This is a genomic window from Acidimangrovimonas pyrenivorans (genome assembly GCF_042643245.1).
Lineage (GTDB): Bacteria > Pseudomonadota > Alphaproteobacteria > Rhodobacterales > Rhodobacteraceae > Acidimangrovimonas > Acidimangrovimonas pyrenivorans.
Window position 1 is genome coordinate 618293 of sequence record NZ_JBHRSK010000004.1, and the last position, 56372, is coordinate 674664.

General features: G+C 68.4%; 51 protein-coding genes (2 of these 51 running past the window's edge). 20 read left to right on the forward strand and 31 right to left on the reverse strand.

Annotation, left to right across the window (positions count from 1 at the left end; translation table 11 throughout):
• From ACFOES_RS05855 to pyrH, 12 genes are all read right to left on the reverse strand, one after another.
• On the reverse strand, positions 1-296 hold the beginning of the coding sequence (locus ACFOES_RS05855) for an LpxI family protein (protein ID WP_377832261.1). It extends 532 nt beyond the left edge of the window; 296 of the gene's 828 nt are visible here — the first part of the coding sequence; it begins with the start codon at positions 294-296; the stop codon falls past the left edge of the window.
• A gap of 29 nt (positions 297-325) precedes the next feature.
• Positions 326-1123, reverse strand: a complete 798-nt coding sequence (gene lpxA, locus ACFOES_RS05860) for an acyl-ACP--UDP-N-acetylglucosamine O-acyltransferase (RefSeq protein WP_377832262.1) — start codon at positions 1121-1123, stop codon at positions 326-328.
• A gap of 4 nt (positions 1124-1127) precedes the next feature.
• On the reverse strand, positions 1128-1619 hold the full coding sequence (fabZ, locus tag ACFOES_RS05865) for a 3-hydroxyacyl-ACP dehydratase FabZ (protein WP_377832263.1): 492 nt from the start codon (positions 1617-1619) through the stop codon (positions 1128-1130).
• 97 nt (positions 1620-1716) lie between these two features.
• A complete protein-coding gene (locus ACFOES_RS05870) occupies positions 1717-2409 on the reverse strand; it encodes an OmpH family outer membrane protein (protein ID WP_377832264.1) in 693 nt (230 codons plus the stop codon).
• Complete coding sequence (bamA, locus tag ACFOES_RS05875) at positions 2409-4751, reverse strand: outer membrane protein assembly factor BamA (protein WP_377832265.1); 2343 nt, start codon at positions 4749-4751, stop codon at positions 2409-2411. Before bamA ends, ACFOES_RS05870 begins: the two co-directional genes overlap by 1 nt.
• Before the next feature lie 171 nt (positions 4752-4922).
• Positions 4923-5066 carry a hypothetical protein gene (locus ACFOES_RS05880; protein ID WP_377832266.1) on the reverse strand — a complete coding sequence of 48 codons (144 nt, stop codon included), beginning with the start codon at positions 5064-5066 and terminating at the stop codon, positions 4923-4925.
• A gap of 130 nt (positions 5067-5196) precedes the next feature.
• On the reverse strand, positions 5197-6534 hold the full coding sequence (rseP, locus tag ACFOES_RS05885) for an RIP metalloprotease RseP (RefSeq protein WP_377832267.1): 1338 nt from the start codon (positions 6532-6534) through the stop codon (positions 5197-5199).
• A gap of 20 nt (positions 6535-6554) precedes the next feature.
• A complete protein-coding gene (gene dxr / locus ACFOES_RS05890; protein WP_377832268.1) occupies positions 6555-7739 on the reverse strand; it encodes a 1-deoxy-D-xylulose-5-phosphate reductoisomerase in 1185 nt (394 codons plus the stop codon).
• Position 7740: 1 nt separating this feature from the next.
• The gene (locus tag ACFOES_RS05895; protein WP_377832269.1) at positions 7741-8523 is read right to left on the reverse strand and encodes a phosphatidate cytidylyltransferase; all 783 of its coding nucleotides are present in this window, start codon (positions 8521-8523) and stop codon (positions 7741-7743) included.
• Positions 8520-9260 carry a polyprenyl diphosphate synthase gene (gene uppS / locus ACFOES_RS05900; RefSeq protein ID WP_377832270.1) on the reverse strand — a complete coding sequence of 247 codons (741 nt, stop codon included), beginning with the start codon at positions 9258-9260 and terminating at the stop codon, positions 8520-8522. The genes ACFOES_RS05895 and uppS overlap by 4 nt, the downstream gene beginning before the upstream one ends.
• A 31-nt stretch (positions 9261-9291) precedes the next feature.
• Positions 9292-9858, reverse strand: coding sequence for a ribosome recycling factor (gene frr, locus ACFOES_RS05905; protein WP_377832271.1), 567 nt, complete (start codon positions 9856-9858; stop codon positions 9292-9294).
• Between the two features lie 91 nt (positions 9859-9949).
• Positions 9950-10687, reverse strand: a complete 738-nt coding sequence (pyrH, locus tag ACFOES_RS05910; protein ID WP_377832272.1) for a UMP kinase — start codon at positions 10685-10687, stop codon at positions 9950-9952.
• A 46-nt stretch (positions 10688-10733) separates the two neighbouring features.
• Between pyrH and miaA the strand changes: the two genes are divergently transcribed.
• The 7 genes from miaA (at position 10734) to ACFOES_RS05945 (ending at position 20122) form a co-directional block, all read left to right on the forward strand.
• Positions 10734-11708: a tRNA (adenosine(37)-N6)-dimethylallyltransferase MiaA gene (miaA, locus tag ACFOES_RS05915; RefSeq protein ID WP_377832273.1), complete on the forward strand. Its 975-nt coding sequence runs from the start codon at positions 10734-10736 to the stop codon at positions 11706-11708.
• Positions 11709-11848: 140 nt separating this feature from the next.
• On the forward strand, positions 11849-12649 hold the full coding sequence (locus ACFOES_RS05920; protein ID WP_377832274.1) for an AraC family transcriptional regulator: 801 nt from the start codon (positions 11849-11851) through the stop codon (positions 12647-12649).
• Positions 12650-13006: 357 nt separating this feature from the next.
• Entirely contained in the window at positions 13007-14662 is a 1656-nt protein-coding gene (locus ACFOES_RS05925) for an ABC transporter substrate-binding protein (RefSeq protein ID WP_377832275.1), read from the forward strand.
• A gap of 98 nt (positions 14663-14760) precedes the next feature.
• Positions 14761-15849, forward strand: coding sequence for an ABC transporter permease (locus tag ACFOES_RS05930; protein WP_377832276.1), 1089 nt, complete (start codon positions 14761-14763; stop codon positions 15847-15849).
• A gap of 9 nt (positions 15850-15858) precedes the next feature.
• Positions 15859-17046 carry an ABC transporter permease gene (locus tag ACFOES_RS05935; RefSeq protein ID WP_377832277.1) on the forward strand — a complete coding sequence of 396 codons (1188 nt, stop codon included), beginning with the start codon at positions 15859-15861 and terminating at the stop codon, positions 17044-17046.
• 105 nt (positions 17047-17151) lie between these two features.
• The gene (locus ACFOES_RS05940) at positions 17152-19257 is read left to right on the forward strand and encodes a dipeptide ABC transporter ATP-binding protein (protein WP_377832278.1); all 2106 of its coding nucleotides are present in this window, start codon (positions 17152-17154) and stop codon (positions 19255-19257) included.
• A 61-nt stretch (positions 19258-19318) separates the two neighbouring features.
• Positions 19319-20122 carry a CPBP family glutamic-type intramembrane protease gene (locus tag ACFOES_RS05945; protein WP_377832279.1) on the forward strand — a complete coding sequence of 268 codons (804 nt, stop codon included), beginning with the start codon at positions 19319-19321 and terminating at the stop codon, positions 20120-20122.
• Here the strand turns inward: ACFOES_RS05945 and ACFOES_RS05950 are convergent.
• Positions 20097-20732: a lytic transglycosylase domain-containing protein gene (locus tag ACFOES_RS05950; protein WP_377832280.1), complete on the reverse strand. Its 636-nt coding sequence runs from the start codon at positions 20730-20732 to the stop codon at positions 20097-20099. The two genes, ACFOES_RS05945 and ACFOES_RS05950, sit on opposite strands and share 26 nt — an antisense overlap.
• Positions 20733-20886: 154 nt before the next feature.
• Between ACFOES_RS05950 and ssb the strand changes: the two genes are divergently transcribed.
• The gene (gene ssb, locus ACFOES_RS05955; protein WP_377832281.1) at positions 20887-21411 is read left to right on the forward strand and encodes a single-stranded DNA-binding protein; all 525 of its coding nucleotides are present in this window, start codon (positions 20887-20889) and stop codon (positions 21409-21411) included.
• A 339-nt stretch (positions 21412-21750) separates the two neighbouring features.
• On the opposite strand, the gene aroB is transcribed toward ssb, so the two are convergent.
• Both aroB and ACFOES_RS05965 read right to left on the reverse strand, forming a co-directional pair.
• Positions 21751-22863 carry a 3-dehydroquinate synthase gene (gene aroB / locus ACFOES_RS05960; protein ID WP_377832282.1) on the reverse strand — a complete coding sequence of 371 codons (1113 nt, stop codon included), beginning with the start codon at positions 22861-22863 and terminating at the stop codon, positions 21751-21753.
• A 1-nt stretch (position 22864) separates the two neighbouring features.
• On the reverse strand, positions 22865-23410 hold the full coding sequence (locus tag ACFOES_RS05965) for a shikimate kinase (protein WP_377832283.1): 546 nt from the start codon (positions 23408-23410) through the stop codon (positions 22865-22867).
• Positions 23411-23669: 259 nt separating this feature from the next.
• Between ACFOES_RS05965 and ACFOES_RS05970 the strand changes: the two genes are divergently transcribed.
• Positions 23670-25469: a hypothetical protein gene (locus ACFOES_RS05970; protein ID WP_377832284.1), complete on the forward strand. Its 1800-nt coding sequence runs from the start codon at positions 23670-23672 to the stop codon at positions 25467-25469.
• Positions 25470-25471: 2 nt separating this feature from the next.
• Positions 25472-26416 carry a site-specific tyrosine recombinase XerD gene (locus ACFOES_RS05975; RefSeq protein ID WP_377832285.1) on the forward strand — a complete coding sequence of 315 codons (945 nt, stop codon included), beginning with the start codon at positions 25472-25474 and terminating at the stop codon, positions 26414-26416.
• Here ACFOES_RS05975 and ACFOES_RS05980 read toward each other — a convergent pair.
• On the reverse strand, positions 26413-26781 hold the full coding sequence (locus tag ACFOES_RS05980) for a hypothetical protein (RefSeq protein ID WP_377832286.1): 369 nt from the start codon (positions 26779-26781) through the stop codon (positions 26413-26415). The genes ACFOES_RS05975 and ACFOES_RS05980 overlap by 4 nt on opposite strands.
• 471 nt (positions 26782-27252) lie before the next feature.
• Between ACFOES_RS05980 and ACFOES_RS05985 the strand changes: the two genes are divergently transcribed.
• Together ACFOES_RS05985 and ACFOES_RS05990 are read left to right on the forward strand one after the other, a co-directional pair.
• On the forward strand, positions 27253-27837 hold the full coding sequence (locus tag ACFOES_RS05985; RefSeq protein WP_377832287.1) for a DUF2202 domain-containing protein: 585 nt from the start codon (positions 27253-27255) through the stop codon (positions 27835-27837).
• A gap of 231 nt (positions 27838-28068) precedes the next feature.
• Entirely contained in the window at positions 28069-29385 is a 1317-nt protein-coding gene (locus tag ACFOES_RS05990) for an HlyC/CorC family transporter (RefSeq protein WP_377832288.1), read from the forward strand.
• A 32-nt stretch (positions 29386-29417) separates the two neighbouring features.
• On the opposite strand, the gene ACFOES_RS05995 is transcribed toward ACFOES_RS05990, so the two are convergent.
• Both ACFOES_RS05995 and ACFOES_RS06000 read right to left on the reverse strand, forming a co-directional pair.
• Complete coding sequence (locus ACFOES_RS05995) at positions 29418-29729, reverse strand: hypothetical protein (RefSeq protein WP_377832289.1); 312 nt, start codon at positions 29727-29729, stop codon at positions 29418-29420.
• A gap of 273 nt (positions 29730-30002) precedes the next feature.
• Positions 30003-31559, reverse strand: a complete 1557-nt coding sequence (locus ACFOES_RS06000) for a helicase HerA-like domain-containing protein (RefSeq protein ID WP_377832290.1) — start codon at positions 31557-31559, stop codon at positions 30003-30005.
• 487 nt (positions 31560-32046) lie between these two features.
• On the opposite strand from ACFOES_RS06000, the gene ACFOES_RS06005 reads away from it, so the two are divergent.
• On the forward strand, positions 32047-32727 hold the full coding sequence (locus ACFOES_RS06005; RefSeq protein WP_377832291.1) for an invasion associated locus B family protein: 681 nt from the start codon (positions 32047-32049) through the stop codon (positions 32725-32727).
• Positions 32728-32880: 153 nt separating this feature from the next.
• Here ACFOES_RS06005 and ACFOES_RS06010 read toward each other — a convergent pair whose 3' ends face one another.
• From ACFOES_RS06010 to ACFOES_RS06025, 4 genes are read right to left on the reverse strand one after another with little or no spacing between them, the layout of a single operon-like run.
• The gene (locus ACFOES_RS06010) at positions 32881-34089 is read right to left on the reverse strand and encodes a beta-ketoacyl-[acyl-carrier-protein] synthase family protein (protein ID WP_377832292.1); all 1209 of its coding nucleotides are present in this window, start codon (positions 34087-34089) and stop codon (positions 32881-32883) included.
• Positions 34090-34097: 8 nt separating this feature from the next.
• Entirely contained in the window at positions 34098-34364 is a 267-nt protein-coding gene (locus ACFOES_RS06015) for an acyl carrier protein (RefSeq protein WP_377832293.1), read from the reverse strand.
• Between the two features lie 33 nt (positions 34365-34397).
• Entirely contained in the window at positions 34398-35489 is a 1092-nt protein-coding gene (gene lpxD / locus ACFOES_RS06020; RefSeq protein WP_377832294.1) for a UDP-3-O-(3-hydroxymyristoyl)glucosamine N-acyltransferase, read from the reverse strand.
• A 45-nt stretch (positions 35490-35534) separates the two neighbouring features.
• Positions 35535-37133: a L,D-transpeptidase family protein gene (locus ACFOES_RS06025; protein ID WP_377832295.1), complete on the reverse strand. Its 1599-nt coding sequence runs from the start codon at positions 37131-37133 to the stop codon at positions 35535-35537.
• A gap of 351 nt (positions 37134-37484) precedes the next feature.
• Between ACFOES_RS06025 and ACFOES_RS06030 the strand changes: the two genes are divergently transcribed.
• The gene (locus ACFOES_RS06030) at positions 37485-38051 is read left to right on the forward strand and encodes a YcbK family protein (RefSeq protein WP_377832296.1); all 567 of its coding nucleotides are present in this window, start codon (positions 37485-37487) and stop codon (positions 38049-38051) included.
• A gap of 232 nt (positions 38052-38283) precedes the next feature.
• Positions 38284-38937, forward strand: a complete 654-nt coding sequence (locus tag ACFOES_RS06035) for a hypothetical protein (RefSeq protein WP_377832297.1) — start codon at positions 38284-38286, stop codon at positions 38935-38937.
• A 75-nt stretch (positions 38938-39012) separates the two neighbouring features.
• On the opposite strand, the gene ACFOES_RS06040 is transcribed toward ACFOES_RS06035, so the two are convergent.
• Positions 39013-40620: an FMN-binding glutamate synthase family protein gene (locus ACFOES_RS06040; protein ID WP_377832298.1), complete on the reverse strand. Its 1608-nt coding sequence runs from the start codon at positions 40618-40620 to the stop codon at positions 39013-39015.
• 288 nt (positions 40621-40908) lie between these two features.
• Between ACFOES_RS06040 and ACFOES_RS06045 the strand changes: the two genes are divergently transcribed.
• Entirely contained in the window at positions 40909-42651 is a 1743-nt protein-coding gene (locus ACFOES_RS06045) for a PhoX family protein (RefSeq protein WP_377832299.1), read from the forward strand.
• Between the two features lie 374 nt (positions 42652-43025).
• A complete protein-coding gene (locus ACFOES_RS06050) occupies positions 43026-44861 on the forward strand; it encodes a histidine kinase N-terminal 7TM domain-containing protein (protein WP_377832300.1) in 1836 nt (611 codons plus the stop codon).
• Here ACFOES_RS06050 and ACFOES_RS06055 read toward each other — a convergent pair.
• From ACFOES_RS06055 to ACFOES_RS06080, 6 genes are all read right to left on the reverse strand, one after another.
• Positions 44858-45589, reverse strand: a complete 732-nt coding sequence (locus ACFOES_RS06055; protein WP_377832301.1) for an SDR family NAD(P)-dependent oxidoreductase — start codon at positions 45587-45589, stop codon at positions 44858-44860. The two genes, ACFOES_RS06050 and ACFOES_RS06055, sit on opposite strands and share 4 nt — an antisense overlap.
• Positions 45586-46350 (reverse strand): SDR family NAD(P)-dependent oxidoreductase, encoded by a 765-nt coding sequence (locus ACFOES_RS06060; protein ID WP_377832302.1) that lies wholly within the window; start codon positions 46348-46350, stop codon positions 45586-45588. Before ACFOES_RS06060 ends, ACFOES_RS06055 begins: the two co-directional genes overlap by 4 nt.
• Positions 46350-47129 carry a creatininase gene (locus ACFOES_RS06065; RefSeq protein ID WP_377832303.1) on the reverse strand — a complete coding sequence of 260 codons (780 nt, stop codon included), beginning with the start codon at positions 47127-47129 and terminating at the stop codon, positions 46350-46352. Before ACFOES_RS06065 ends, ACFOES_RS06060 begins: the two co-directional genes overlap by 1 nt.
• On the reverse strand, positions 47126-47914 hold the full coding sequence (locus ACFOES_RS06070) for an ABC transporter ATP-binding protein (protein WP_377832304.1): 789 nt from the start codon (positions 47912-47914) through the stop codon (positions 47126-47128). The genes ACFOES_RS06065 and ACFOES_RS06070 overlap by 4 nt, the downstream gene beginning before the upstream one ends.
• Positions 47914-48726, reverse strand: a complete 813-nt coding sequence (locus ACFOES_RS06075; RefSeq protein ID WP_377832305.1) for an ABC transporter permease — start codon at positions 48724-48726, stop codon at positions 47914-47916. The genes ACFOES_RS06070 and ACFOES_RS06075 overlap by 1 nt, the downstream gene beginning before the upstream one ends.
• A 63-nt stretch (positions 48727-48789) precedes the next feature.
• Entirely contained in the window at positions 48790-49878 is a 1089-nt protein-coding gene (locus tag ACFOES_RS06080; protein WP_377832306.1) for an ABC transporter substrate-binding protein, read from the reverse strand.
• A gap of 144 nt (positions 49879-50022) precedes the next feature.
• On the opposite strand from ACFOES_RS06080, the gene ACFOES_RS06085 reads away from it, so the two are divergent.
• Positions 50023-50649: a TetR/AcrR family transcriptional regulator gene (locus ACFOES_RS06085; protein ID WP_377832307.1), complete on the forward strand. Its 627-nt coding sequence runs from the start codon at positions 50023-50025 to the stop codon at positions 50647-50649.
• A 36-nt stretch (positions 50650-50685) separates the two neighbouring features.
• On the opposite strand, the gene ACFOES_RS06090 is transcribed toward ACFOES_RS06085, so the two are convergent.
• On the reverse strand, positions 50686-52032 hold the full coding sequence (locus tag ACFOES_RS06090; protein WP_377832308.1) for an amidase: 1347 nt from the start codon (positions 52030-52032) through the stop codon (positions 50686-50688).
• Positions 52033-52187: 155 nt separating this feature from the next.
• Between ACFOES_RS06090 and ACFOES_RS06095 the strand changes: the two genes are divergently transcribed.
• The gene (locus ACFOES_RS06095) at positions 52188-53813 is read left to right on the forward strand and encodes an alpha-amylase family glycosyl hydrolase (RefSeq protein WP_377832309.1); all 1626 of its coding nucleotides are present in this window, start codon (positions 52188-52190) and stop codon (positions 53811-53813) included.
• Between the two features lie 72 nt (positions 53814-53885).
• On the opposite strand, the gene rnd is transcribed toward ACFOES_RS06095, so the two are convergent.
• Positions 53886-55043, reverse strand: a complete 1158-nt coding sequence (rnd, locus tag ACFOES_RS06100; protein ID WP_377832310.1) for a ribonuclease D — start codon at positions 55041-55043, stop codon at positions 53886-53888.
• Positions 55044-55443: 400 nt separating this feature from the next.
• On the opposite strand from rnd, the gene ACFOES_RS06105 reads away from it, so the two are divergent.
• Positions 55444-56372, forward strand: partial view of an extracellular solute-binding protein gene (locus ACFOES_RS06105; RefSeq protein WP_377832311.1) — the 5' portion only. The gene runs 892 nt beyond the window's last position; the window shows 929 of its 1821 coding nt (coding positions 1-929); its start codon is at positions 55444-55446; its stop codon lies beyond the right edge, outside the window.

Here is a 56372-nt window from a genome sequence, read left to right on the forward strand (position 1 = left end):
ATCGCGCCGACCAGCCGCGGCACCATCTGCGCCGTCGCCGGATCGAACAGCGCCGGGTCGAGCCGCGGCCGCTGCATGCCGCCGGCGAAGATCACCGAGCTGACGCCGAGTTCGTGCAGCCGGTCGAGGAACAGGGCGAGGCGTTCGACGCGGAACGGTTCGTCGACGGCCAGGCCCGCGAGCTCGGTGCCGTCGATGGCGGCGACGGTGACCTCGTAGCCGGCGGCGCGGGCGGCGGCGGCGAGATGCGCGGGCAGGACGCCGCTGCCGGCGATGAGGGCGATACGGTCGGGCATCGGGGCGGCGGACATCGGGACGGCGGGCCTCAGGACGGGGTCAGGAAGGAACGGTCGGAGGCGCCGAGGATGAAATCGGTGACCTCGCGGACGTAGTCGCTTTCGGTCTCCTCGGCCAGCCGGCGGGCGCGGTCGATGAACGGGCCCTCGCCCTGGGCCAGCATCTGGTAGGCGGCGCGCAGGGCGGTGATGTCGCCGCGCCCGACGCCGCGCCGCTTGAGGCCGACGAGGTTGAGCCCGTCGAGCTCGCCCCGCGGCGCCTGGACCAGGCCGAAGGGGATGACGTCGTTGGTCACCATGGTGACGGCGCCGATGATCGCGCCGCGGCCGATGCGGACGAACTGGTGGATGCCGGAAAGGCCGCCGACGATGACGTCGTCGCCGATGACGCAATGGCCGGCGATCGCGACCTGGTTGGCCAGCACGATGCGGTCGCCCAGCGTCGCGTCATGGCCGACATGCGCCCCGGTCATCAACAGGCAGTCGTCGCCCACCGTGGTGACGCCGCCGCCGCCCTCGGTGCCGGTATTCAGCGTCGCGCCCTCGCGGATGCGGTTGCGCTTGCCGATCACCAGCCGGGTATGCTCGCCCTTGAACTTCAGGTCCTGCGGCACCTCGCCGACCACGGCGAAGGGCCAGATGACGGTCTCGTCGCCGATCTCGGTCCAGCCGGTGACGACGACGTGGCTTTTCAGCTCGACCCCCGCGCCCAGCACGACCTCGGGCCCGACCGTGCAGAACGGGCCGATGCGGCAGCCGGGGCCGATGCTGGCGCCGTCCTCGATCACCGCCGAGGGGTGGACCTGTGCGGTGGCGTCGATGGCCATGGCGTCAGGACCGCAGGTCGATCATCGCGGTGAACTCGGCCTGCGCGGCCAGTTCGCCTTCGACCCGGGCCTCGCCGAGGAACTTCCAGATCTTGCCGCCGCCGCGCTTGACCGTCACGGCCATCTCGAGCACGTCGCCCGGCACCACCTTGCGGCGGAACTTGCAGCCGTCGATATTCATGAAATAGACCAGCGGCTGCTTGTCGACGAGGTCGAGCGTGATGCCGACCAGAACGCCGGCGGTCTGGGCCATCGCCTCGACGATGGTGACGCCGGGCATGATCGGCATGTCCGGGAAATGGCCCTGGAAATGCGGCTCGTTGCAGGTGACGTTCTTGATCCCCAGGGCCGATTGGGCGGGAACGATGTCGCGCACCTTGTCGACCAGAAGGAACGGGTAGCGGTGCGGGATGATGCGCTTGATCAGCTGCAGGTCGGCTTCGGTATAGGGGGCCGGTTCGGGCTTCTTGGCCGAGGGTGCAGGGGCGTCGCTCATCTGGATCTCCTTCTCGCCGCGGTGGGGCCGCAGTCCTGCGCTTGACTAGCAACACCTCACGAGGCTGGCAAGCGGCAGCGGCCCTGCCGCGCCGCCGCTAGTTGTCCCCGGCCCCGCCGGGGCTGCCGCTATCCGGGGCGCCGCCCTGCGGGGCCGGATCGGCCGTGGCGGCCCCGTCCGTCACCGCCGTCGGGTCGGGCGCCCCGGCGCTGCCGTCGCCCAGCACCGCGTCGATCCGCTTGATCGCCCGGTCGGTGATGTCGACGCTGTTGAGCGACAGGAAGACCGCCTGGGAATTGAGGATCGCCACCGCGCCGCTCTCGCGCACCATCCGGCCCAGCACCGGCAGCGCCTGCTTGAAGAAGCGCTTGCGCTCGCTGTCGCGCATCTGGGCGATGCGCTGGTTCTTGGCGTCCTGCTCGTGGCGGATCTTCTGCACCCGGGCGTCGAAATCGTCGGCCAGCTTGCGGAAAGCGTCGGGCGCCATGGTGGGGCGCTTCTCGGTCAGGCTCTTTTCCTCGGCGCTCAGCCGGGCCTCGATCTTTCGGTTCTCGGCCAGCAGCGCCTGCTGCGCCGTGTCGATATCCCGCGCGACGCGCTTGCCGAAGGCGGATTCGGTGAACAGCCGGTCCTGGTCGAGCGTCAGGATCGCGCTTTGCGGCGCGCCGTCGGCCGGCTGGCCCAGCGGAAAGGCGGGAATGGTGCCCTGCGCATATGCCGGCAGCGCCCCCGGCGTCAGAAGCGCCACCGCCCCCGCCGCCAGAACCGCTGCTGGCCGATCCCAGCTCATCAGAACTGGGTCGAGATCATCAGGTCGAAGTTCCGCACCTGGTCATAGCTCTGCTTCTGCAGCGCCCGCGAGAAGTTGAAGCGCAGCGGGCCGATCGGCGTGTCCCAGAAGATCGAGAAGCCGATGGCAGAGCGCAGGTGCATGCTGGTATCGATCGTCTGGCCATAGGTGTTGTCGAGCCCCCAGACCGAACCGGCATTGAAGAACACGCCGCCCCGGATGCCGTATTCCGTCGGCAGCCCGAGCGGGAATTCGGCCTCGACCCGGGCGACGGCGAACATGTTGCCGCCAAGCGCGTCCTGGTTGGTCGCGTTCAGATCGCGCGGACCGATGCCGTTGGCCTTGAAGCCGAGGATCTTGCCGGTGCCGAAATAGCGGTCCACCGCCCGGCTGTCGCCCTTGAGCATCGTCAGCACGCCGCCCTCGAGCGAGGCGCGCAGCGTCACCTCCTCGCGCGCCACCTTCTTCTCGGCCTTGGCCGCGGCCGAGGTCCGGATATAGCGGTTGTCGCCGCCGACCCCCGCGAAGTCCTGGCCGAAGCTCAGCAGCACCCCGGCATTGGGATTGAGCCCGGTGCGCCGCGTGTCGTAGCTGTAGCGGTAGCCGATGATCGAGGTGAGCTTGGTGCCGACCTCGTTGGTCAGGATCGAGGGCGTCGCCACGCCGTTGTCGACATTGCTCATCTTGTCCTGCGCGATGCGGTAATGCAGGCCCAGGCGGCCGTTCTCGCTGATCGGGAACTCGATCCCCGGCGTGACCGAGATGGTCTTGGTGTCGTAGTAGTTGTTGTTGTAGCTCGACGTCGCGTATTGCGCCCCGAACGAGAACTGCAGGTCACGCCCCAGCAGCGCCGGCTCGACGAAGGTGATCGACGAGGTCGCGTTGTCGACCCCCGAATTGATCGAGGCCTTGAGCGACTGGCCGCGGCCGAGGAAGTTCGATTCCGAGAAGCTGAGCGCCACGCCCGCGCCGGCATCGACGCCGTAGCTGACGCCGAAGGAGAGCGAGCCGGTCGGCTGTTCGGTGACGTTGGTATCGATGATCACCTGGTCCTTGGCCGTGCCCGGCTTGGTGGTCACCTGCACGTCCGAGAAGAAGCCGAGCGCCTTGATCCGGTCCGAGGCGGCGCGGATGGCGCGCGGGTTGAAGGGGTCGCCTTCGACGGTGTGGAACTGCCGCCGGATGACGCGGTCGAGCGTGGTGTTGTTGCCCTGGATGTCGATGCGCTGGACGAACAGCCGCGGCCCCTTGACCAGGGTGAAGGCGATGTCGAGCGTCTGGTTGCGGTCGTTGCGCGCCACCCGCGGCTCGACCCGGATGAAGTTCAGCCCCTTGGCCAGGGCCAGGTTCTCGAGCCGCTCGACATTGTATTGGACGATGGTCGGCGAATAGGTCTGGCCCGGCTTGATCCGCAGCGCGGCCTGGAAATCCTTGGCGTCGAGGCCGTGAACCTCGCTCGCCGCGGTGATCTTGCCGAACCTGTAGGACAGCCCCTCCTGCACCTTGAAGGTCAGGAAGAAGCTGTTGCGGTTGCGCGCCATGCTCGAGGTGACATCGAGCACCTGGAAGTCGATATAGCCGCGCGAGAGGTAGAAATCCTTGAGCTTCTGCTTGTCCTGGGTGAGGCGCTCGGCCAGGTAGCTGTCCTTCGAGATCAGCTGGTGCAGCAGGCCGGCCTGCTTGGTCTCGATCACCTGGCGCAGGCGGCGGTCGGAATAGGCCCGGTTGCCGATGAAGGAAACGCGGTGGATCTCGGTGATCCGGCCTTCCTGGATCTCGAAGACGAGATCGACGCGGTTGTCCGACCGGTGAATGATCTTGGGCGTGATCCGCGCCGCGTAGCGGGAATTGGCGCGGTAGAAGTCGGTCAGCGTCGCCGCGTCGGCCTCGGCCTGGGCCGGCGAATAGACCTTGCGCGACTGCGACTTGATGACCTTCGCCAGCTGGTCGTCCTTGTAACGCTTGTTGCCCTCGAAATTGATCACGTTGATGATCGGGTATTCCTTGACCTTGATCACCAGTGTGTTGCCTTGCGGCACCAGGTCGACCTGCTGGAACAGGCCAGATTGCGCGATGCGCTGGTAGGCGTCGTTGAGATCGGCGCCGCTGATCGTCGCGCCGCGCTTGATTCCGGCATAGGACAGGATCGTGCCCGGCTCGATCCGCTGGTTGCCCTCGACCCGGACCGCGGTGAAGCGATAGTCCTGGGCCTGGGCCTGCGCCGGCGTCACGCCCCAGGCGCAAACCATTGCCAGGACAAGGAAAAACGAAATGACAAGGGTGTTGAGAAGAGCGCCGCGACGGGCGTTGCGCGTCGTCTTGCGACCGGAGGTAACCTGCATCTCTTCCATCCTGCCCCTGCGCTGTTGACTTGGTTCTGACTAGCCTTAACCGAGGGGCTTGTCAAAAGGCGGAAACGCGCGGCGCCCTGTTAATGGACACCGCGCGCTCCGAGGTTTCGCGAGTGGGACAACGGGCCGGCCCGGCGCAGCGCGGGGCCGGCTTCTGCAGGGTCAGAACCCGGCCGAGACCAGGGCCTGGCCGAGGAAGGCGCCGGCCAGCAGGCCGACGACGATCGTGCCGATGAAGAACAGCCGATCGGCGTTGAGATTCACCAGCAGCGAGAGGCCGCGATAGCCGTCATGGATATGTTGCATGGGAGCCGCCCCCGAATTGCATTTCGTCGATGCAGATCTAGCGCGCGAATACGGCGAGATTACGGCATCCGGGTGGCGGCGGATCGCAACGCCCTCACGGCGGCGTGAGCGGCCCTCTGGGACAGGCCGGTCAGGGGCAGAACAGGTCGTTGCTCAGGGCGAAGACCATCAGCGCGATCAGCGCCGCCAGGCCGACGCTCATCAGGATGCGCAGCGCCCGTTCGCTCGGCGGCTTGCCGGTCACCCCTTCCCAGAGATGGAAGACCAGGTGGCCGCCGTCGAGCACCGGCACCGGGAACAGGTTCAGCAGCCCGACCGCGGTCGACAGCATGGCGATGAACCAGATGAAGCTGCCCGCGCCCTGGCTGGCCGCCGCGCCCGAGGTCTCGGCGATACCGATTGGGCCGCGCAGGTTGCACGACGAGATCGCGCCGGTGACCATGTGCCAGAGGCCGGAAATGCTGGTCTTGCCGATATACCAGATCTGGCTGGCGCCGATGCCGAGGGCCTCGACCGGGCCCGGCGTGCGCGTCTGCGGCGCGTAGAACAGCCCGCCCGAGATACCGATCAGCCAGCGCGTCTCGAAGCCGCCATCGGCCGTCGGCAGGTCCATCCGCCGCGGTTTCAGCGTCACCGACAGCGTCTTGCCGTCGCGCCAGACCGACAGATCGAGCGCCTTGCCGTCGGAATTGCCGACGATGTCGCGCAGTTGCGAGAAGGCGCTGATCGGCTTGCCGTCGACGGCCAGGATCACGTCGCCGGGTTCGAGCCCCGCCTCCATCGCCGCGGTCTGCGGCTGCACCGCGTCGACCAGCGGCGGGAAGGGATAGGGGCCGGTAACGGTCAGGTCGCTGCCGGCACGTTCGACGGTGTAATCGACGGTGGCGGCCGGGCTCAGCCCGTCGACGACGTCGAACAGCGCGGCATTGTCGGGCGTCGGCTTGCCGGCGATGGCGACGATGCGGTCGCCGGGTTCGAAATGCGCCACCGACTCGGGCAGCGGCTTGAGCGCGCCGATGGTCGGGGTGTCGGTGGCGACGCCCTGGACCATGAAGAAGCCGGCGAAGACCAGGATCGAGAGGATGAAGTTGAACATCGGCCCGGCCAGCACCGTCGCCGCCCGCGCCCAGAGCGGCGCGCCGTGCAGGGTCTGGCGCCGCTCCTCGGGCGACATCGTCTCGATCGAGTCGTCGCCGCGCCCCGAGGAGGCGTCGGAATCGCCGTGGAAGCGGACATAGCCGCCCAGCGGGAAGGCCGCGATCTGCCAGCGGGTGCCGCGCCTGTCGGTGCGCGAGGCCAGCACCGGGCCGAAGCCGAGGGAAAACACGTCCGCGCGGATACCGGACCAGCGACCGACGATGTAATGGCCGAATTCGTGCACCGCGACGATGATCGACAGGGCGATCACGAAGGCCACCGCGGTGTAGAGAAAGCCGCCGAACGACGGAATCAGCCCGGATATGTCCACGAAACCACCCCCATTGGTCTTTACGCCTGCGCCTGCATCTCTTGCACCGCCTCCTCGGCCCGTACCCGGGCGAGATGGTCGGTCTGCAGCACCATATCAAGGTCGACCGGGGCGATAGTGAGGCCGGAGTCGCACGAAAGCCGGGCAAGAACCTGTTCGACCACCTCGGCCATGGCCGGGAACGGGATCGCGCCCGCGATGAAGTGATCGAGCGCGACCTCCTTGGCGGCGTTGAAGGCGGCGCCGGCCAGCCCGCCGGTCTCCATCACCTGCCGCGCCAGCCACAGCGCCGGGAAGCGCACCGGGTCCGGCGCCTCGAAATCGAGCTGGCCGATGCGGGCGAGGTCGAGCCGCTCGACCGGCAGCTTGCGGCGCTCCGGCCAGTTCAGCGCATAGCCGATGGCGTGGCGCATGTCGGCCGGGCCGAGATGCGCCATCAGCGCGCCGTCGTTGAAGCCGACCAGGGCGTGGACGATCGACTGGGGATGGACCAGGACCTCGATCTTTTCCGGGTCGATGCCGAAGAATTCCTTGGTTTCAATCAGTTCCAGAGCCTTGTTGAACAGGCTCGCGGAATCGATCGAGATCCGCTGGCCCATCGACCAATTGGGATGGGCGACGGCCTGGGCCGGCGTGGCCTTGGCCAGCTGACTGGCGTTCCAGGTCCGGAACGGTCCGCCCGAGGCGGTGATGATGACGCGCTCGACGGCGGCGATGTCCTCGCCCACCAGCGCCTGGAACACGGCCGAATGCTCGCTGTCGACCGGCAGGATGCAGGCCCCATGGCGCCGCGCCTCGGCCATCAGCAGCGGGCCGGCGGTGACGAGGCTCTCCTTGTTGGCCAGTGCCAGCGTGCTGCCGTGGCTCAGCGCGCGGAAGCCGGGCAGCAGGCCGGCGGCGCCGACGATGGCCGACATCACCCAGTCGGCGCGGCGGTCGGCGGCCTCGGCGATCGCTTCCGGTCCGGCCGCGACCTCGGTCCCGGTGCCGGCCAGCGCCTCCTTCAGCGCGGCGTAGCATTCGGGATGGGCGGTGACGGCCAGCTCGGCCTGAAGCTCGCGCGCCTGGTCTGCCAGCCGGGCGATGTTGCGCCCGCCGGTGAGCGCCACGGTGCGAAAGGCCCGCGCCCCGCCCTCGCGTCGGATCAGGTCGACGGTGTTGACCCCGATCGAGCCGGTGGCGCCGAAGATCGAAACGCTGCGCATATCAGAGCCTCACCAGTGGAACATCGACGAATTGCGCCACCAGCAGCATCATCAATGCCGCGCCGAGAAGCCCGTCGAAGCGGTCGAGCAGCCCGCCATGGCCGGGGATCAGGGCCGAGCTGTCCTTGACCCCGGCCCGGCGCTTGATCGCGCTTTCGGCGATGTCGCCGAACTGCGCCGCAAGCGCGACGAAGGCGCTGATCCAGGGCAGGTCGGGCCCGGCATCGGTGAAGGACAGGAACAGCAGGCCGACCAGCGCCGCGCCGACCCAGCCGGCGACGGTGCCCGACCAAGTCTTCTTGGGGCTGACGGCGGGCCAGAATTTCGGACCGCCGATCAGCCGGCCCGCGAAATAACCGCCGACATCCGAGGCGATGACGACGAAGATCAGCCAGAACAGCCAGGTGCCGCCATATTCCAGCCGGAAGCCGATCAGCCCGTCGGCCGCCACCAGCATCGCCAGCGCATAGGCCGTGAAGATGCCGCGGTCGCGCGCCACCAGCATCGAACCGGCCAGCGGCGCCAGCACCAGCAGCACCACCGCGCCCTCGACCGGCAGCACCCGCGCGGCGAGGATCGAAGCCGCGGCCCCCAGCCCCAGCGGCACCGCCGCCCGGTCCGCGCCCATCATCGCCGCCAGTTCCCAGATCATCACCCCGCCGGCGATCACCGCCAGCGCGCCGAACCACCAGCCGCCCAGCCGCACCGCGGCGATGCCCACCAGAACCATCAGCACGCCGGAGATCAGCCGCGTGCGCAGATCGGACCACTTGGCGCCGCTCATGCCTTCACCGCGCCGAAGCGCCGCTCGCGCCCGGCGAAGCGGTCGAGGATGCGGGCCAGTTCCTCGGGCGTGAAATCGGGCCACAGGGTCGGGACGAACTCATATTCCGCATAGGCCGCCTGCCAGAGCAGGAAGTTCGACACCCGGGTCTCGCCGCTGGTGCGGATCACCAGGTCCGGGTCGGGCAAGGCAGCGGTGTCGAGCGCCGCGCTCACCGCCGCATCGTCGATCTCGTCCGGCGTCATTTCGCCTGCCGCCACCCTGCGCGCCAGCGCCCGGGTGGCCCGGGTCAGCTCGTCGCGGCCGCCGTAGTTGATCGCCACGGTCAGGTTCAGCCGGCTGTTGCCCTCGGTGCGCGCCTCGATGCCCTCCATCAGCCGCTGCAGCTTGGCGTCGAGGCGCGAACGGTCGCCGATGAAGCGCATCCGCACGCCCTCGTCCGACATCCGGTCGGCCTCTTTCTGGATATAGCGCGAGAAGATGCCCATCAGGCCGAGCACCTCCTCGGTCGAGCGCTTCCAGTTCTCGGTCGAGAAAGCGTAGACGGTCAGCCACCTGACGCCGAGATCGGGACAGGCGCGGACGATCTGCTTGACCCGCTCGGCGCCGCGGCGGTGACCGACCAGCCGCGGCCAGCCGCGCTGGGTCGCCCAGCGGCCGTTGCCGTCCATGATGATCGCCACATGCTCGGCCGTGCGGCGGGGCGGGTTGGAACCCGTTTCGTCCTTGGCGGCCACGTCCCTGCCCCTTCCCGGAATCACGCAGGTCTCAGACCTGCATGATCTCCTCCTGCTTCTCCTCCAGCGCCTTGTCGACCGCGGCGATCGCCTTGTCGGTCAGCTCCTGGATCTCGTCGTGCCAGATCTTGTGATCGTCCTCGCTCATCCCGGCGGCCTTGGCCTTCTTGAGATGGTCCATGCCGTCGCGGCGGACATTGCGAACCGCGACCCGCGCCTGCTCGGCATATTGCGCGGCGACCTTGGTCAGCTCGCGGCGGCGCTCCTCGTTCAGCTCGGGGATCGGCAGGCGGATGATGGTGCCGTCGACCACCGGGTTGATGCCGAGACCGGATTCGCGGATCGCCTTCTCGACCTTGCCCACCATCTGCTTGTCCCAGACGTTGATGGTGACCATCCGCGGCTCGGGCACGTTCACCGTGCCGACCTGGTTGATCGGCGTCATCTGGCCGTAGGCGTCCACGTGAACCGGTTCGAGGATCGTGGCCGAGGCGCGGCCGGTGCGCAGCGAGGCGAATTCGTGGCGCAGCGCCGTCATCGCGCCGTCCATCCGGCGCTGCAGATCGTCGAGGTCAATCTCGGTCGGGTCGTCCGACATGTCGTAATTCCTTAGCTAGTCCCATGGGTCAGCCGCCGCGGCGGGCCGGGTGGCCTTGCTATAGCAACTCGCCGCGCCGTTGAATACAGTTTCAACCGGTGACGCGCGTGTAAGTCCCCTCTCCGCGCAGAATCCCGCGGAAGCCGCCCGGCTCGTCGAGCGAGAAGACGATGATCGGCAGATGGTTGTCGCGGGCGAGCGCGATGGCGCTGGCATCCATCACGCCAAGGTGCTTCTGCAGCACCTCGTCGAAAGTGACGGTGTCGTAACGCTTGGCGTCCGTGTGCTTGACCGGGTCCTTGTCGTAGACGCCGTCGACCTTGGTGCCCTTGAAGATCGCCTCGCAGCGCATCTCGCTGGCGCGCAGCGTGGCGGCGGTGTCGGTGGTGAAATAGGGGTTGCCGGTGCCGGCTGCGAAGATCACCACCCGTTTCTTCTCCAGGTGGCGCACGGCGCGGCGGCGGATGTAGGGCTCGCAGACCTGGTCCATCGGGATCGCGCTGACGACGCGGGTGAAGACGCCCAGACTTTCCAGCGCCGACTGCATCGCCAGCGCGTTCATCACCGTCGCCAGCATGCCCATGTAATCGGCCGTGGTCCGCTCCATCCCCTGGGCGCTGCCCTGCAGCCCGCGGAAGATGTTGCCGCCGCCGATCACCATGCAGATCTCGACGCCCAGATCGTGGACCGACTTGACCTCGCGGGCGATGCGTTCGACGGTCGGCGGATGCAACCCGAACCCCTGATCGCCCATCAACGCCTCGCCCGAGATTTTCAGCAGGACCCGCTTGTAGGTCACTTCGTCCTGCGTTGACGATGCGTCGGTCATCTATCGTGCCCCTTGGAATTCTTGGTGTTCTTGACTTGGGGGCAAAATGTCGGAAAACGCCGCCGGGTTCAACGCCAAACCCGCGCCGCGGCGGTCGGATCCCGGCCGGGCCCGGCGACATGGATTAGGATTGCTGCGCAACGTGCTGGAAAACCTGAAGGACATACCGAAGGATATGCCGATCCTGCTGGCCGGACCGACGGCCTCGGGCAAGTCGGCGCTGGCGCTGGAACTGGCCGAGCGCGCGGGCGGCGTCATCGTCAATGCCGACGCACTCCAGGTCTATGCCAACTGGCGCCTGCTCACCGCCCGGCCGTCGCCGGAAGAGGAAGCGCGGGTGCCGCATCGGCTCTATGGCCATGTCGGGCGCGACCAGCCCTATTCGGTCGGCCACTGGCTGCGCGAGGTCGCGCCGCTGCTGAACGGGCGGGAGCGGCCGATTCTGGTCGGCGGCACGGGGCTTTACTTCACCGCCCTCACCTGCGGACTGGCCGAGATCCCGCCGACCCCGGCCGAGGTCCGGCAGGAAGCCGACGCGCTGCGCGCCGCCGAGGGCATCGAGGTGCTGCTGGCGGCGCTCGACGCCGAGACCCGGGCGAAGATCGACAGCCGCAACCCGGCCCGGGTCCAGCGCGCCTGGGAGGTGCTGCGCGCCACCGGTCGCGGGCTGTCGGCCTGGCAGGCCGACACGGCGCCGCCGCTGCTGCCGCTGGAAAGGGCCGCCGCCTTCGTGATCCGGGCCGAGCGCGACTGGCTGGCCGCCCGGATCGACCGCCGCTTCGACGCCATGATGGCGGCCGGGGCGCTCGATGAGGTCCGGGCCGAACTGCCCTACTGGGACCCGGCGCGGCCGTCCTCGCGCGCCATCGGGGCGCCCGAGCTGGTCGCCCATCTGCGTGGCGAAATCTCGCTGACAGAGGCCGTTGCCGCCGCCAAGCTGGCGACGCGCCAATATGCCAAGAGGCAACGAACCTGGTTCCGGAACCGTCTAGGTGCTTGGTCTGCCATAACTTTGCCGTGATTGCCCATTAGCCCGGCAGAGGGTGAAGGGAACGGCGTGACGATTTCATTTTTTCCTTTGGCCCGGACGGTCCTTTGGCTAGGCTCCGGTGCGTGTGAGCCGTGCCCGCACCGCCATACGACCGAAGGACCGTCACGCCGATGAACGACACGAGCCCTATCGCCAGCCCCCTCCGCCTGATCCAGATCCCGCGCCTCGCCGCCCGCGGCCGCTGGCGCGTCGAGGCCATGCGCTCGATCAACGAACCGTTGCTGTTGTGGTTCACCCGCGGCCAGGGCCGGATCACCGTCGGCGGCATCACCCGCGGCTACGGCGCCCATAACGCGATCTTTGTCCCGCCCGGTGTCATGCACGGCTTCGAGGTCTCGTCGCATGTCTTCGGCACCGCGATCTATTTCGGCCGCGACTGCGAATTGCCGCTGCCCGAGGAACCGCTGCACCTGCGGGTGCGCGACGCCGCCGCGCAGGTCGAGCTGACCGGCATCCTCGACAATATCCAGCGCGAGCTCGACAGCGACCGCCCGGCCCATGACCGCGCCGCGCATCACCATCTCGGGCTGCTCGGGGTCTGGCTCGACCGCCAGATCGCCCAGAGCGGCGCCGACAGCCGCCCGCGCGACGCCGCCGCCCGGCTGGTGGCGCGCTACACCGCGCTGGTCGAGCGCGATTTCCGCTCGGGCATGGGCGTGGCCGACTATGCCGCCGCGCTCGGGGTGACGCCGACCCACCTGACCCGGGTCTGCCGCCAGAGCTGCGACCGCTCGGCCCATGAACTGCTGCAGGACCGGGTCCTGTTCGAGGCCCGCAAGCTGTTGGCCGAGACCACGATTCCGGTCGGCGAGGTGTCGCGCCGGCTGGGCTTCACCTCGGCCGCCTATTTCACCCGCGCCTTCCAGAACCGCGTCGGCGCGACGCCCTCGGCCTTCCGCCGCGCCAACTGACATCGGCCCCCTTTGCCCGCCTTGGCGGCCGCCCCGGCCCCCCCGCCGCGCAAAGCGAGTCGCCCGGCCCCGTGAAACCCCCGCTGCGGCTAGCAGAAACTTGTGAAACCTCGGCGTTTCATGGGGTTGACCTCTGTCGCCATGTCGTTTCTCATTAATGAGGATGTCGCAAACGACACTTCATATGCCGATGGCGAGCGTTGACGTGGAGCGAGAAACCGTGCGCAATGCGCACGCTAGATGCGTATCCGCGCGCAATGGGGGATCACTAAGCCAGGATAACCTGCGACGACGCCAGAACGGCGTTCGCGGCGCGGCAACGACCGCCAACAACCATTACTCAACAGGGAGACTGAGATGACAGTTGACACTCATCCGGACGCAACCGTTCATCCGGCAGCACAAATGTATGCCGAGGAATATCGCGCCGGCGCGATCAGCCGTCGCGAATTCCTCACCCGCGCCTCGGCGCTCGGTGTCGCCGCCACCGCCGCCTACGGCCTGATCGGCGCCACCATGCCGGGCACCGCCGAAGCCGCGACCCCGCAGGAAGGCGGCACGCTGCGCGTGCAGATGCAGCTCAAGGCGCTCAAGGACCCGCGCACCTTCGACTGGTCGCAGATGGCGAACTTCACCCGCGGCTGGCTGGAATACCTGATCGAATACGAGCGTGACGGCAGCTTCCGCGGCATGCTGCTGGAAAGCTGGGACGCCAACGAGGACGCCACCGAATATACCCTGCACGTGCGCAAGGGCGTGACCTGGACCAACGGCGACGCCTTCACCGCGAAGGACGTGGCCTTCAACATCGAACGCTGGTGCGACGGCACGGTCGAGGGCAACTCGATGGCCAGCCGCATGGCATCGCTGATGGACGCCAAGACCAAGAAGGCCGCCGACGGCGCCATCACCGTGGTCGACGACCACACCGTCAAGCTCAAGCTCAACGCGCCCGACATCACCATCGTTCCGGGCATGGCCGACTACCCGGCCGCGATCGTGCACCAGAGCTATGACGGCGGCGACCCCTACAACAACTGGATCGGCACCGGCCCGTTCAAGCCGACCAATAACGAGGTCGGCGTCAAGCAGACGCTGGAGAAGAACACCGATCACGCCTGGTGGGGCACCGACGTCTATGGCGGTCCCTATCTCGACAAGATCGAGTTCATCGACCTCGGCACCGACCCCTCGGCCTATGTCGCCGCGGCCTCGTCGGACGAGATCGACATGACCTACCAGACCACCGGCGACTTCGTGCAGGTCTTCGACCAGCTCGGCTGGACCAAATCGGACGTCGTCACCGCGGCCACGATCTGCGTGCGCTGGAACCAGGGTGCCAAGCCTTACGACAACCTCAAGGTCCGCAAGGCGATGCAGATGGCCGTCGACAACAAGGTCATCCTCGAGCTCGGCTACAACAACCTCGGCACGCCGGCGGAAGACCACCATGTCTGCCCGATCCACCCGGCCTATGCCAAGCTGCCGCCGATGAAGGTCGATCCCAAGGCCGCCAAGGCGATGATGGACGAGGCCGGCCACGGCGACGACGAGTTCGAGCTGATCTCGATCGACGACGACTGGCAGAGCGCCACCTGCGACGCCGTCGCCGCCCAGATCCGCGACGCCGGCATGAAGGTCAAGCGCACCATCCTGCCCGGGTCGACGTTCTGGAACGACTGGACCAAGTACCCGTGGTCGGCCACCGAGTGGAACATGCGTCCGCTCGGCGTCCAGGTGCTGGCCCTGGCCTACAAGTCGGGCGTGCCGTGGAACGAGACCCACTTCTCGAACGCCGAGTTCGACAAGACCCTCGCCCAGGCGATGTCGATCGACAATGTCGAGAAGCGCCGGCCGGTGATGGCCAAGCTCGAGCAGATCATGCAGGACGAAGGCGTGATCATCCAGCCCTACTGGCGCTCGCTGTTCCGGCACTTCAAGCCGACCGTGCACGGCACCGAGATGCATCCGACCTTCGAGATGCACTCCTACAAGTGGTGGATCTCCTCCTGATCCCGACCGGGGGGTGACGGCGTCACCCCCCGCGCTCGCCTCGCTGGCGCCGTGGTCGCCCGCCGCGTGCCTCCGACCGGACTCGGGAAGGATAGCCCATGCTCATGTTTCTCCTGCGTCGTCTTGGAACGATGCTCCTCACGGCGTTCTGCCTGACCTTCGTGGTCTTCTTCTTAACGAACCTTCAGCCGAACCTCGAAAAGCTGGCCAAGACCGAGGCCTCGGCCCGGATGACCGACGAACAGGTCATCAGCTGGCTCGACATCCACGGCTACGGCGAGCCGCTGCTGGTGCGCTACGGCGAATGGCTCGGCGTGGTGAAGGGCTGGACCCGCACCAACCCGGAGACCGGCAAGATCACCGGCCGCTGCATCCGTGACGGCATGGACCCGGCGACGGCACCGCGCTACTGCGGCATCTTCCAGGGCGACTGGGGCTTCTCGACCGTGTTCAAGAACCCGGTTTCCTCGATCATCGGCACCCGTCTCGCCGCCACCGGCTGGCTGATGCTCTGGGTGCTGATCGTGATGATCCCGACCTCGCTGATCGTCGGCGTCCTGGCCGGCATGCGCGAGGGCACCCGCCTCGACCGGACGCTGTCGGTCGGCGCCATCGCCTCGACCGCGACGCCGGAATACGTCTCGGGCGTGATCCTGATCGTGGTCTTCTCCTCGACCATCGTCGGGCTGTCGCCGATCCTGCACCACTGGGGCTGGATCTCGACGCCCTACCTGTTCAAGGGCAGCGCCACCAGCGCGCTCGACCACATCACCTTCGAGAACTTCGCCCTGCCGGTCCTGACCGTGTCGCTCTACGGCACCGGCTATATCGCGCGCATGACCCGGGCCTCGATGACCGAGGTGATGACCGCGCAATATATCCGGACGGCCCGGCTCAAGGGCGTGAAGTTCCGCAACGTCGTCATCAAGCACGCGCTGCGCAACGCCCTGATCGCGCCCTTCACCGTCATCATGCTGCAGATCCCGTGGCTGCTGAACGGCGTCGTCATCACCGAGACCCTGTTCAACTACAAGGGCTTCGGCTGGACCCTGGTCCAGGCCGCCTCGAACAACGACATCGAGCTGCTGCTCGGCTGCTCGGTCGTCGCGGTGATCGTCGTCCTGCTGACCCAGCTGATCTCGGATGTCGGCTACGTCTACCTCAACCCCCGCATCCGGATTTCGTGAGGAGCCGCCATGCATCATGATGCTTTGACCTGGGGCGCGATCCTCGCCAAGATCCTGGTCCAGTTCACCCCGGTCTGGATCGCCCTGGTTGCGACCTTCGCCCTGTCGATCACCTTCAAGCGCCGGCTCGGCCTCTACGGCAAGCTGTTCGACAGCCCGATCGGCATGGTCGGCTTCGCGCTGGTCATGTTCTGGGTCTTCACCGCGGTCTTCGCCGACCTCATCGTCACCCATGCCCCGCTCGAGCAGGTCAGCCGGATGAAGAACGTCGCGCCCGGCACCGCCCTGCCCCAGTCGGCCGGGACCGGCTGGTACCTGCTGGGCGGCGATGCGCTGGCGCGCGACGTCTTCAGCCGCATGGTCGCCGGCAGCCGCGTCGTCATCGCCATCGCGCCGCTGGCCACCATCTTCGCCTTCATGGTCGGGATCACGCTGGGCCTGCCGGCGGGCTATTTCGGCAGCAAGTTCGACACCGTGCTCAGCTTCGTCGCCAACCTGATCCTGGCCTTCCCGGTGATCCTGCTGTTCTACCTGCTGGTGACGCCGGAGATCGTCAAATCGGGCCTGCCGCAATACATGGCGGCGATCCTGTTCCTGTTCCCGATCGTCTTCCTGGCGGTGCTGATCAACTCGCGCTTCTACGTCAAGCCGGGCTTCCGGAACATCGTCATCGCGGCGATCGTGGTCATCGGCGGCTGGTGCTACCTGTCGCTGCTCAGCCAGCCCGACACGCCGCTGGTGCTGCTGCCGGCGGGGATCGACCTGTTCAACATCCCCGGCAACACGATGATCGTCTTCGTCTCGGTGGTCTTCGTCAACTCGCCCACCGTGTTCCGCATCGTCCGCGGCCTGACGATGGACATCAAGAGCCGCGACTACGTCGCCGCCGCCCAGACAAGGGGCGAAGGGGCGTGGTACATCATGCTGTGGGAGATCCTGCCCAACGCGCGCGGGCCGCTGATCGTCGATTTCTGCCTCCGGATCGGCTACACCACCATCCTGCTCGGCACCTTGGGCTTCTTCGGCCTCGGCCTCAGCCCGGAAAGCCCCGACTGGGGCTCGACGATCAACGCCGGCCGCCGGCTGCTGTCGATCTATCCCTCGCCCGCGCTCACCCCCGCGCTCGCGCTGATGAGCCTGGTGCTCGGCCTCAACCTGCTGGCCGACGGTCTGCGTGAAGAAAGCCTGAAGGACTGATGCTCATGACCCGACGCACAGTCGCCCGCGCTTTCATCTTCACGAAAATATCCCGGGGGTCCGGGGGCAGCGCCCCCGGCCTCCCCTCCTGCTCCGGAGGCTTTCATGACTGACGCGACCACCTGGGATCCCTCCCAGCCGATCCTCGAGATCGAGAACCTCTCGATCAGCTTCTTCACCCGCCTGCGCGAGATCCCGGCGGTGATGGATTTCTCCTGCACGGTGATGCCGGGCGAGGCGATGGGCCTGGTCGGCGAATCCGGCTGCGGCAAGTCCACCGTCGCGCTCGGCGTGATGCAGGACCTCGGCGTCAACGGCCGCATCGTCGGCGGCTCGATCAAGTTCAAGGGCCGCAACCTGAACGAGATGTCCGCTGCCGAGCTGCGCCAGATCCGCGGCAAGGAAATCGCGATGATCTACCAGGAGCCGATGGCCTCGCTGAACCCGGCGATGAAGATCGGCCAGCAGCTGGCCGAAGTGCCGATGATCCACGAGAACATGGCCAAGTCCGAGGCCTGGGCGCTGGCCCGCCAGATCGTCGAGGACGTGCGCCTGCCCGACCCGGACCGTATCCTCAAGGCCTATCCGCACCAGCTCTCGGGTGGCCAGCAGCAGCGCATCGTCATCGCCATGGCGCTGATGTCGAAGCCGGCGCTCTTGATCCTCGACGAACCGACCACCGCGCTCGACGTCACCGTCGAGGCCGGCATCGTCGAGCTGGTCAAGGAGCTGGGGGTGAAATACGGCACCTCGATGCTGTTCATCAGCCACAACCTCGGCCTGATCCTCGAGACCTGCAACCGGCTCTGCGTGATGTATTCGGGCGAGGCGGTCGAGACCGGCTCGATCAAGGAAGTTTTCGACAAGATGCGCCACCCCTATACCCAGGCGCTGTTCCGCTCGATCCCGCTGCCCGGCGCCGACAAGAACGAACGGCCGCTGATCGCGATCCCGGGCAACTTCCCGCTGCCGCACGAGCGGCCGCAGGGCTGCAACTTCGGCCCGCGCTGCGACTATTTCGAGGACGGGCGCTGCAATCGCGGCGATATCCCGATGGACTCCGTGCCCGGCGACGACCGCCATGACAGCCGCTGCCTGAAATTCAAGGAAATCGACTGGTCGCTGCCGGCCAAGGCGTCGAAGACCTTCGAAAAGACCGAACCGGGCGAGGTGGTGCTGCGCATGGAGGACCTGCGCAAGTATTACGAGGTCTCGGCCAACGCCCTGTTCGGCTCGGGCGGCGAGACCAAGGTGGTCAAGGCCAACGAGACCCTGTCCTTCGAGGCGCGCGAGGGCGAGACGCTGGCGATCGTCGGCGAATCCGGCTGCGGCAAGTCGACCTTCGCCAAGGTGCTGATGGGGCTGGAGACGGCGACCGCGGGCGAGATCCTGCTGTTCGACGAGAACATCCAGGACACACCGATCGAGCAGCGCAACGCCGATACCGTGTCCTCGGTCCAGATGGTGTTCCAGAACCCGTTCGACACGCTCAACCCGTCGATGACCGTCGGCCGCCAGATCATCCGGGCGCTGGAGATCTTCGGCGAGGGCAAGAACGACACCGAGCGGCGCAACCGGATGCTCGAACTGCTCGACCTGGTCAAGCTGCCGCGCGAATTCGCCGACCGGATGCCGCGCCAGCTCTCGGGCGGGCAGAAGCAGCGCGTCGGCATCGCCCGCGCCTTCGCCGGCGGCGCCAAGATCGTCGTCGCCGACGAGCCGGTCTCGGCCCTCGACGTCTCGGTCCAGGCGGCGGTGACGGATCTGCTGATGGACATCCAGCGCCGCGAGCGGACGACGCTGCTGTTCATCAGCCACGACCTGTCGATCGTGCGCTACCTGTCGGACCGGGTCATGGTGATGTATCTCGGCCATGTCGTCGAGATGGGGACGACCGACCAGGTCTTCGCCCCGCCCTATCACCCCTATACCGAGGCGCTGCTCTCGGCCGTGCCGATCGCCGACACCCGGGTCAAGAAGAAGCACATCGTGCTCGAGGGCGACATTCCCTCGGCGGTCAACCCGCCGCCGGGCTGCCCGTTCCAGACCCGCTGCCGCTGGAAGGACAAGGTCGCCGGCGGCCTGTGCGACACCGAGGTGCCGCCGATCCGCGATCTCGGCAGCGGCCACCAGGTGAAATGCCACCTGCCGCAGGAAGAGCTCGACAGCATGGAGCCGGTGATCCAGATCACGGCCGAGGCGGCGGAGTAACCGCGCTTCCCGGGATTGAATGGGACGGCGCGGGCCGGCAGTCTGGCTCTGGAGGTGATCCATGCCCCTGCCCGCCCGCGCCGCCCTGTTCTACCTGCTTAGCCTCGGATTTTCCTGGAACTACTGGGGCTGGATGCTGGCCAGTGGTCGTCACGTCGCGCCGGACACCCCCTATAGCCACCTGCCCGGCCTGCTGGGCCCGCTGTTGGCGGCCGGGATTGCCACCGCGCTCACCGAGGGCCGCCCCGGGCTGCGCCGCCTGCTGGGCGATGCGGTCCGTTTCCCGAAACGCCCCGGTATCATCCTCGCCCTGATCCTCGCCCCGCCGGCCCTTGCCGCGGCCTGGATCGCGGCCGCCGCCCTCCGCGGCCAGCCGCTGCCGCCGCTCGCCGATGTCCTCGCCTATCCCGGCCTGCCCGCCGGCCTTCCGGCCCCGGCGCTGCCGCTGATCGTGCTGCTGCTCAACGGCTACGGCGAGGAGGCGGGCTGGCGCGGCTACCTGTTGCCGCTGCTCCTGCCCCGGCTCGGCCGGTTCCGCGCCACCCTGACCGTCGCCGCGCTGTGGCTTTTCTGGCACCTGCCGTTGTTCTGGCTCAACGCCTCGATGACGGCGCTGATCGGCCCGATGGTCATCGGCTGGGCCATCGGCCTCACCCTCGGCCCCTTCGTCCTCAGCCATCTCTACCTGATCTCGGGCCGCAGCCTGCCGGCCGTGGTGCTGTGGCACCTCGCCTACAACCTCTCGGTCGCAACACCGGCGACCGCGGGCCTCCCGGCCGCCTTCGTCTCGGCCGTGGTCATGCTCTGGGGCCTCGGCATCGCGATCCACTGGGCGCGGATCAGCCGCTCCCGAGGATCGCCTTGACGTAATTCCGGGTCTCGGCATAGGGCGGCACGCCGCCATGCTTCTCGACCGCCTCGGGCCCGGCATTGTAGGCCGCCAGCGCCAGCCGCCAGCTGCCGAAGCGGTCGTACATCATCCGCAGATAGCGCGCGCCGCCGTCGAGATTCTCGCGCGGGTCGGTCGAATCGACCCCCATGTGCCGTGCCGTCTCGGGCATCAGCTGCGCCAGCCCCTTCGCCCCCTTGTCCGAGACCGCGCGGTGGTTCCAGCCCGACTCCCGCTGCACCAGCCGCAGGAACAGATCCTCCGGGATGCCGTGGCGCCGCGCCGCCGCCCGCGCCAGCGCCAGGAACTGGCCGCTGTAGCGCCCCTGGTAACGCGGGACACTGCCGTCCTCGATCTTGGGCTTGAGCCGGTCGGAATGGGAATACTGGCTCGCCAGCCGGCCATCGAGCAGCTTGGTCTGCGAGCGGAACAGCTGAACGCGCGAGTTGGAGGTCGACAGCCGCAGCCCGCCATCGCCCGCCCGCGCCGCGGCGCCAGTGCCGAGCGCGACCGCCAGCGTCCCGGCCAGCAGCGCGCCTTTTCGCGCCATGCCCGTCGCCATGCCTGTCGTCGCAATGCCCGTCATCGCTCGCCCCTCGTCCAGCCCGGCGCAATATAGGGGAAAATGCCATCCCCCGCCAGCCGCGGCCCCTGCGCCGACGATTTCCCGCCGATAAGGCTTTAGGAACCCGTCTGCCGTGATATATGCAGGGTCCACAAGGATTCGACGGGAGAAACGCATGGCAGGCTCGGTCAACAAGGTCATTCTGGTAGGCAATCTGGGCCGCGACCCCGAGGTGCGCAGCTTCTCCAACGGCGGCAAGGTGTGCAACCTGCGCATCGCCACCTCCGAGACCTGGCGCGACCGCAACACCGGCGAGCGGCGCGAGCGGACCGAGTGGCACTCGGTCGCGATCTTCTCGGAGCCGCTGGCCAAGATCGCCGAGCAATATCTGCGCAAGGGCTCGAAGGTCTATATCGAGGGCCAGCTGGAAACCCGCAAATGGCAGGACCAGTCGGGCCAGGACCGCTATTCGACCGAGGTCGTGCTGCGCCCCTATCGCGGCGAGCTGACCCTGCTCGACAGCCGCGGCGAAGGCGGTGGCGGCGGCTTCGGCGGCAATGGCGGCGGTTATGACAGCGGCCCGTCGGGCGGCGGCTACGGCGGCGGCTCGGACCAGGGCGGCGGCTATGGCGGCGGCGGCGGTTTCGGCGGCGGCTCCGGGGGCGGCCGCGGCGACATGGACGACGAAATCCCGTTCTGAGCCCGTCCCGAGCCAATTTCCAAGGGGGCCCGCACGGCCCCCTTTTTCATGCCCGGCCACAAGCGCACGCCGCCTTTCCGCTTTCACCTGAGTGGAAATATCCTCGGGGGTGAATGCGCGCCAAGGCGCGCAGAGGGGGCAGACGGCCCCCTGCCCGGCCACCACGCCCGCGACACCGGGCAGCACGCAGCGCGACCGCCACGGCCCCGCCGCCGCAGGCGGCCCGGCCCAAACCAACCCGGCCCAGACCAACCCGGCCCAGACCAACCCGGCCCAAACCAACCCGCAGCTCGGCCGCACGGCCGCGCCGCAGGGGCTGGAGCATCTTGGAACCGTAGATCAGCGCCGGGCGAGCGCCTCTTCCAGCACCGCCTTCACCGCACCCGGATCGACATCGTCGGCGACGAAGGCCTCGCCGATGCCGCGCGCGAGGATGAAGCGCAGCCTGCCGTCGACCACCTTCTTGTCCTGCGCCATCAGCGCCAGCAGGCCCTCGGCATCGGGCAGCTCGCCGGGAATGTCGGCCAGGTCGACCTTCATCCCCATCGCCCGCAGATGCGCCCGGACCCGGCTCGGCGCCTCCTGCGCACACAGCCCCAGCCGCTGCGACAGCTCGAAGGCCAGCGCGCAGCCGATCGCCACGCCCTCGCCATGCAGCAGCCGGTCGGAATAGCCCGTCGCCGCCTCGAGCGCATGGCAGAAGGTGTGGCCGAGGTTGAGCAGCGCGCGCTCGCCCTGCTCGGTCTCGTCGCGCGCGACGATGCCGGCCTTCATCTCGACCGAGCGACGCACCGCGTATTGGCGTCGGACCGGATCGACCGCCAGCGCCGGGCCGTGCTCCTCGAGCCAGTCGAAGAACTCGGCGTCGCCCAGCAGCCCGTATTTCACCACCTCGCCATAGCCGGCGAGGAAGTCGCGCGGGGCCAGGGTTTCCAGCACCCCGATATCGGCCAGCACCAGCGACGGCTGGTGGAAGGCGCCGATCAGGTTCTTGCCCTGCGGCGCGTTGATCCCGGTCTTGCCGCCGACCGAGCTGTCGACCTGGGCCAGCAGCGTCGTCGGGATCTGGACGAAGCGCACGCCCCGGCGCAGCACCGCGGCGGCGAAGCCGGCGAGGTCGCCGATGACGCCGCCGCCGAAGGCGACGACCATGTCGCGGCGCTCGACCTTCTGCTCCAGCAGCCATTCGACGGCGCGGGTGAATTGCGGCCAGCCCTTCGTCGCCTCGCCCGCCGGCAGCGCCAGCGCCACCATCTCGACCCCCGCGGCCGCCAGGCCGGCACGCAGGCTTTCCAGGTGCAGCCCGGCGACGGTCTCGTCGGTCAGCACGGCGACCCGCGGCCGGGCCAGCAGCGGCGCGATCTCGGCCCCGGCCCGGGCGATCAGCCCGGCGCCGATCCGCACCTCGTAGGAGCGCGCCCCGAGCGCGACCTGCACCGCATCCACCGTCATCTCAGATCCTTTCCAGCACGTCGGGCCGCGCCGCCAATGCCTCGATCACCTTCTCGGCCATCTGCTCGACCGAATAGGACGGGTCGGCATCGACCGCGATATCGGCCTTGGCATATTCCGGCACCCGGGCCTCGTAAAGCGCCGCCAGGGTGGCGCGCGGGTTCTCGGTGCGCAACAGCGGCCGGGTCGAGCGGTGCCGGACCCGGTTCCACAGCAGCTCGAGATCGGCCCGCAGCCAGACCGCGACGCCGCAGGCCGAGATCAGGCCCTGGTTCTTTTCCGACAGGAAGGCGCCGCCGCCGGTCGACAGCACGCAGGGCTTGCCGGCCAGCAGCCGCGCCAGCACCTGGGTTTCCTTGAGCCGGAAGAACGGCTCGCCGTCGCGGGCGAAGATCTCGGCGATGGTCATGTTCGCCGCCTTCTCGATCTCCTCGTCCGAATCGAGGAAGGGAACGTCCAGCATCCGCGCCAGCTGGGTGCCGACGGCGGTCTTGCCGGCGCCCATCATCCCCACCATAACCACCGTTTTCTTCAGCTCCCAGGCCACTGGGCAGTCTCTCGCCTACAACAAAGTTTGTCCCCTCAATGGCGTGAAGTTCGGCGAATTGCCATATATAATCCGCGAAAGCCGCCACGCGGGCGGGGCAAAAGACGGCAAAGGGCAAAAGGGGCAGGTGTGATGGGGCGTTTGGCGAAAGCATTCGTGGTTCTTATTCTTCTCGGCTTGGTGGCCCTGGTGGGCTATGCCTACTATCCCGGCACGCTGACGCCGCCGGCCCGGCATGTCGATCAGCCGGTACAGTTGAATGTCGACTAGCAGGCGGATTGCCGGACGCGGCTGCGCCCTGGCCGCGCTGGCGGCGACGGCGCTCGGGCCGCTCGCAGCCCGCGCCGAGGCGCCGATGTCGGCGATCGACTGGTTGTCGAAATCGGTCACCCGGCCGGCGGTGCAATCGGCCTTGCCTCACCGCCTGCCGCCAACGCGCGATCCCGCCGCGGCGCCACCCGTCCCGCCGGCCGTCCCGCCCGGCTCGCTGCCCCCCGGCACCGCGCTCCCCGGCACCACGCTCCCCGGCACCACGCCCGGCAGCGCCGCGCCGGCAGCCATGGCACCGGGCGGCGGTCTGCCTCCGGGAACCATGACCCGGCCCGAGACGCCTGGAACGCCCGGCTTGCCCGGCACCGCTCCGGGCAGCGCCCCGCAGGGTGCGGCTCCCGACTCGGGCGCCGTGCCCGGCTCGGTCGCGGTCTCGGTGCTGCGCAAGGGGCCGGCGCTGGACGGGGTCGGGCTGTTGCCGGTGCAGAAGACCGGCCTACCGCGCGATCTCTGGGGCAAGACGCCGACCAAGGACCTGGTCCAGCTGATCCGGCAGGAGACTCTCGACACCCTGCCGGCGCTGCGGCAACTGCTCTACACCATCCTGCTGGCCGAGGTCGATCCGCCCGCCGACAGCACCGGCGACGGCCGGCTGCTGCTGGCCCGGATCGACCGGCTGCTCGATCTCGGCGCGCTCGATCAGGCCGAGGCTCTGCTGCAGCTCTCGGGCACCGACCGGCCCGAGCTGTTCCGGCGCTGGTTCGACGTCACCCTGCTTCTGGGCGACGAGAACCGGGCCTGCCAGACCATGCGCGGCTCGCCCGATGTCGCCCCGACCTTCCCGGCCCGGATCTTCTGCCTTGCCCGCTCGGGCGACTGGAACGCCGCCGCGCTGACACTGCGCACCGCCGAGGCGCTCGGCTTCGTCACCGGCGAACAGAGCGCGCTGCTGGAACGCTTCCTCGATCCCGAGATCGAGGACGGCGCCGATCCGCTGCCGCCGCCCTCGCGCCCCTCGCCGCTGGTCTGGCGGATGATGGAGGCGATCGGCGAACCGATGCCGACCAACACTCTGCCGGTCGCCTTCGCCCAGGGCGACCTGCGCTCGAATGCCGGCTGGAAGCAGCAGATCGAGGCCGCCGAGCGGCTGGTGCGCACCGGCGCCGTCTCGCCCAACCGGCTGCTGGGGCTTTACACCGAACGTCGTCCGGCGGCCTCGGGCGGGGTCTGGGACCGGGTCGCGGCGATCCAGAGCTTCGACAACGCGGTGACGCGCGGCGATCCGAAGGCCATCGCCCACAGCCTGCCGACGGCCTGGAAGGCGATGCGCGCGGCGCGGCTCGAAGTGGCCTTCGCCCAGCTCTACGGCGCCCGGCTGGCCAGGCTGCCGCTGACCGGTCCCGCCGCCGCCATCGCCTATCGCGTCGGGCTGCTGTCGAAACGCTACGAAAGCATCGCCGCCCTGCACAAGCCGGCCGATGCCACCGAGGCCTTCCTGCGCGGCATCGCCCGCGGCGAGCTGTCCGGCACCACCCCGCCCGACGCGATGGGCCGGGCCATCGCCGCCGCCTTCGCCACCCCGGCGCCGGTGCCGCAGGACCTGGACCGGCTGCTGCAGGACCAGCGGCTGGGCGAGGCGATCCTGCGCGCCATCGACCGGGTCTCGACCGGCGCCCAGGGCGACCTGCGCGGCGTCACCGACGGGCTGGCGCTGCTGCGCCGGGTCGGGCTCGAGGATGCCGCCCGCCAGACCGCATTGCAGCTGATGCTGCTGCACCGGCAGGAGTGAGGATGGACGGCGCCGGCATCCCGATGGCGCGCTGGATCGCCACCTTCCTCGAGGCCCAAGCCGCCGAGGCCGACGCCGCGCGCAACACCCGCCTCGCCTATGGCCGCGACCTCGCCGACTTCTCGGGCTGGCTCGCCCGTCGCGGCCTGCATTTCGCCGATGCGACGCGCGAGGATATCGAGGCCTACCTGATTGCCTGCGACGCCGAGGGCCTGGCCCGCGCGACCCGGGCACGGCGGCTGTCGGCGATCCGCCAGCTCTACCGCTTCGCCTATGACGAGGGCTGGCGCGCGGACAACCCGGCGCTGCGGATCAGCGGCCCGGGCAAGGACAAGCGGCTGCCCAGGACGCTCTCGGTCGCGGAGGTCGAGGCGCTGCTCGACGCGGCGCGCACGGCCGGGCGGCCCGGCGACCGGGTGCGCAACACCTGCCTGATGGAGCTGCTCTATGCCACCGGCATGCGGGTGAGCGAGCTGGTCGGCCTGCCGGTGGCGGCGGCGCGCGGCGATCCGCGCATGCTGCTGGTGCTGGGCAAGGGCGGCAAGGAGCGGATGGTGCCGCTGTCGCCCCCGGCCCGGACGGCGCTGGCGGCCTGGCTGCGCGAACGCGACGCGGCCGAGGAGGCGGCGCAGGCCAGGGGCAAGCCGGGCTCGAAATTCCTTTTCCCCAGCCATGCCGCCGCCGGCCACATGACCCGCCAACGCTTCTTCGGCCTGATCAAGGAACTGGCGCGCGCCGCCGGCATCGCGCCCGACAAGGTCACGCCGCATACCCTGCGCCACGCCTTTGCCACCCACCTGCTGGCCAACGGCGCCGATCTGCGGGCGATCCAGACCCTGCTCGGCCATGCCGATGTCGGCACCACCGAGATCTACACCCACGTCCTGGAGGAGCGGCTCAAGTCGCTGGTCCTCGACCACCACCCGCTGGCCCGCGACGACGGCTAGCGGCGCCGGCTCCAGACCCACCACAGGCCCCAGCCGAGCGCGCCGCCAAGCGCGGCTCCGCCCGCGCTCCAGAGCAGCAGGTAGGGAATGGTGAACATCCACATCGCCAGGGTCATGATCACCACCTCGGCGAAACCGCCCGGGCCGTGATAGCCCAGCATGCCGAACAGCTGGCCGCCGACCGCCACCAACACCCCGGCGAAGGCGCCCAGCGACACCAGCCGCCATTTCGCGACCCCCGCCGCATCCCCGGGCGGCACCCGTCGCAGCCCGCGGCGGACGATATAGGCCAGGACGAGATAGGGAGTCTCGGCCCACTGCGCCAACGGCAGGATCAGCATCGCCCCCCGCTGCCACGTGACCACCGCGATCCCCGCCGCCTGCAGCCGCTGCCGCGCGACGACGCCAGGGCCAGCGTCAGCAGCAGCCCGCCGATCCAGATCACGCGGGACAGCAGCCTGACCTGTCGCCGCCTGTCGTCTTCTCCGCGCATCGCTTCGCCTCCGGTCCGGCCCGCGCCCGGATCAGGTTGCCCCGCCCAAAGCCGCGAAGTCCTTGATGTGAATCACGCCACCGGCCGCTTCGGCTTCTTGCACTCGGGCCGATTTACTCGCGCGGCCCGGCGATGGGACCGCGGCGCACTCCCATGCGGTAAACCCAAGGTATAGGCCGCCGGTCCTGGGCCAAACCCCGCCGACCGACAGTGCCCCGGAGGCAGGATCCGGCCGGTCCGAGGCAAGGCAGCTTGCGGTTTCGCGAAATCACATATCAACCTTTGCATATGTTCACGCGAAGTTGAACGCACACCCGAAGCATGAGGGAAACCAATGCGAGACATGGCTTTCACGAGCACCGAGACCACGGACGAGTCCGAGCTGAACACCGGCTGGACCGGCCATTGGATGAATTTCGACTGGGTCGCCGAGGAGACCGCCACGGACACGCCCGAGACGACCCAGACCACGGAGACGACGACCGCCCCCTATAGCGACGAGGCGATCGCCGACCTGCTCTACATGATCGAGGAGGAGAAGCTGGCCGGGGATGTCTACGAGGCCTTCTACAAGGCCTATGGCCTGACCATCTTCGACAACATCGCCCAGTCCGAGGACAGCCACTTCAGCGCCCTGATCCAGCAGGCCGAAACCCTCGGCATCGACACCGACCAGTTCGTGTTCGAACCCGCCGGCACTTTCGTCAACGAGGAACTGCAGCAGCTCTACGACACGCTGATCGCCACCGGCAACGAGTCGGTGACCGCCGCGCTCGAAGTCGGTGTCGCGATCGAGGAGAAGGACATCGTCGATATCGCCGCGACGATCGAGGACGTCGCCGGCACCCAGCTGGCCGATGTCTACCAGAACCTGCTCGACGGCTCGGCCAACCACCTCGAGGCCTTCCAGGACGTGCTGATGGCCTGAGCCGCCCCCCCGGGGCGACGGCGGTCCTACCCCACCCGTTGCCGTCGCCCCCGCGCCCTGCCCTCCCCGTGTCCCGCGGGGGTGGCAGGGCGCCCCTTCGGGGAACACCTTGCGCGCCCCTTCGGGACAGACCTTGCGCGCCCCGAAGGGGCGACAGCCGCTTGAAACGGCCTGCCGCGCGGCCCATAAGAAATCCATGCAGATTTCAGGACCCATCCCGGGAACACCCCGATGACCAGCGCCACCGACCTGGCCAGCCGCTTCGACCTCGCCTTCTGGATCACCTGCGGCGCCATCCTGCTGCTGCTCGTGCTCTCGGCCTTCTTCTCGGGCTCGGAAACCGCGCTCACCGCCGCCTCGCGGCCCAAGCTGCGCGCCCAGGCCGACAAGGGCTCGTCCGGTGCCAACTGCGCGCTCAGGATCACCGAGGACAACGAGCGGCTGATCGGCGCGCTGCTGCTCGGCAACAACGTCGTCAACATCCTCTCGGCCTCGCTCGCCACCGCGCTGTTCACCAAGGCCTTCGGCCAGAGCGGCGTCGCCTGGGCGACCCTGCTGATGACGCTGCTGGTGCTGATCTTCGCCGAGGTCCTGCCCAAGACCTACGCCATCACCAATGCCGAGACCGCCGCCGCGCGCGTCGCCCCGGCAATCCGCATCGTCACCATCCTGTTCTCGCCGCTGGTCTCGGCGGTCCGGCTCTTCGTCCGCGTCGTGCTCGCCGCCTTCGGCGTCAAGACCGATCCCGACAGCCGCATCCTCGCCCTGCGCGAGGAAATCGCCGGCGCCATCGCGCTCGGCCATTCCGAGGGCGCGGTCGAGAAGGAAGACCGCGACCGGCTGCTCGGCGCGCTCGACCTCTCCGACCGCACCGTCGAGGAGGTGATGCTGCATCGCAGCCAGATCGAGATGCTGGATGCCGATGCCGATCCCGACACCATCGTGACCCAGTCGCTGGCCTCGCCCCATACCCGCCTGCCCATCTTCCGCGACGAGCGCGAGAACATCATCGGCGTGCTGCATGCCAAGGACCTGCTGCGCGAGGTCGACCGGCTGGCGCGCGAACACGAGGGCGCGGGCCCCGCCATCGCCGATCTCGACGTCATGAAGGTGGCGATGAAGCCCTATTTCGTGCCCGAGACCACCGCGCTCGACGACCAGATGCGGCAATTCCTGCGCCGCCACACCCATTTCGCGCTGGTGGTCGACGAATACGGCGCGCTGCGCGGCCTGATCACGCTCGAGGACATCCTCGAGGAGATCGTCGGCGAGATCACCGACGAGTTCGACATCGACGCCGAGATGCCGCTCAAGCGCAGCGAGAGTGGCGACTTCCTGGTCGAGGGCGCGATGACGATCCGCGACCTCAACCGCGCCACCGACTGGAACCTGCCCGACGACGAGGCCAACACCGTCGCCGGGCTGGTGATCCACGAGGCCCAGATGATCCCCAACGAGGGCCAGGTCTTCAGCTTCCACGGCTTCCGCTTCGAAGTGGTGACGCGGAAGGAGAACCGCATCACCAGGCTGAAGATCCGCCCGCTCTAGGCCGGGGCGCCCAAAGGCACCCCGGGGCCGGATCAGCCCACCAGGATATGGTCGGCCAACCCGTCCAGCGTGGTCAGGCCGTGCAGCGTCACCGTGCTGCCGCCGGCCAGGTCGAAGACGACGCCGTCGCTGACCTGGGCGTGGTAGATCACCGTCTGGTTATGCGCCGTCCCCCAGTCGATCGTGCCGAGGAACTCCTGGACGAAGGGGCGCTCGAAACTGTGATTGGCGATCGTCAGATCCGCGTTGCAGGCGTTGAGATCGGTCCAGACATTGGGGACGAAGTCGCCGTTGGTGTGATCGAGACTGTAGGTGAAGGTGGGCGAGTCGTCCGCGACGACCACCGTGAGTTGTGCCGGCTCTACGCTAATGGGTGTATCGGTCGTATCGTTGTGGCCTGCCACCCCGGTAAGCGTATAGGTCGTCATCGCGCATTCCTCATGATATACACTTTAACTTCACGCGAGAATACTTTGACTTAATTCAATATTTATTCACTCCAGGCAGATCCAGAAGGTAGAAACGCCCACCGCGGCGGTCAACCGCCACGGAGACGTGTCCGGCAGACCGCCGTCGCCCTTAAGCTGTATCTCGGTCAGGTGTGGCGCCGCCGCCACTCAGCGGCTCTTGAACAGGCCCCCGAGGATGCCGCGGACCACCGCGCGGCCGGTGCGCGAGCCGAGTTGGCGGGCGAAGCTCTTGGCGAAGGTCTCGGCGACGCTGTCCGAGCGGCGCGAGGAACTGCGGGCGGGGCTGCGCGGCGCCTGGACCCGGGTCGCGCGGCTGTAGCTGCCGCCGTAGCGGCGGGCGGCGCGATAGCCGTCGTCCGCGTCCGGTTCCGCCGGCGCCTTCTCCTCGGCCTCCTGCGCCGCGGCCTCGGCCCGGCGCTGCAGCTTCTCGAAGGCGCTGTCGCGGTCGAGCGGCGTGTCGTACTTGCCCTGCAGCGGCGAGGCGGCGATCAGCGCGGCACGCTCGGCCGGGGTGATCGTGCCCAGCCGCGACGACGGCGGCCGGATCAGGCTCCGCTCGGCGACGCCGGGCACGCCCTTGGCCTCGAGGAAGGACGTCACCGCCTCGCCGGTGCCGACCTCGCGGATCGCGTCCTCGATCGAGAAGCGCGGGTTGTCGCGGTAGTTCTGCGCCGCCTGGCGCAGCTCCTTGCGGTCCTTGGCGGTGAAGGCGCGCAGCGCGTGCTGGACCCGGTTGCCGAGCTGGCCGAGGATGTCCTCGGGCACGTCGGCCGGGTTCTGGGTGATGAAATAGACGCCGACACCCTTGGAGCGGATCAGCCGCGCCACCTGCTCGACCTTGTCGATCAGCGGCTTGGGCGCGTCGTCGAACAGCAGATGCGCCTCGTCGAAGAAGAAGACCAGCCTGGGCTTGTCGGGATTGCCGACCTCGGGCAGCTCCTCGAACAGCTCGGACAGCAGCCACAGCAGGAAGGTGGCGTAGAGCCGCGGCGAGGCCATCAGCCTGTCGGCGGCGAGGATGTTGATCCGGCCCCTGCCCGCGCCATCGGTGGTCATCAGGTCGGCCAGTTCCAGCGCCGGCTCGCCGAAGAACTGGCTGGCGCCCTGGTTCTCCAGCACCAGCAATTGGCGCTGGATCGCGCCGACCGAGGCGGCCGAGACATTGCCGTAGCGCAGGCCGATCTCGTCGGCATTCTCGCCGATGAAGACCAGCAGAGCGCGCAGGTCCTTGAGGTCGAGCAGCGCCAACCCCTCCTCGTCGGCCAGCCGGAAGGCGATGTTCATCACCCCCTCCTGCGCATCGGTCAGCTCGAGCAGCCGCGACAGCATCAAGGGCCCCATCTCGGCCACGGTGGTCCGGATCGGGTGGCCCTGTTCGCCGAACAGATCCCAGAAGGTGACCGGGAAGGCCTCGTAGCGATAGTCGGAGAAACCGATCGTGGCGGCACGGCTCATGAAGGCGTCGTGCAGCTTGAACGCCGCCGAGCCGGCCATCGCCAGCCCCGCCAGGTCGCCCTTGACGTCGGCCAGCACCACCGGCACGCCATTGGCCGAGAAGCTCTCGGCCAGGATCTGCAGCGTCACCGTCTTGCCGGTGCCGGTCGCGCCGGCGATCAGCCCGTGACGATTGGCATATTTCAGCAGCAGATGCTGCGGCTCGCCATGATCCGGTCCGCCGCCGCCCACGAAGATCGCCCCGTCCATACCGCCTCCTCGTCTGACTGACATAGATGTGAATACGCCGCCGCGGGCGCAGAGCAAACACATTCTTTAGCCGATGGCGTCAGGCTGCCCCCCTGTCCGGGCGGCGCGATCCGCGCGGGCAGGACTTCCTCCCTGTCCGACTGGCCGCGCCGCTCCGGTGGCGCGGCATTTTTCTTTTTCGTTCCAAGGGCTCCTCTCGACGGTTTTACTGTTGACGCATGACGGGTAACTTCGTAGCGTTCGGCCAATACAAAGTCGGCCGGTCCGACGGGGAGCATAAAAATAGACGGAAAAGGGCCCGCCGAGGGCCCTTTTTCATGTCCGCGCCCCTGCCGCGCCCTGCCCGCCCCGTCCAGCACTCCGAAGCTCTGCTGCATGAGCAGCTTTCCGCCGCGACCGGGCTGCGGCATCGTGGATTCCGGCCTGACATCCCCGCCCCGCCATGCTACACCCGCCGGCGGATTTACCGATCACCATGGGAGCCGAAATGTCCAACCTGACCAAAGCTCTGACCCTGGCGCTCGCGCTGCCTTTCGCGCAGGCCGCCATCGCGCAGGACAGCACGGCCCAGCCGGGCGACGCCACCAAGCCCGCCGACACCCAGACCGCTCCGGCCGCTGCCGGCGACACCACGCCGTCCACGGATCAGGGCCTGTCGATGGGCAAGGACGTGCCCGGTTCGCTGTATTTCAAGGACAGCTTCGACGACTGGAAGATGCGCTGCACCCACATGCCGAAGGGCAACGACCCGTGCGAGCTCTACCAGCTGCTCCGCGACGACCAGAACAACCCGGTTTCCGAGGTCAGCATCTTCCCGCTGCCGCCCGGGGGCCAGGCGATCGCCGGCGCGACCATCGTCACGCCGCTGGAAACCCTGCTGACCCGCGACATCACCATCCAGGTCGATGGCCAGGGCGGCAAGCGCTACCCGTTCAGCTGGTGCACCCAGGCCGGCTGCTTCGCCCGCGTCGGCTTCACCGCCGAGGATCTGGCCGCCTTCAGGAAGGGCGCCAAGGCGTCGGTGAGCATCGTGCCGGTCGCCGCCCCGAACCAGGTCATCACCCTGCCGATGTCGCTCAAGGGCTTCACCGCGGGCTTCGCGGCGGTCGAGGAGAACAACAACAAGGTCCGGGCCAACATGCCCGACGCCACGGCACCGAAGAACTGAGCTGCAGACCTGGACCGCAGACCTGACGCCGGCCAGGCCTGACGGATCGAGACGCCGCCCTTCGGGGCGGCGTCTTGCGTTTGTCTCGTCCTGAAGAAGGAGGGCGCTCAGGGCCCTTGTCGCCTGGCATCGCGGCGCAGCCGCCGCGCCGGCTCACACCCGGCGCAGGGCCAGCACCGCGTTCAGCCCGCCGAAGGCGAAGGCGTTGGACAGCACCACCTCGACCCTGGCCTCGCGCGCCTCGTTCGGCACCACGTCGAGCGCGCATTCCGGGTCGGGCTCCTGGTAGCCGATGGTCGGCGCGATCACCCCGTCGCGCAGCGCCATGATGCAGGCCAGCAGCTCGACCGCGCCGGTGCCGCCGATCAGGTGGCCATGCATCGACTTGGTCGACGAGATCATCAGCGCGTCGGCATGGTGGCCGAAGACATCGGCGACGGCGGCGCATTCGGTCTTGTCGTTGGCGGCGGTGCCGGTGCCGTGGGCGTTGATGTAGCCCACTTCCTCGCCAGCGATCCGGGCGTCGCGCAGGGCGCCGGAAATCGCCCGCGCCGCGCCCTGCATCGACGGCATGACGATGTCGGCGGCGTCCGAGGTCATGGCGAAGCCGACCACCTCGGCCAGGATCTCCGCGCCCCGCGCCCGGGCGTGCTCGTATTCCTCGAAGACGAAGATCGCCGCGCCCTCGCCCTGCACCATGCCGTTGCGGTTGGCGCTGAACGGCCGGCAGGCATCGCGCGACATCACCCGCAGCCCCTCCCAGGCCTTGATGCCGCCGAAGCACAGCATCGATTCCGAGCCGCCGGTCAGCATCGCCTTGGTCATGCCGGAGCGGATCATGTGGAAGGCCTGGCCCATGGCGTGGTTGGAACTGGCGCAGGCGGTGGCGACGGTGAAGCTCGGCCCCTTGAGGTTATGCGCCATCGAGACGTGGCTGGCCGCGGCGTTGTTCATCAGCTTGGGCACGACGAAGGGGTGGACGCGGTTCTTGCCCTCCTCGTAGACCGCCCGGTAATTGTCGTCCCAGGTGTTGACGCCGCCGCCGGCGGTGCCCAGCACCACCCCGGCCTCGTAGCCCAGCCGGCCGTCGAAATTCAGCCCCGACTGGGCCACGGCCTGGCGCGCGGCCAGCAGGGTGAACTGGGTGAAGCGGTCGTAGAGGACGATCTGCTGGCGGTTGAAATGGCTCTCGGCATCCCAGTCATGGACCTGGCCGCCGATCCGGATCGACAGCCGCTCGACATCGCGGATATCCAGCTCCGTGATGCCGCAGCGCCCCTCGCGGAACGCCTCGAGCGTGCCGGGCACGTCATGGGCCAGCGCGTTGATGGTTCCGGCCCCGGTGATGACCACGCGGTTCATCGCAAGGCTCAGCCCTTCTGCTCGGCGACCAGCCCCTCGACCGCGGCGATGATCGCAGCCACCGAGGAGATGTCGAAATCGCTCTCCGAAGGATCGTTGGCGTTGAATGGCACCGAGATATCAAAGGCTTCCTCGATGGCGAAGATCGACTCGACCAGCCCGAGGCTGTCGATCCCCAGCTCCTCGAGCGTCGCTTCGGGTTTCACGTCCGGCACCTCGAGCACCGCCTGTTCGGCGATGATCGCGATCACCCTGTCCTTCACGCTGTCCGTCATACGCCGCTTCCCTCGCCGCCTGCGTGGCCGTGTTTACTCAGACTGCGCCAGCTTTGAAACCGCTTTTTGCAGCTCCGCCACCTGCGCGAAAAGCCGCGGCAGCCGCCGCAGGTTCTTGTAGCTTTCGATGTTGCTTTCCATCTTCACCGCCGGGTAGCCCATCATCGCCCGGCCCGAGGCCACGTTCGACAGCACCTTGGTGGCGGCGGCGATGATGACGTCGTCACCGATCTGCAGGTTGTCGGCCAGGCCGGACTGGCCGCCCATCACCAGCCGGTCGCCGGTCCGGGTCGAGCCGGCGATGCCGGACTGCGCCGCCATCAGGCAATCGCGGCCCATCACCACGTTGTGGGCAATGTGGCACAGGTTGTCGAGCTTGCAGCCGCTGCCGATCTCGGTGTCGCGGATGGTGCCGCGGTCGATGCAGGTATTGGCGCCCAGCTCGACATCGTCGCCGATGGCCACCGATCCCAGGGAATGGATGCGGGTCCAGCTCTGCGCCCGGATTTCGCTGCGTTGTCCAAGGCTTGAGCGGACTTCCTCAACCCCCGACTTCTCCGGCGTGACGAAGGACAGCCCGTCCGCCCCGACCACCGCGCCGGGCTGGGCGATGAAGCGGTCGCCGATCACCACCCGGGCGCCGATCCGCACCCCGGCCAGCAGCAGCGCGTCGGCGCCGATCCGGGCCTCCTCGGCGATGGTGGCATGGGCGGCGATGCGGGCGTTGGCGCCGATCTGCGCGCCCCGGCCGATGACCACGAAAGGCCCGATCGCCGCGCCCGCGCCGATCTCGGCGGTCGCGTCGATCACGGCGCTGGGATGAATGCCCGGCGCGATCTCGGGCCCGGGATCGAGCAGCCGGGTCAGCCCCGACAGGGCGTAGCGCGGCCGCGGCACGAAGAGCGCGGCGGCCAGACCGAGCGCGCGCCAGTCGGCGCCCTCCCACAGGATCGCCGCCTGCGCCGCGCCCTGCGCCAGCCCCTCGCCGTATCTCGGATCCATCGCCAGCGCCAGGTCGGTCGGTCCCGCCTGCGCCGGCTCGGCCGCGCCCTCGATCACCAGGTCGAGCGCCCCCTCGGCGCGCGCGCCGAGCGCCTCGGCGATCTCTGCGATGCGATAGCCCATCCCCGGCTCCGTGCTGCCGGCGGCCCGCTGCCGCCTGCGCCCGCTCTAGCCCTGAACGCCGTCCAACGCCACCCCGGCCTTGGCCAGCGCGTCGAAAATCTCGGCATCGCGGCCATAGATGTCGCGGCGATAGGTCATCGTCCCGCGCGCCGTCGGCCAGGCGGTGAAGTAGACCAGGTGCACCGGCACCGGCTTCTTCAGGTTCAGGATGGTCTCGACCCCGGTCGCCAGCGCCGCCTTGAACACGCCCTTGGGATCGGAGGTCTGCGGCCGCAGCAGGGTATAGGCGAAATCGAACGGATCGTTGAGCCGGATGCAGCCGTGGCTATAGGCCCGCGTGTCGCGTTTGAACAGGTATTTCGTCGGCGTATCATGCAGATAGATGTTGTACCTGTTGGGGAACATGAACTTCACCAGCCCCAGCGCGTTGCGCGCCGACGGCGGCTGCTTGAGCTCGAAGGGAAAGTCCTGCGCCGTGAACTGGGTGAAGTCGATGCCGTCGCGGCTGACCGTCTGGCCGCTGGAATTGATCAGCTTGAGATAGCTCACAGCGTTCGGGTTCTTCTGCAGCATCGGCAGGTATTCCTTGGTCACGATCGAGCGCGGCACGTTCCAGGTCGGGTTCACCACCATGAACTCGATCTGGTCCGAGAATTCCGGGCTGCGCGTGTCCTTGCCGTTCTTGCCCACCACCGCGCGGGTTTCGAAGGTGGTCTTGCCGTCATCGACCACCCGGGCGGTGAAATCGGCCTCGTTGACCCAGACATAGCGTTTGCCGAGGTCCATGTTCATCCAGCGCAGCCGTTCCATCGCGACGATGATCGACTTGAGCCGGTCGCGGGCCGAGACGTTGAGGGCGCGGACCGTGTCGCGCCCGGCCACACCGTCGGCGTTGAGCCCGTGATCGGCCTGGAACAGCTGCACCGCGTGCTGCAGCATGCCGTCATAGCGCGCCGAGGCGGTGCGGCCGAGGTAGCCCATCGCGACCAGCCGGTTGCGCAGCGCGATGACGCCGCGGCCGCTGTCGCCGGGCTCGTATTTGCCGTCCGGCACCGTCGGGCCCCAGCCGCCGCGGGCGACCAGGCGCTCCATGTCCAGCTTGGCCTTCAGCAGCCGGTCATAATCGGGATTGTGCGGCGGCAGCTGGGCCAGGAAGGCCGCGGGGCTGCTCTTGGCGAAGGCCTCGATGGTGGCGCGACGGTCGCGCAGCGGCGCCTTGCGCTTGATGTCGGGATCGACCTTGGACGGCGTCAGCACGCCGGTCTGGACGTCATGGGCATATTGCAGGAAGGCCTCGCTCATCAGCACTTCCAGCCGGTCGCGATCGCGCTCGGTGCGCACCTCGCGGAAGGCCCGGGCCAGAACCGCCGGATCGTAGCGCCGCACCGGCAGGCCCTGCGCCCCGGCGCCCGAAAGCGCCCGGAAGAACGCCTCGCGCCGGCGGGCATCGCCGCGCCCGGTCCAGAGCGGCTCGTAATCCCGCGCCTGGTAGAAGGCGGCCAGCGCCCGGTCGCTTCCCGCCGCCGCGGCGATCGCCTGGCGGAAGGGCGACAGCACCGGCAATTCCTGCGCCGCCATCGCCGGCCCCACGCTCCCGACGACCGCCCCGGTCGTCACCGCAGCGGCCATCGCCACCGCCGTCATCAGAGCCCTGCCCGCGCTTGCCGTTCGAACCGCCATTCCGCCCTCAAATATCCTTTTCGCGCCGATAAGACCGCACCCTCCCGGATTGCCCCGGGGAAGTCCACTCACGCCCTCGCCACAACGACAAGTCCTGTCACAGTTCCGCAACGCCCGGCCCTTCCGGCCAGAGACCGCCGGTGGCCGATACCAATTTAAGCGAAAATTCGCCGATATCCCATCGCTATCCGAATTTTCCCCAATGAAACCTTGGGTCGAGCGCCCGGGTATGCGATAAAAATGGCACATCTGGGGATGAGATGAGAATGCCGCAAAAAACACGCGGCGCACTGACAGACGGGACAGGCAAATCCAATGACGGAAAAATCGACGGGCTTCACGCGGCGCGGGCTGCTGCGTGCCTTCGCGGTCACCAGCGTAGTGGCGGCCCCGACCTATGCCAACGCCTTCGGCTTCCTGCGCGGCGGTGGCGACATCCGCCGGGTTAAGATGTATTCGGGCCGCACCGGCGAACATCTCGACCTGATCTACTGGGTCGACGGCAAGTACATCCCCGAGGCGCTGGACGAGATCACCTATTTCATGCGCGACTGGCGCACCCATACCACGAAGACCATCGACCGGCGCACCATCGACATCGTCGCGGCGACCCACGCGCTGCTCGACGTCTCCGAACCCTACATGCTGCTCTCGGGCTACCGCAGCCCGCAGACCAACGCCATGCTGCGCCGCCGTTCGAGGGCGGTCGCCAAGCATTCGCTGCACATGAAGGGCGAGGCCGCCGACCTGCGGCTGAAGGACCGCAGCGTGTCGCAGATCTACCGCGCCGCCCTGTCCTGCCGCGCCGGCGGGGTCGGGAAATACACCCATTCGGACTTCGTCCACATGGATTGCGGCCCGGTGCGCACCTGGGGCGCGTAAGCCCCACCGTCCCGCACGGTTCACCAGTCTGAGGCGCCCGCGGGCGCCTTTTTCTTTGGCCAGGCCCGTTTCTTTGGTCAAATCCGTTACTTTGGCCGGCCCGTTTCTTTGGCCGGCCCGCCGGATCGCGCGATATGCGTAGTTCACGTCATCCAGCGGAACTGACGAACACGGTTTCGTAGCCCGCCCCGGCGCACTCGACTTCCCGCGCCCCGCGGGCGATGCTCCGCCCATGCCCGACCGCCTTGCCCGCCCCCTGCGCCTGATCCTGCGGCTGGCCCTCTTCGCCGCCGCCATCCTCGCCCTGCGCGCATTGCTGGGCTGGGCGCTGGCGGAGGACGCCGCGCTCAAGGCGGGCACGGCGCTCGACACCGGGCTCCTGGTCGCCCTGCTGGTCGCCTATGCGCTGCTGCTGGCCGTCCCCTTCGTGCCCGGGGTCGAGATCGGCCTTACCCTGCTGCTGGCCGGCGGCGCCCCGGTCGTCCTGCCGGTCTACCTGGCCACGGTCGCCGGCCTGAGCCTCGCCTTTGCCGCCGGCGCCCTGCTGTCCCATGCCCGGCTCGGGCGGTTGCTGGCCGTGCTGCGCCTGCCGCGCGCGGCGCAGCTCGTCGCCACCCTTGCGCCGATGGAGCGCGCCGCCCGGATCGACTGGCTCTGCAGCCACCTGCCCGGCCGGCTGGCGCCCCATGCCCTGCGCCATCGCCACGTTCTGCTGGCGCTGCTGTTCAACCTGCCGGGCAATACCCTGGTCGGCGGCGGCGGCGGCATCGCGCTGGTGGCCGGGCTCAGCCGGCTCTACGCTCCGGGGGCCTTCCTGCTCACCGTCGCCCTTGCCGTCGCCCCGGTGCCGCTGTTGGTCTGGCTGAGCGGGCTGGCACCGCCCTGATCCGCCGCCCCGATCCGCCGACCTGACCCCGGCAACTCAATCCGCAAACTCAATCCGGCAACTCAATCCGCCGTCTCAATCCGGCGGGGCGAAGCTGGCCGCGCTGGCCCGGTTCCAGCGCTTGAGGTAATCGGCATCGCCCTCGCCCGAGATCAGGAAGCCCTCGGGCAGGTAGGGGAAGGCGTCGTCGCCCTCGACCATCTCGCCATCCGGGCCGCGCTGCATGAAATGCCGCGGCAGGAAGGCGCGCGGATCGTCGAGCCCGGCCGCCCCGGCCATCTCGGCCAGCGCCTTCATCGTGTTGGCGTGGAAGCGGGCGACGCGCCGGCTCTTGTCCTCGACATCGAGCGCGCGCTGGCGCAGCGGGTCCTGCGTCGCCACCCCGACCGGGCAGCGGTTGGTGTGGCAGGCCTGGGCCTGGATGCAGCCGACCGCGAACATGAAGCCGCGCGCCGAATTGGCCCAGTCGGCGCCCAGCGCGAAGGCCCGGGCGATGTCGAAGGCCGAGATCAGCTTGCCGGCGGCGCCGATCCGGATCTGCTTGCGCAGCCCGGCGCCGCGCAGGGTGTTGTGGACGAAGGTCAGCCCCTCGACCAGCGGCATGCCGACATGGTTGGCGAATTCCAGCGGCGCCGCGCCGGTGCCGCCCTCCTTGCCATCGACGACGATGAAATCGGGCACCACCCCGGTCTCCAGCATCGCCTTGACCATGCACATGAATTCGCGCCGGTGGCCGATGCAGAGCTTGAAGCCGACCGGCTTGCCGCCCGACCGTTCGCGCAGCAGCTGGATGAATTCCATCATCTCGAGCGGCGTCGAGAAGGCGCTGTGGGCGGGCGGCGAGACGCAGTCGACGCCCATCGGCACGCCGCGCGCCTCGGCGATCTCCTCGCTGATCTTCGAGGCCGGCAGCATGCCGCCATGGCCCGGCTTGGCGCCCTGGCTGAGCTTGATCTCGACCATCTTGACCTGGTCGTCCGCCGCCTGCTCGGCAAAGCGGTCGGGGCAGAACGTCCCGTCGGGGGCGCGGCAGCCGAAATAGCCCGAGCCGATCTCGTAGATCAGATCGCCGCCGCCCTGGCGGTGGTAGCGGCTGATCCCGCCCTCGCCGGTGTCATGGGCGAACCCGCCCATCTTCGCCCCGGTATTCAGCGCCAGGATGGCGTTGGCCGAGAGCGCGCCGAAGCTCATCGCCGAGATGTTGTAGAGCGAGGCGGCATAGGGCTTCGAACAGGCCTCGTTGCCGATCACCACCCGGAAATCGCTGTCGGTCAGGTGGCGCGGCTGGACCGAGTGGGTGAGCCAGGTATAGCCGGCGTCATAGACCCGCTGGCGGGTGCCGAAGGGCCGCTTGTCCTCGACCCCCTTGGCGCGCTGGTAGACCGTCGAGCGGGCATCGCGCGAGAACGGCTCCTCGTCCTGGTCGCTCTCGATCAGGTATTGCCGGATCTCGGGACGGATGCCCTCGAACAGGAAACGCATATGCCCCAGCACCGGGTAATTGCGCAGGATCGAATGACGGCGCTGGAGGATGTCGTAGACGCCCAGCGCGGTGAGGAAGCCGAAGATCGCCAGCGGCAGCAGCCCCCAGGGGTGGAAGACGGCGCCGGCAAGGCTGGCCAGCGTCAACACCGCCACCCCGATCAGCACCGCGTAGCGGGTCAACACACCGCTTTGTCCCATCCGTCTCTCCCCGTCTTTCCCGTCCCCGGGCTTGTGCCACCTTGCCGCCATGCTGGCAGAACTCGCGTCGGGGGACCAGCCCCGGGCCGCCGCTGCGGGCAGGCGACACCGATACCCTGCCAGCCCCGCACGCGATGGCGGGAACGGGGCGGCGGTGCGACAAACCGGTCGCTCACGCACAGTTCACAGCCACGTTACCTCACGGACACGTTACCTTCATCTCAAGCGCCTAGATCGCCTCCTCCGGGCCGCCCTCTCGCGGCCCCTTCCGCAATCAGGAGACGCATGATGAACATTCGCACCGCCCTGCTGGCCGCGACCGCGCTGGTCGCCGTGCCGCTGACGAGCTTTGCCGGCGATATCAGCTTCGCCCCCGTGCCCTTCGCCAAGACCGATGCCGCCAAGCGCCAGGTGGCGGCCTCGGCCAGTGCCACGATCGACGGCAAAGAGGCCGCGATCGGCTTCCGCCTGCTCGCCCGCAGCGGCGACAAGATCGGCAGCGGCACCTTCGGCATGCTGGTCGACAAGGACGGCAACGGCGTCGCCGACGCCAGCAGCGGCATGGACGCCTCGCCGGCGCCCGACTTCACCTCGCTGCTGCCGGTGGGCGACAAGCTCTACTCGGTGACCCATTTCGAATCGCGCCCGGGCGCGATGTACCTGTCGGAGCTGAAGCAGGATGCCGACGGCATGCTGACCCCGGTCTCGACCAAGCCGATCGACTTCACCGCCTATAGCGGCCTCTGGGTGCCTTGCGCCGGGTCGGTGACGCCGTGGAACACCCATCTGGGCTCGGAGGAATACCCGTCGGACGCCCGCACCTGGGAAGCGGCGCAATCGCTCGACGACATCAGCGATTACGACAAGCCGATGGTGCGCTTCCTCGGCGTCGATCCGGCGACGATGACGCTCGACGACTTCCGCGCCGCCTACAAGCCCTACCGCTACGGCTACCCGACCGAGGTCTCGGTCAGCGCCGACGGCAACGGCACCGCGACCAAGCATTTCGCCATGGGCCGGGTCGCGGTCGAGCTGGCCAAGGTCATGCCCGACAACAAGACCGCCTACATCACCGATGACGGCACCAATGGCGGCCTCTACATGTTCGTCGCCGATCAGGCCGGCGATCTGTCGGCCGGCACGCTCTACGCCGCCAGGTGGCGCCAGACCGATGGCAGCGGCGCCGGCGCCGCCGATCTCGACTGGGTCAACCTCGGTCCTGCCGACGACGCCACCGTGCAGAAGGCGATCGAGGGCGGCGTGAGTTTCTCGGACCTGTTCGAGACCGCCGAGATCGGCAAGGACGGCAGCTGCCCCGAGGGCTTCCTGGCCTCGAACGCCGCCGCCAAGGCCGAATGCCTGAAAGTGAAGCCGGGCATGGAGGCCGTCGCCAGCCGTGTCGAAACCCGCCGCTTCGCCTCGATGATGGGCGCCACCACCGAGTTCCGCAAGATGGAGGGCATCGCCTACAACCCGGCGACCAACACCGCCTACCTGGCGATCTCGTCGATCGAGAAGGGCATGGAAGATGGCGCCAAGCACGACAAGGGCGGCCGCAACGACATCCGCCTGGCCAAGAACAAGTGCGGCGCGGTCTACGAGCTGACCCTCGACGGCGGCTACCGCGCCACCAGGGCCACCGGCCTCGTCACCGGCCGGCCGAGCGCCTATGCCGAGGGCAGCGAATATGCCGGCAACAGCTGCGAGATCGACGGCATCGCCAACCCGGACAACCTGACCTTCATCACCGGCCACGACACGCTGATCATCGGCGAGGATACCGGTTCGGGCCACCAGAACGACGTCGTCTGGGCCTATAACCTGACCTCGGGCGAGATGACCCGGATCCTGACCTCGCCCTACGGCTCTGAGACCACCTCGGTCTACTGGTATCCGAATGTCGGCGGCCATGCCTACATGACGGCGGTGATCCAGCATCCCTATGGCGAGTCGGACAGCGACAAGATCAAGGAGCCGGCCGACGCCCGCGCCTATGTCGGCTATATCGGTCCGTTCCCGGCGATGGACTGATCCCGGCCCGCCCGGGCCAGCAGGTCTGGACGGCAGCGGGGTCCGGTTTTCCGGGCCCCGTTTTCTTGCGCCCTCTCGCCTGAGCGCAAGGCCCGGTTGCAGCACCGGCCCCGACGGAGCGCCATGCCCGCCGCACGGGCAGCCGACCCTGCCGGCTTCCCGCCATCCGCCAACCACTTGTTCCCGGGTCTTCACCCTGCCGCTGGATTTCAGCCACACTCCTGGCCGGGCCGGAGGCGGGGAACCAATTCCAGTTGTGCCCATGTTATTGCCGCAATACTGACAACAGTATTGCCAAGTTCTGCGCCAGCGTCACCGCGCGCACGATCGCGTTTCCGTCGCCCCCGCTCACGCAGCCAACAGGACCCGATATCTTGCCCTGCCTCACGTCCCTGACCCTCGACTTTCCGGTTCTTGCGGTCTCGGTCCTTCTGATCGGGCTGACCGCGATGCGGATCTGGGTCTGGCGCGGGCGCCGCTTCCCCGGCAAGCAGGCCTTCAGCGCCGCCTATTACGCCATGCTGTGGTGGCTGTTCACCGCCGGCATGGAGCTCGCCTCGACCGATCTGGACTGCAAGCTGTTCTGGGCCCGCGCCGCCTGGCCCGGCATCGTGCTGCTGCCCACCGCCTGGGCGCTGTTCTTCTACGACTACGCGATCGGCGACGAGCAGGGCGCCGACAGTGCCCGCGGCCGCCGCCGGCGGCTGGCGCTGCTGTTGACCGGCCCGGTGCTGATCGGGCTGATGGCGTTCACCGACGGCTGGCACCACCTGTTCTACGGCGCCGCGACCCGCATGGTCATGGTCGACGGCCGGATGTCGGGCGCCTATGTCCACGGGCCGCTGTTCTATGTCGCCGTGGTCTACGACTACCTGTTCATGCTGGCCTCGATCCTGATCGGCCTGTCGGCGATCTGGCGCAGCTCGCCCGCCTTCCGGGGCTTCTTCGTCGTGCTGCTGGGCATGACGGCCGGGCCGGTCGTGGGCAACCTCGCCTATGTCCTCGGCGGCTTCACCCTGTTCGGCTTCGACCCGACGCCGTTCCTGTTCTCCATCGTCCTCGGCGCCTTCGGCTGGCTGGTGCTGAACAACCGGATGATGGATATCAGCGGCATCGCCCGCGATATCCTGTTCTACGATTCCCGCGACCCGATCCTGATCACCGATCCGGACGAACGGCTGGTCGGCTACAATCCCGAGGCCCAGCGGGTCTTTGGCGGCGACCTGCCCGAGATCGGCACGCCGCTGGCCGAGATGGCACAGCTCGGCCCGATCCTGGCCCGCCTGCGCAATCCCGACCGCAGCCACAGCGTCGCGCCGATCCTGCGCGACGACCGCGCCTTCGATCCGCGGCTGCTGCCGATCATCAACCCGCTGGCGCCGACCCGCGCCTCGCTGGGCTGGCTCCTGAAGCTGGTCGACATCAGCGAGCAGCAGCGCGCCGCCACCTCGCTGCGCCTCGCCGCCGACCGCGCCCGCGAGGCCAGCCAGGCCAAGACCCAGTTCGTCTCGACCGTCAGCCACGAGCTGCGCACGCCGCTGACCTCGATCAAGGGGGCGCTGTCGCTGCTGAACTCGCCGATCTTCGCCGAACTCAAGCCCGAGGCCCGCCGCATCCTCCAGATCGCGGCCAGCAATTCCGACCGGCTCCATGCCCTGATCGACGACCTGCTCGACCTCAACCGGATCGAGGCCGGGGCGATGACCTTCCAGCGCGCGCCCGTCGATCTGGTCCAGCTGGTGAAGGAAGCGGCCGAGGCCAACGAGGGCTACGGCACCTCCTTCTCGGTCTCGCTGCGCCTGTCGCTGGTCGAGGGCCCGCTCTATGTCGGCGGCGATCACGGCAGGCTGCTGCAGGTGCTGGCCAATGTGCTGTCGAACGCCTTCAAGTTCTCCAAGGCGGGCGACACGGTCACCGTGACGCTCGAGCGCCGCAACGGCATGGCGCGGGTCTCGGTCCATGACGAGGGCATCGGCATTCCCGAGGGCTCGCATGACAAGGTCTTCGGCGCCTTCACCCAGCTCGATGCCTCGGATACCCGCAAGGTGAACGGCTCGGGCCTGGGCATGAGCATCACCCGCCGCATCGTCGAGATGCACGAGGGCCATATCGACTACACCAGCACGCCCGGCGAGGGCACCACCTTCTTCATCGAGCTGCCGCTGTTGAAGGAAGGCGACCAGCCGGCCGCCGCGCCGCTCGCCTCCTAGTACATCGCGCTGCCGCCATTGACGCCGATCACCTGCCCGGTGACGAAACCCGCCCCCGGCCCGGCGAGGAACAGCGCCATCGCGGCGATCTCTTCCGGTTTGCCGAAGCGCGCCAGCGGGGTGGCGAGGTCCTTGGCCAGCGCCTCGGCGCTCATGCTCTCGGGGCTGGTCATGTCGGTGGCGACCGAGCCCGGGGCGATGGCGTTGACGAGGATGTCCGGCGCCAGCTCGCGGGCGAGGCTGCGGGTCAGGCTGATGACGCCGCCCTTGGAGGCGCAGTAGCTGCCCAGCCGCTCGCGCCCGAGCAGGCCGAGGTCCGAGGCGATGGTGAGGATGCGGCCCTTCTCCATCCGCCGCGCCGCCTCGCGCGTGGTCAGGAAGGTGCCGCGCAGGTTGACGGCGATGACGCGATCGAAATCCTCGACCGAGGTCTCGGCGAACGGCGCCTCGTGCAGGATGCCGGCATTGCTGACGACGATCCCGGGCCGGCCCAGCTCGGCCTCGACCCGGTCGAAGAAGCCTATCACCTGCGCCTCGTCCGCGACATCGGCGCTCATTTCCAGCGCCGGGGCATGGGCCTGCAACTCGGCCAGCGTGGCCCCGGCCTGCGGGTCCTGGTAGTGGCAAATGGCAACGCGGGCCCCGGCCCCGGCCAGCGCCAGCGCGATTGCCTTGCCGATGCCGCGGGCGCCGCCGGTGACGATGGCGGTCTGGCCAGCCAGCGTCATGCCATCACCTCGCCGCGGTCGATATTGATCGCCTGCCCGGTGATGTTCGCCGCCGCGTCGCTGGCGAGATAGAGGTAGAGCCCGGCCATGTCGGCAGGCTGCATCAGCCCGCCCAGCGACTGCCCGGCGATGATCTCGTCCAGCAGCGCCTGCTCGGGCTGGCCGGTGCGCGCCGCCATCGCCCGCAGCGAGGCCATCGCCGCGTCGGTCCTGACCCAGCCGGGGCAGACCGCGTTGACGGTGATGCCGCGCGGGCCGAGCTCCTTCGACCAGGCCCGCATCAGGCCGATATTGGCGTGTTTCGAGGCGACATAGGCCGAGAACTCGGCCACCGCCGTCTTGCCCCAGATCGACGAGGTCAGGATGATCCTCCCGCCGTCACGGATGCGGGAGATCAGGGCGCGGGTGACGTTCTCGGTGCCCTTGACGTTGATGTCGATGACCCGGTCGAAATTCTCGACCGCCTCTGCCCCGCCGGTCAGCGGCGTCGGCCGCTCCAGCCCGGCATTGTTGACCAGCACGTCCAGCGCCGCGATGTCGGCCAGCGCGGCGGACACCGCCGCCCGGTCCGAGATATCGCAGCGGATCGCGCGGACATTGCCCGGCAGGGCCTCCGCCGCCTCGGCGATGCGGTCGCTCTCGGCCAGCACGATCAGGTCGGCGCCGGCCTTGGCGAAGCCCTCGGCGACGCCGTAGCCGATGCCCCGGCTGGCGCCGGTGACGAGGACCGAGGTGCCGGAAAAATCGAAAGATGCCTTCATCAGCCCAGCTCGTAGAACTCGCGTTTCACCGCCGCCGTGATGTCGCGCCGATACTGCCCGGCGATCAGCGCCCCCTTCTCGGGCGACGCCCCCTTGGCCGAGATCAGTGACCCCTCCGGCGCCACCCAGTCGCGGCGCGGCGGCCAGACGTCGTAGCACGGCGCGGCGGCGGCGTCATTGTCGGGCACCAGATCGAAACGCACAAGCTGCGGGTAGTAATGCATCATCAGCGCGGTCTCGAGCACCGCGGCATGTTCCAGCTCGATCCCCGGATAGCCCTCGGGGAAAACCTGGCCCAGCGTCTCCTCGGTCAGGAACTCCCAATGCTGCAGGCACATGACACGCAGGCCGGTAGGACCGACCTCGCGCATCGCCAGGTCGATGCCTTCATTCAGGAACCACAGGTTCTCGTAATTGCCGTCGAGGACGCAGATCCGCCGGGCGCCGTGCCGCACCAGTTCGCGGATGATGTCGCGGACGATATGGCTCAGCGTCTGGCCGTCGAGCCCGGTCGAGCCGGGAAAGAACGGCCCGCCGGCCGAGCGGGTCATCGACTTGTAGCCATAGGTGACAGGCGCGGCGACGACGCCGCCGACTTCCTCGGCGATGTCGCGGGCGATGGCGGTGGGCAGCAGGTGGTCGACGCCCATCGGCAGGTGCGGCCCGTGCTGTTCCAGCGCCCCGGTCGGCAGGAACACCACCGGGTTGTCCTTCAGCGCCGCGGCATATTCCGGCCAGGTCATCTCGGCCATCAGCACCGATTTCAGCTCGTCCTTCATTCCTTCGCCCCCTCTTCGCGCATCAGCCGCATGATCTTGCGTTCCAGATCGGCGTAGCCCGGCAACTGCACGAACTGCTCCTTGTCGTCATAGCGTTTGCCCTGCTTGAACGCGGGCACGATCTCTTCCTTGACCCGGCCGGGATGGGCCGAGAGGAAGATGATCCGGTCGGCGAGGAAGATCGCTTCCTCGATGTCATGGGTGACGATGACCATGCCGGTATTGGCTTCCTCGGCGACGTCGATCATCAACTCCTGCATGTGCCAGCGGGTCTCGGCGTCGAGGGCGCCGAAGGGTTCGTCCATCAGCAGCAGTTCGGGCCCGTTGGCCAGCGTCCGGGCGATGGCGACGCGCTGGCGCATGCCGCCCGACAGCTGCGTCGGATAAGCGTCGATGAATTTCGACAACCCGACCAGGCGGATGAAATGCTCGGCCTTCTCGCGCCGCTCGCGCGCCGGCACGCCGTTGATCTTCATGCCGAACTCGACATTCCTGCGCACGGTCTGCCAGTCGAAGGAGGTATAGGCCTGGAATACCATGCCGCGGTCCTGGCCCGGGCCGTGGACCTCGTGCCCGTTGAGCAGGATCTGCCCGCCGGTCGGGTCTTCCAGCCCGGCGATCATCCGCAGCACGGTCGACTTGCCGCAGCCCGAGGGGCCGAGCAACACGCAGATCTCGTTCGGCCCCATGTCGAACGACACCTTGTCGACGGCGGTCAGGCGCCTGCCGCGGCCGAGGTCGAACTCCTTCGAGACCGCGTTGAGACGGAGGACGGGATCGGTCATCAGCGTTTCTCCCGCAGGTAAGGGAACAGCCAGCGGTGCAGCGCGGCGAAGAGCATGTCGAACAGCAGACCCAAGGCGCCGATGACGATGATCCCGGCCAGGATCTCGTCGGTCTTCAGGAAGCGCCGGGCGCGCATCATCATGGCGCCGATACCGGTGGTGGAGGCGACGATCTCGGCGATCACCAGGTAGGTCCAGGTGACGGCCAGCATCTGCCGCATGGCGACGACGACATCGGGCAGCACCGCCGGCAGCACGACGTTGAACACGGTGACCTTGCGGTTTGCGCCCAGCGTCAGCGCGGTCTCGATCAGTTCCTTGCGGACGTTCTTGGTGTGGTCCATCACCAGCGTGATCAGGAAGAAGATCACGCCGAGGAACAGCAGTGCCAGCTTGGGCGCCTCGCCGGTGCCGAACCACATCAGCAGGATCGGGATGAAGGAGGGCGCCGGCAGGTAGCGCCAGGCCGAGACGAAGGGGGCGAAGATCGCCTCGATCGCCGGGAAGGTGCCCATCATCACCCCCAGCGGCACGGCGACGGCGCTGGCCATGGCGAAGGCGATGACGACGCGGCCGATCGAGATGCCGACATCCGAGACGAAGCCGCGGGCGAAGAGGTCGATGATGGAGGCGAAGACCTGCTGCGGCGCCGGCACCAGCAGTTCGTTCACCAGCCCCAGCGCGGAGGCGAGGACCCAGATGCCGAAGAACAGCACCCAGATGCCGAGCGCCGAGATCAGCGCCTGGCTGCGCGGGATCGGCTTGCGGACTTCGAGAAAGCGGCGCGGCCGGCCGCGGGATGACTTGGACATGAAAGCCTCGATCTGTGGAAGCCGGGCGCCCGCGCGGGGCGCCCGGCCGGGACTTTGGCCGGATCAGTTGTTGGCGGTGAAGGACTGGCGGTAGCCCGCCTTCACCAGGTCGCCCATCAGCGAGCAGTCGATGCCCTTGGCGGGGTCGATCTTGTTCTTCATCAGGCCGAGCTTGATCCACCACTCGTTGGTCAGCGCGACGGTGTCGACCATCGAGCCGTTGGCCATGCCGAACGGCGGCTCGCCGTCGAGCACGCCGCAGACGCGGGCAGATTCGTCGAAGTCGAACATGTAGATGCCGCCCTCGAGGCTCTTGCCGTTGGTGCCGATGACGTAGTTGATGTCCTCTTCCGGCCATTGCAGGAACTTGGCCATCAGCTTGTTGGTCTCCTCGACGTGGCTGTGCCAGTAGCCCAGCCCGTCCCAACGCGCCTTGAGCACGGCGAGCGCGGCCTTGCGGTCCTTCTCGATGAAGTTCTTGTTCATGTAGAGCGCGTCCATGAAGATGCCGGTCTTCAGCATCGCCGGATCGGTGGTGTCGACGACGCTCTTGGCGCCCGGCTGCGCCGCCAGCACCTTCGAGATCCAGGGCTCGTACATATAGGCGGCCGACAGGTCGCCCGAGAGCATCGGGCCGACAGCCTCGTCGGCGTTCAGGTTGACCCATTCGACGTCTTTCGGGCCGATGCCCTGGCTGTCGAGCCACAGCCCCATCAGCAGCTGACCGATATAGGCCTGCGGCGCGGCGACCTTCTTGCCCTTGAGGTCCGAGACCTTGGTGTCGGGCGCCAGGATGATGTGATCGACGCCATAGGACGGGTTGAGGAAGGCGACGTTGACGACGTCGGTGCCGCGCTCGACCACCAGCGGGGTGTAATCGGCGGTGCAGCCATAGACGTCGATCTGGCCCGCGGCGAGCGCGGCATGGCCGCCCAGCGGGTCCTCGAAGATGGTGATGTTGAGATCGTAATCGCCGGTCAGGCCCTTCTCCTTCGCGACTTCAAGCATCGCGTAGCCGGGCCAGGAGACGCAGATCCCGACATTGACCGTTTCCTTGGCCGAAGCGGCCCCGGCCCCGAGGCCGGCCCCGAGACTGGCAGCAAGGCCGAACGCCAGGGCGGCGGCCGAAAAAAGAGACTTGGTAAGGCGCATGTGAAATCCCCCTGAGTGGCTGTGGACTGGCAATTACTGTACGTCATCAAATTTTTTATTCAATAAAAAGTTTTTCCACGCTAAGTTTGTTGGCATCTCCGCGCCGAACCGGTTAGGAGAGACCAAACCAGTCGGAGGACGCCCGTGTCGGGACTCAGGGAAAGACAGAAAGCCGACCGCCGAAAGCGCATCATTGCCGCAGCCCGCGCCCTGTTCGCGAAATACGGCCATGAAAACACGACCATAGAGGCGATCGCCGAGCATGCCGGGGTGTCCGGCGTGACGGTGCACAACTACTATGGCACCAAGTCGGGCGTGCTGCTGGCGCTGGTGGCGGAAAGCGACCGCGAGCTGGTCGAGAAGCTGGGGCCGATGCTGGCAGGACACTCCGGCACGCTGACGGATCTGACCCTGCGCTTCGCCCGGATCGTCCGCGACCACGTTCTCACCGGCCTCGACAAGGGCATCTGGCGCCAGGTCATCGCCGCCTCGATCACCGACACCGAATCGCGCTTCGGCAAGTCCTACCGGGCGCTCGACCACCAGCTTTCGCTGGCGCTGGTGCGCGAGGTCGAGGCGCTGCAGGCGGCGGGCAAGGTGCCGGCCGACATCGTCGCCTACGACCTGGGCAAGGCGCTGTTCCACGTCCAGAACACGCGCTTCATCCAGTATGTCTCGTCGGAAGAGATCACCAGCGAAGAGGTCGACGCCCTGCTGCAACGCGACCTCAAGGCGCTGTTCAGCGTCGGCGCGGCGCTGCAGGCGGGCTAAGCCCCCTGCCCCTAGTCCGGCCCCTTATCCGGCCCCTTACCCCGCGATCCGCCGCTCGATCCAGGCCGCCACGCGCATCAGCCGGGCATCCTCGCCCCGGCGCCCGACCAGTTGCAGCCCCAGCGGCAGCCCATTCGACGCCCGGGTCAGCGGCAGGGTGATCGCCGGCGTGCCGCAGAGCGTCCAGATGCCGTTATAGACCGCGTTGCCGGTGGTCGCGAAGCCTTCCGGCGCCGGGCCCGTGGTCGCCGGCGTCAGGACCGCGTCGCAACGGTCGAAAATATCGTCCAGTTGCGCGTTCAGCCGCCCGCGCCAGTCCAGATCCGCCAGGTAATCCAGCGCCCGCACCGCGTTGCCGCTGTCAAGGAAGGCCGTCATCTCCTCCGACAGCAGGTCCCGGTGGCGGTCGTTGTAGCCGGCATAGTATTTCGCCATCTCGGCGGCGTTGATCCGGGTACGGACCTCGACCGCCGGTTCCAGGTCAGGCAGCGGCGGCAGGGTTTCGCAGCCCTCCAGCCCGGCGGCGAAGGCCTCGAGCTTCCCCACCATCTCCGGGTCGGCGAGATCGTATTGCGGCGGCGGCAGGAAGGCGAGCCGCGGCGCCGGCCCCTCCCCGCGCGCCGCATCATTCAGCGCCGGCACCGGCAGCGGCCGGGTCGCGCTGTCCTGCGGGTCGTGGCCGAACAGCACTTCGGCGATCAGCGCGGCATCGGCGGCCGCGCGGGCGAAGACGCCGAGCGTGTCCAGCGTATGCGATTGCAGCAGCACGCCGGTCCGCGGGATGGCGCCGAAGCTGGGCTTGAACCCGACCGCGCCGCAATAGGCGGCCGGGCGGATCACCGAGCCGCCGGTCTGGGTGCCGACGGCCAACGGCACCATGCCCGCGCCGACCGCCGCTGCCGACCCGGCCGAGGAGCCGCCCGGGCTGTGGGCGGTGTTCCACGGGTTGCGGGTCCGGCTCGGATGCAGGAAGGCCATCTCGGTCGTCACCGTCTTGCCCAGGATGACGGCCCCCGCCGCCCGCAGCCGGGCGACGATCCAGGCATCCCGCTGCGGCACCCGGCCGGCATCGGCCGGCGTGCCGTTCTCGGTCGGCATGCCCGCGGTGTCGATGACGTCCTTCAGCCCCACCGGCAACCCGTGCAGCGGCCCCAGCGCCGCGCCGGCCGCGCGCCGCCGGTCCAGCGCCTCTGCCTGGGCCAGCGCATGATCGGCGTCGAGCCAGGCCCAGGCTTGGATCTCGGGCTCGCGCGCGGCGATCACGGTCAGGCAGGCCGTGACCAGCTCGACCGCCGTCAGCCTCCCCTGCGCCAGCCGGTCGCGCAGCGCCACCGCCCCGGCCGCCAGCAGGTCCTCGGCCTGCGAAATCTCCATGCCCGTCATGCGTCCCTCCGCCCCGTGTTTCGCTCAGCATTAGCCGCAAACCCGTGCAACGGCCAGCCATCCGCCCCGATCCGTCCCCAGGCGGCAAATTCCCATCGTTCTCGCCGAGGCGCCGCGCTAGGCTCGCCCCGACTCGGGGATAAGGAGCGCAAGGCATGAACGACTGGTGGCGCGGCGCGGTGATCTACCAGATCTATCCGCGCAGCTTTCAGGACAGCGACGGCGACGGTATCGGCGACCTGCCCGGCATCACCCGCCGCCTCGACCATGTCGCGGCTCTGGGGGCCGACGCGATCTGGCTGTCGCCGTTCTTCGCCTCGCCGATGGCCGACATGGGCTACGACGTCTCGGACTACACCGCCGTCGATCCGCTGTTCGGCCGGATGGCCGATTTCGACGCGCTGGTGCGGCGCGCCCACGCGCTCGGCCTGAAGGTGATCATCGACCAGGTACTCAGCCATTCCTCGGACCGGCACCCGTGGTTCGCCGAAAGCCGCGCCGACCGCGACAATCCCAAGGCCGACTGGTATGTCTGGGCCGATCCGCTGGCCAACGGCGCGCCGCCCAATGACTGGCTCTCGGTCTTCGGCGGCCCGGCCTGGGCCTGGGAGCCGCGCCGGCGGCAATATTACCTGCACAACTTCCTGGCGGCGCAGCCCGACCTCAACTTCCACTGCCCCGAGGTGCAGGACGCGCTGCTCGACACGATGCGCTTCTGGCTCGACCGCGGGGTCGACGGGTTCCGCCTCGACACGGTCAATTTCTATTTCCACGACAAGAAGTTGCGCAGCAATCCTCCAGCACCGCTGCGCGCTGGCGAAGACTGGCCGCCGGGCAATCCCTACGACATGCAGCTGCACCGCTATTCCAAGAACCAGCCCGAGAACATCGCCTTCCTGCAGCGCATGCGCGCCCTGCTCGACGGCTATGACGGGCGGATGCTGGTGGGCGAGGTCGGCGACGCCCATAACGCGGTCGCGCTGATGGCCGACTACACCCGCGGCACCGACCGGCTGCACATGGCCTATTCCTTCGAGATGCTCGGCCCGCAATTCACCGCCGCCCATTTCCGCGACACGGTCGAGGGCTTCTACAAGGCCGCGCCCGACGGCTGGCCGTGCTGGAGCTTCTCCAACCACGACGTCATCCGCCACGTCACCCGCTGGGCCGAGCACGGCAGCAGCCGCACGGCGCTGGCGCGGCAGGCGGCGGCGCTGCTGGCCGGGTTCCAGGGCACGCTCTGCCTCTACCAGGGCGAGGAGCTGGGCCAGACCGAGACCGAGCTGAGCTATGAAGAGCTCACCGACCCGGTCGGCCTGACCTTCTGGCCCGACAACAAGGGCCGCGACGGCTGCCGCACGCCGATGGTCTGGGAAGCGGAGGCGCCGGCGGCCGGCTTCAGCACCGGCACGCCCTGGCTGCCGGTCAAGCCGGCCCAGCAGGCCCATGCCGTCTCGACCCAGGGCAAGGGCTCGGTGCTGGAGGCCTATCGCGATCTGCTGGCATTCCGCCGCGCCACCCCGGCGCTGGTCTCGGGCGAAACCACCTTCCTCGCCCTGCCCGAGCCGCTGCTCGGCTTCTGGCGCGACGGACCGGAGCCGGTGCTCTGCCTCTACAACCTGTCGCCGGCCCCGCGCGCCCTGACCCTGACCGGCGACGCCCGCCTGATCGGCCCGTCGCAGGCCAGCCTGAGCAAGACCAGCCTCGCCCTGCCCGGCAACGGCTTCGCCTTCCTCGCGCCCCCGCCCGGCGCTGCGCGCCCAGGCCTCACACCGGCCTGATTTCTTCTTTGCTGAAATACTCCGGGGGCCCGGGGGCTGGCCCCCGGCCCTGCCCGCAGGCCCAGCCGGCTGTCAGAGCTTGACGACCCGGACGTAATTCCCCTTGGCGCCCAAGGCGATCTCGCCGTCGCACAGCCGCAGCGCGTCCGCGCCGAAGACCTCGGCGCGCCAGCCATGCAGCGCCGGCAGGTCGCGCTCGCCGGCCGCGATCATGTCGAGATCGGAGGCCGAGGCGATCAGCTTCGCCGCCACGCCCGAGCTTTCCGATTTCGCCTTCAGCAGCACCCGCAGCAGATCGGCCAGCGCCGGGTTGACCTGCAATTGCTGGCGCCCGGCCGGCAGGCTCGGCGCGTCCTCGGGCTTCACCGCCAGCCCGGCCTTGACCGCGGCGAGGATGCCCTCGGCGATCTCGCCGCGCCGGGCCTCGCGCAGCAGCAGCCGCGAGCGGCCCAGATCCTCGATCGAGCTCGGCTTGGTCGAGGCCAGCTCGAGCAGGGCGTCGTCCTTGAACACCCGCGCCCGCGGGATGTTGCGGCCCTGGGCATATTCCTCGCGGAACCGGGCCAGCTCGCGCACGACGGCGAGGAACTTGCCCGAATTGGTCCGCGTCTTGACCCGCTTCCAGGCCTCGGCCGGGTCGGTGACATAGGTCTTGGGCTCGGTCAGGACGCCCAGTTCCTCCTCGACCCACTTGTGCCGCCCGGTCTTCTCGATCTCGGCGGCGAGATATTCGTAGATCACCCGCAGATGGGTGACATCGGCCAGCGCGTAGGTCTTCTGCGCCTCGCTCAGCGGCCGCCGCGACCAGTCGGTGAAACGCGAGGTCTTGTCGAGCTTCTCATGCGCGACCTTGCGCACCAGCGTCTCGTAGCCGACCTGTTCGCCGAAGCCGCAGACCATCGCCGCGACCTGGGTGTCGAACAGCGGATCGGGAAACACGCCGCCCTCGACATAGAAGATCTCGAGATCCTGCCGAGCGGCGTGGAACACCTTGACCGTGTCGGTATGGCGGAACAGGTCGTAAAGCGGTTCGAGCGACATCCCCTCGACGAGCGGGTCGACCAGCACGGCCTCGCCGCCCTGCGATTCGGGCAGCGCCATCTGGATCAGGCAGAGCTTTGACCAGTAGCTGCGCTCGCGCAGGAATTCGGTGTCAAGGGTGACATAGGGGGCGGCTTTGGCGGCCTCGCAGAAGCGGGCCAGCTCTTCGGTCGTTGTGAGAGTCTTCATGCCTTTTCCGGCTGTCGCTGTCGCGCGGGGTCATCCCGCCCGAGTGCTATAGGCGCCGCGGACCGGAAAGGAAAGCCCCGGGCCGTCCGGCCCTCAGCCCGGTCCTCCGTCCGGCCCTCCGTCCGCCCCCGGCCCGCCCCTCGACCCGCCCCTCGGCGCCGCGCTCTTTGCCGCACCGCGCGCCTCTTGCCGGGCCTGCCGGCAGCGGGCCAAAAAAAACGCCCGCACGAGGCGGGCGTTAAGTTATTGAGGCAGGTTTCATACAGGCAAGAAACCTATCGAGCAGTGCCCCCTTTATACGCATTCTTGACCTCAGGGCCAAGCTAAAAGTTTGAAAAGCCTGCAAAGCCCCTCTACCCTGCAAGCCAAGCAAAACAAGGGCAGACAGATTGTTGCGGCGATGAGGGCAGGTTTTTTCAACATGCTGTTCGGCATGGCGCTGGCGGTTGCGACTGCTTACGCGGCAGCGGCCGAGTCGGCTGATTCCGGCTCCGATCCGGGCTATGGCATAGCTATGTATGGCAGCCCCGCCCTGCCACCCGATTTTGTGTCCCTGCCCTATGCCAATCCCGACGCGCCCAAGGGCGGGACGCTGCGGCTGGGCGATGTCGGCGGCTTCGATTCCCTCAACCCCTTCACGCTCAAGGGCCGGGCGCCGTGGTACCTGTCATCGCTGACGGTCGAGACGCTGCTCGGCCGCAGCATCGACGAGCCCTTCACCCTTTACGGTCTGCTCGCCGAATCGGTGCGCACCGGGCCGAATCGTCACTGGGTCGAATTCACGCTCAACCCCAAGGCCCGGTTCTCGGACGGCAACCCGGTCACGGTCGAGGACGTGATCTGGTCGTTCAAGACCCTGGCCAAGAGCCATCCGCTCTATGCCGGCGCCTGGGCCAAGGTGGCGACGGCGGAGAAGACCGGGCCGCGCACGGTCCGCTTCACCTTCAACACCGAGGATCGCGAGCTGCCGCTGATCCTCGGCCTGCGCCCGGTGCTGGAAAAGGCGCAGTGGCAGGGCAAGGATTTCGGCGCCTCGACGCTGATGCCGCCTGTCGGCTCGGGGCCCTATGTCGTCGACGACTTCGAGCCGGGCCGCTTCATCACCTTCAGGAAGAACCCGGACTGGTGGGGCAAGGACCTGCCCTTCAACCGCGGCCGCTTCAACTTCGCCAAGATCCGCGTCGACTATTTCGGCGATGCCAGCGCCATGTTCGAGGCCTTCAAGGCCGGAGAGATCGACATCTACCGCGAAGGCAACCCGGTGAAATGGGCCAACAGCTACGGCTTCCCGGCGGCAAGGTCGGGCGAGGTTGTGCTCGACACCATCCC

Coding starts and splice junctions, on each gene's coding strand:
- ACFOES_RS05970 (WP_377832284.1), top strand. CDS start 23,670: ATGTCGACTAGCAGGCGGATTGCCGGACGCGGCTGCGCCCTGGCCGCG.
- ACFOES_RS05895 (WP_377832269.1), bottom strand. CDS start 8,523: ATGAGCGGCGCCAAGTGGTCCGATCTGCGCACGCGGCTGATCTCCGGC.
- ACFOES_RS06070 (WP_377832304.1), bottom strand. CDS start 47,914: ATGACCGATCCCGTCCTCCGTCTCAACGCGGTCTCGAAGGAGTTCGAC.
- bamA (WP_377832265.1), bottom strand. CDS start 4,751: ATGCAGGTTACCTCCGGTCGCAAGACGACGCGCAACGCCCGTCGCGGC.
- lpxA (WP_377832262.1), bottom strand. CDS start 1,123: ATGGCCATCGACGCCACCGCACAGGTCCACCCCTCGGCGGTGATCGAG.
- aroB (WP_377832282.1), bottom strand. CDS start 22,863: ATGACGGTGGATGCGGTGCAGGTCGCGCTCGGGGCGCGCTCCTACGAG.
- ACFOES_RS06075 (WP_377832305.1), bottom strand. CDS start 48,726: ATGTCCAAGTCATCCCGCGGCCGGCCGCGCCGCTTTCTCGAAGTCCGC.
- miaA (WP_377832273.1), top strand. CDS start 10,734: ATGTCGGAAAACGCCGCCGGGTTCAACGCCAAACCCGCGCCGCGGCGG.
- ACFOES_RS06015 (WP_377832293.1), bottom strand. CDS start 34,364: ATGACGGACAGCGTGAAGGACAGGGTGATCGCGATCATCGCCGAACAG.
- ssb (WP_377832281.1), top strand. CDS start 20,887: ATGGCAGGCTCGGTCAACAAGGTCATTCTGGTAGGCAATCTGGGCCGC.
- frr (WP_377832271.1), bottom strand. CDS start 9,858: ATGTCGGACGACCCGACCGAGATTGACCTCGACGATCTGCAGCGCCGG.
- ACFOES_RS05975 (WP_377832285.1), top strand. CDS start 25,472: ATGGACGGCGCCGGCATCCCGATGGCGCGCTGGATCGCCACCTTCCTC.
- ACFOES_RS05945 (WP_377832279.1), top strand. CDS start 19,319: ATGCCCCTGCCCGCCCGCGCCGCCCTGTTCTACCTGCTTAGCCTCGGA.
- ACFOES_RS06000 (WP_377832290.1), bottom strand. CDS start 31,559: ATGGACGGGGCGATCTTCGTGGGCGGCGGCGGACCGGATCATGGCGAG.
- ACFOES_RS06065 (WP_377832303.1), bottom strand. CDS start 47,129: ATGAAGGACGAGCTGAAATCGGTGCTGATGGCCGAGATGACCTGGCCG.
- ACFOES_RS06055 (WP_377832301.1), bottom strand. CDS start 45,589: ATGACGCTGGCTGGCCAGACCGCCATCGTCACCGGCGGCGCCCGCGGC.
- ACFOES_RS05925 (WP_377832275.1), top strand. CDS start 13,007: ATGACAGTTGACACTCATCCGGACGCAACCGTTCATCCGGCAGCACAA.
- ACFOES_RS06025 (WP_377832295.1), bottom strand. CDS start 37,133: ATGACGGCGGTGGCGATGGCCGCTGCGGTGACGACCGGGGCGGTCGTC.
- ACFOES_RS06005 (WP_377832291.1), top strand. CDS start 32,047: ATGTCCAACCTGACCAAAGCTCTGACCCTGGCGCTCGCGCTGCCTTTC.
- ACFOES_RS05930 (WP_377832276.1), top strand. CDS start 14,761: ATGCTCATGTTTCTCCTGCGTCGTCTTGGAACGATGCTCCTCACGGCG.
- fabZ (WP_377832263.1), bottom strand. CDS start 1,619: ATGAGCGACGCCCCTGCACCCTCGGCCAAGAAGCCCGAACCGGCCCCC.
- ACFOES_RS06095 (WP_377832309.1), top strand. CDS start 52,188: ATGAACGACTGGTGGCGCGGCGCGGTGATCTACCAGATCTATCCGCGC.
- ACFOES_RS06030 (WP_377832296.1), top strand. CDS start 37,485: ATGACGGAAAAATCGACGGGCTTCACGCGGCGCGGGCTGCTGCGTGCC.
- ACFOES_RS05990 (WP_377832288.1), top strand. CDS start 28,069: ATGACCAGCGCCACCGACCTGGCCAGCCGCTTCGACCTCGCCTTCTGG.
- ACFOES_RS05935 (WP_377832277.1), top strand. CDS start 15,859: ATGCATCATGATGCTTTGACCTGGGGCGCGATCCTCGCCAAGATCCTG.
- dxr (WP_377832268.1), bottom strand. CDS start 7,739: ATGCGCAGCGTTTCGATCTTCGGCGCCACCGGCTCGATCGGGGTCAAC.
- ACFOES_RS05940 (WP_377832278.1), top strand. CDS start 17,152: ATGACTGACGCGACCACCTGGGATCCCTCCCAGCCGATCCTCGAGATC.
- ACFOES_RS06060 (WP_377832302.1), bottom strand. CDS start 46,350: ATGAAGGCATCTTTCGATTTTTCCGGCACCTCGGTCCTCGTCACCGGC.
- ACFOES_RS05870 (WP_377832264.1), bottom strand. CDS start 2,409: ATGAGCTGGGATCGGCCAGCAGCGGTTCTGGCGGCGGGGGCGGTGGCG.
- rnd (WP_377832310.1), bottom strand. CDS start 55,043: ATGAAGACTCTCACAACGACCGAAGAGCTGGCCCGCTTCTGCGAGGCC.
- ACFOES_RS06045 (WP_377832299.1), top strand. CDS start 40,909: ATGAACATTCGCACCGCCCTGCTGGCCGCGACCGCGCTGGTCGCCGTG.
- pyrH (WP_377832272.1), bottom strand. CDS start 10,687: ATGACCGACGCATCGTCAACGCAGGACGAAGTGACCTACAAGCGGGTC.
- lpxD (WP_377832294.1), bottom strand. CDS start 35,489: ATGGGCTATCGCATCGCAGAGATCGCCGAGGCGCTCGGCGCGCGCGCC.
- ACFOES_RS06040 (WP_377832298.1), bottom strand. CDS start 40,620: ATGGGACAAAGCGGTGTGTTGACCCGCTACGCGGTGCTGATCGGGGTG.
- ACFOES_RS05985 (WP_377832287.1), top strand. CDS start 27,253: ATGGCTTTCACGAGCACCGAGACCACGGACGAGTCCGAGCTGAACACC.
- ACFOES_RS06080 (WP_377832306.1), bottom strand. CDS start 49,878: ATGCGCCTTACCAAGTCTCTTTTTTCGGCCGCCGCCCTGGCGTTCGGC.
- ACFOES_RS05950 (WP_377832280.1), bottom strand. CDS start 20,732: ATGACGGGCATTGCGACGACAGGCATGGCGACGGGCATGGCGCGAAAA.
- ACFOES_RS06010 (WP_377832292.1), bottom strand. CDS start 34,089: ATGAACCGCGTGGTCATCACCGGGGCCGGAACCATCAACGCGCTGGCC.
- ACFOES_RS06035 (WP_377832297.1), top strand. CDS start 38,284: ATGCCCGACCGCCTTGCCCGCCCCCTGCGCCTGATCCTGCGGCTGGCC.
- ACFOES_RS06090 (WP_377832308.1), bottom strand. CDS start 52,032: ATGACGGGCATGGAGATTTCGCAGGCCGAGGACCTGCTGGCGGCCGGG.
- ACFOES_RS05920 (WP_377832274.1), top strand. CDS start 11,849: ATGAACGACACGAGCCCTATCGCCAGCCCCCTCCGCCTGATCCAGATC.
- ACFOES_RS05880 (WP_377832266.1), bottom strand. CDS start 5,066: ATGCAACATATCCATGACGGCTATCGCGGCCTCTCGCTGCTGGTGAAT.